Raw genomic sequence first — 57671 nt, 5'->3', positions numbered from 1 at the left:
GGCGGCGCCCGCGGCCGTGCGGGCCACGGTGGCGGCGGCGAGACGGACCGGGGAGGTGCCGTAGGCGTTGGACAGCCGTATCCGCAGGCGGTCGCCGCCCGCGGTGAGCCGGACGACCTGGCGCACGGACTGGCGCCAGAAGCCCTCCCGCGACCAGTTGGGGGTGAAGCCCTCGCTGGGGAGCTGGGGCGGAGCGGTCCAAGCGGTGGTGAACACGGGCGTGTCCTCTCGTCGGCCGGCACAGTGGAACACCTTAATGAAACCACAGTCCCGTTTAGGGAACTTGAGTACGCGTACTCAGGCGTCCGTCACCGCCTCGTCGCAGGCTGGATCGCATGCTGTGGTCCGACCCCGAGAACGAGCCGCCCGAGGAACTGCGCGACATGCAGGAGATGTTGCGGCGGCTTGGGCTCCTCATGGCGCTGGCCATGGTGATCGCGATGATCGTCATCGGCGTGCGGTGACCCGAGGCGGCCAGGGCGCCCCCAGGTGACGCGAAGCGCCCCGAGGCGACATGAGGCGGCCCAGGAGGACCCGGATGAACACGGCGCGGCGCGCCGATACCCTGACCGCATGACCGATCAGCCGCGCCGCCGTCTCGTGCTCGCCTCCCAGTCCCCCGCCCGGCTGGGCCTGCTGCGGCAGGCCGGGCTCGACCCCGAGGTGATCGTCAGCGGGGTCGACGAGGACGCCGTGACCGCCCCCACCCCCGCCGAACTGGCACTCGCCCTCGCCGAGGCCAAGGCCTCCGTCGTGGCCGCGAGGCCCGAGGTCCGGGGCGCCCTGGTGATCGGCTGCGACTCGGTCCTCGACCTGGACGGAGAGGCCCTCGGCAAGCCCGCGGACGCCGAGGAGGCCACCGCCCGCTGGAAGTCCATGCGCGGCCGCGCGGGCACGCTCCAGACCGGGCACTGCGTCTACGACACCACCACCGGCCGCTACACCTCCGCCGTCGCCTCCACGGTGGTCCGCTTCGGCGAGCCCACCGACGACGAGATCGCCACGTACGTCGCCTCCGGCGAACCCCTCCACGTCGCCGGGGCGTTCACCCTGGACGGCCGCTCGGCACCGTTCATCGACGGCATCGACGGCGACCACGGCAACGTGATCGGCATCAGCCTGCCGCTGCTTCGCCGACTGCTGGCGGGACTGGGCGTGGGCATCACGGAGTTGTGGGCGCCGGCGGACCGCTGACCGGAACGGGCCCCTCGCCCTTCGGCCCCGCGTCCCGGGGTTCGGCGGCGGGCCCCACCTGGCGGTCGTAGGTCATCAGCAGCAGCACGATGAGCGCGAGCACGACGACCATGAACAGGAACGCGTGCCAGCCCACCAGCCCCCACGCGACGGCGCCCAGCAGGCCGTGCACCACCGCGGCGCTGATCAGCAGGATGCGGCCGAAGCCGGCCGGCGGCCGGTCGCGGACCGCCACCAGCAGGGCGACCAGCCCGCAGAAGGCGAAGTAGAGGCCGAAGACGATCCCGCCGATCTTCGACGAGGTCGACATCATGTCCGGGTCCAGGCCCGCGAGGGACATGTCCTGACGGTCGACGACGATGCCGAGGAACCAGTTCAGCGCCGCGACGCCGAGCGCCTCGACGACGAGCACGGCCGCCACGACCACTGCCACCGGTCTGCGCACCACCGGCCCCACCCACTTTCGACCCGGCCCCCACAGGACCGCCGTTAGCCCGAGTACGCCCGCCCGTCACCCGACCACCACCCCTCGAGGTGGTCCTTCGGGCCGCTGAGCCTTCTTCAGCGACACGCACGCTACTAACGGGTAAACCCGGGGACAAGGGTTCTGCCGACGGCAAAGAATCATTGGGCCATTCGTAGGGACTCCACAAAGAAACGGAGTGGGGCGCAGCACGTGCTCACAGAGACCTTGGCCACACTGGAGGGCTAGGGTTTCGAGGAGGAGTGCTGCGTACGGCGGTACTACAAGGGATTTCACGGTCGAGTGAGCCTGGCATCACGCTCCGTGTGGGCAAGGTCACCTTTGGGGACGGGTCGATGAGACGTGTCGGCAGTCCCTAAACTCGGCTTGTTTCAAGGAGGGAGCCTCAATCGTGCGCAAGGTGCTCATCGCCAACCGTGGCGAAATCGCAGTCCGCGTGGCCCGGGCCTGCCGGGATGCCGGTATCGCAAGTGTCGCCGTGTATGCCGAACCGGACCGGGACGCTTTGCATGTCCGGGCGGCGGACGAGGCGTTCGCCCTGGGCGGTGACACTCCGGGCACCAGCTACCTCGACATCGGCAAGGTGCTGAACGCCGCCCGCGAATCGGGGGCGGACGCGATCCATCCCGGATACGGCTTCCTCTCGGAGAACGCCGAGTTCGCCCAGGCCGTGCTGGACGCGGGTCTCATCTGGATCGGCCCGCCCCCGCAGGCCATCCGTGACCTCGGCGACAAGGTCGCCGCCCGCCACATCGCCCAGCGCGCCGGCGCCCCCCTGGTCGCCGGCACCCCCGACCCCGTCTCCGGCGCCGACGAGGTCGTCGCCTTCGCCAGGGAACACGGCCTGCCCATCGCCATCAAGGCCGCCTTCGGCGGCGGCGGCCGCGGCCTCAAGGTCGCCCGCACCCTCGAAGAAGTCCCCGAACTGTACGACTCCGCCGTCCGCGAGGCCGTCGCCGCCTTCGGCCGCGGCGAATGCTTCGTCGAGCGCTACCTCGACAAGCCCCGCCACGTGGAGACCCAGTGCCTGGCCGACACCCACGGCAACGTGGTCGTCGTCTCCACCCGCGACTGCTCCCTGCAGCGCCGCCACCAAAAACTCGTCGAGGAAGCCCCCGCCCCCTTCCTCTCCCAGGCCCAGGTCACCGAGCTGTACGCGTCCTCCAAAGCCATCCTCAAGGAAGCCGGCTACGTCGGCGCCGGCACCGTCGAGTTCCTCGTCGGCATGGACGGCACCATCTCCTTCCTCGAGGTCAACACCCGCCTCCAGGTCGAACACCCCGTCACCGAAGAAGTCGCCGGCATCGACCTGGTCCGCGAGATGTTCCGCATCGCCGACGGCGAGGAACTCGGCTACGACGACCCGCCCCTGCGCGGCCACTCCATCGAGTTCCGCATCAACGGCGAGGACCCCGGCCGCGGCTTCCTCCCCGCCCCCGGCACCGTCACCACCTTCGACGCCCCCACCGGACCCGGCGTCCGCCTCGACGCCGGCGTCGAAAACGGCAGCGTCATCGGCCCCGCCTGGGACTCCCTCCTCGCCAAACTCATCATCACCGGCCGCACCCGCAAGGAAGCCCTCCAGCGCGCCGCCCGCGCCCTGGCCGAGTTCCACGTCGAAGGCATGGCCACCGCCATCCCCTTCCACCGCGCGGTCGTCACCGACCCCGCCTTCGCCCCCGAACTCACCGGCTCCACCGACCCCTTCACGGTCCACACCCGCTGGATCGAAACCGAGTTCGTCAACGACATCAAGCCCTTCGCCGCCCCCGCCGACACCGACACCGACGAAGAAGCCGGCCGCGAGACCGTCGTCGTCGAAGTCGGCGGCAAGCGCCTGGAAGTCTCCCTCCCCGTCTCCCTCGGCATGTCCCTGGCCCGCACCGGCCTCGCCGCCGGCGCCAAACCCAAACGCCGCGCGGCCAAGAAGTCCGGCCCCGCCGCCTCCGGCGACACCCTCACCTCACCCATGCAGGGCACCATCGTCAAGATCGCCGTCGAAGAGGGCCAGGAAGTCAAGGAAGGCGACCTCATCGTCGTCCTCGAAGCGATGAAGATGGAACAACCCCTCAACGCCCACCGCTCCGGCACCATCAAGGGCCTCGCCGCCGAGATCGGCGCCTCCCTCACCTCCGGCGCCCCCATCTGCGAGATCAAGGACTGATCCGAACAGCTCGACTCCGGTTCCCCGCGCCCAGGTACAGGGCGCGGGGTTCCGTCGTCATGGGGGCAGACCTGATCGTCATGGGGGCGGGTCCGATGGAGGGACGGCTCCGTGGAAACCTCGGCGCCCGGACGCCCGCCAAGGGGCGGCGCTCTGTCGAAACGCGGGACACGGTGGCTCACCCCACGGGACGCGAGGCTCCTCGCCATGCGGCGCACCCCTGACCACCAGGAGCGCCGGGTTCCTCGCCATACGGCGCACGGTGGCTCACCCCACGGGACGCGAGGCTCCTCGCCATGCGGGGCCTCCTCCCAGCAGGGAGCGCGGGGCTGCATCATTCTGTGGCTCCGCCGCGTGGGCGCGACCAGCCACGGACCAGGCGGGCATCCGCGAACGTACCCCCACCGCCCATGGCGGCAAGGCGCCCTGCCCGCGGGCCGACCAACGGCTAGCGGCTAGCGGCGCCTCATGTCCGCGACCCGCGCCCGCTCCGTCCCCGGCGCCTGCTCCCCCAGCACCGCGGCTGCCCGCAGGCCCGCCGCGGCCCCCGGCCCGGGAAGCTGTCCCCGCCGAGGCGCCGGCAGGGGAACGTCCCGGCGCTGCTGCCGCCGCGCCGGGACCGCCTCACCCCCCGGGTTCCCCGACGCCCCCGCCACGGCGATCTGCACCCCCTGGTCGGCGAGAGCCTGCAGCTCGGTGCCGGCGCGGTCGTCGTGCGCCGGCGGCTCGTCGGTGATCAGGCGGGTGATGACGTCCGTCGGCACGGTCTGGAACATGGTGTCGGTGCCGAGCTTGGTGTGGTCGGCGAGGACGACGACCTCGGCCGCGGCCTGGACGAGGGCCCGGTCGACCGACGCCGACAGCATGTTGGACGTGGACAGACCGCGCTCTGCGGTCAGCCCGCTCCCGGACAGGAAGGCCCGGGAGACGCGCAGCCCCTGGAGGGACTGTTCGGCCCCGCTGCCCACGAGGGCGTAGTTGGAGCCGCGCAGGGTGCCGCCGGTCATGACGACCTCCACGCGGTTGGCGTGTGCCAACGCCTGGGCCACCAGAAGGGAGTTGGTGACGACGGTGAGCCCGGGGATCCGGGCGAGCCGACGGGCCAGCTCCTGGGTGGTGGTGCCGGCTCCGACGACGATGGCCTCGCCCTCTTCGACGAAGTTGGCGGCGAGATCGGCGATGGCGGTCTTCTCGGCGGTCGCGAGATGGGATTTCTGCGGAAAGCCGGATTCGCGGGTGAAACCGCCCGGTAGTACCGCACCGCCGTGCCGGCGGTCGAGGAGTCCTTCTGCCTCCAGTGCGCGCACGTCCCGCCGTACGGTCACTTCGGAGGTCTGGACGACGCGGGCGAGTTCACGGAGCGACACGGCTCCGTTGGCTCGCACCATTTCGAGGATCAATTGGCGACGTTCTGCAGCGAACACGAAACTGACAGTAACGCGGACGACCGTCTGCTTTCAGCTCTTTGCGCCGAATAGCAGAAGTTGTTCGCACAGCACCACATGAAGTGGTATAGGACCCTAGTCACCCCGCCTATGCCACCCGCACGGGCCACAACTCCCCGTGACCAGCGGGGAGTCCGTCTCGGCCGCCCGATCGGGCCTAGGCGTCGCCGCCCGTCTTGCGCGTGTGCAACTGCCGTGCGACTTCCGCGATCGACCCCGAAAGGGACGGGTACACCGTGAAGGCGTTCGCGATCTGTTCGACCGTCAGATTGTTGTCGACGGCGATCGAGATGGGGTGGATGAGTTCCGAGGCACGTGGCGCCACGACGACACCGCCGACGACGATCTCCGTACCCGGCCGGCAGAAGATCTTGACGAAGCCGTCGCGGATGCCCTGCATCTTGGCGCGCGGGTTGCGCAGCAGCGGCAGCTTCACCACACGGGCGTCGATCTTGCCGCCGTCGACGTCGGCCTGGGAGTAGCCGACGGTGGCGATCTCGGGGTCGGTGAAGACGTTGGAGGAGACGGTCTTCAGGTTGAGCGGGGCCACCGTGTCGCCGAGGAAGTGGTACATGGCGATGCGGCCCTGCATGGCGGCGACGGAGGCGAGCGCGAAGACGCCGGTCACGTCACCGGCGGCGTACACGCCGGGGGCGGAGGTGCGGGAGACCCGGTCGGTCCAGATGTGACCGGACTCGCGGACCCTGACGCCCGCCTCCTCCAGGCCGAGGCCCGCGCTGTTGGGGATGGCGCCGACGGCCATCAGGCAGTGCGAGCCGGTGATGACCCGGCCGTCGGCGAGGGTGACCTCGACGCGGTCGCCGACGCGCTTGGCGGACTGGGCGCGGGAGCGGGCCATCACGTTCATGCCGCGGCGGCGGAAGACGTCCTCGAGGACGGCGGCGGCGTCCGGGTCCTCGCCGGGCAGCACGCGGTCGCGGGAGGAGACGAGGGTGACCTTGGATCCGAGGGCCTGGTAGGCGCCGGCGAACTCGGCGCCGGTGACACCGGAGCCGACCACGATGAGTTCCTCGGGCAGCTCGCGCAGGTCGTAGACCTGGGTCCAGTTGAGGATGCGCTCGCCGTCGGGCTGGGCGTCGGGCAGTTCGCGGGGGTGACCGCCGGTGGCGAGGAGGACGGCGTCGGCGGTGAGGGTCTCCTCGGTGCCGTCGGCGGCGGTGACGACGACCTGGCGGGAGCCGTCGAGGGCCTGCATGCCGTTGAGCCGGCCGCGGCCGCGCAGGACGCGGGCGCCGGCCCGGGTGACGGAGGCGGTGATGTCGTGGGACTGGGCCAGGGCGAGCCGCTTGACCCGCCGGTTGACCTTGCCGAGGTCCACGCCGACCACCTTGGCCGCCTGCTCCAGCGGTGGGGTGTCGTCGGCGACGATGATGCCCAGTTCCTCGTAGGACGAGTCGAAGGTGGTCATCACCTCCGCCGTGGCGATCAGGGTCTTCGACGGCACGCAGTCGGTCAGCACCGACGCCCCGCCCAGACCGTCGCAGTCGACGACGGTCACCTCCGCGCCGAGCTGGGCGGCCACCAGGGCCGCCTCGTATCCGCCGGGTCCGCCACCGATGATCACGATCCGAGTCACGTACTCCATTGTCCCGCACGAACGAAGGTGCTACTTCCCCGGGGTGCCGAGCGGCGGTACGCCGGTACCCGGGGGACGCCGGAGGACGACGGTGACGTGCGCACCGGCTGCCGTAGTCTCATCGCATGTCGCTCTACGCCGCGTACGCCGGCAACCTCGACGCGCGGCTGATGTCCCGCCGCGCTCCGCACTCGCCGTTGCGCGCCACCGGCTGGCTGAACGGGTGGCGGCTGACGTTCGGGGGCGAGCAGCTGGGCTGGGAGGGCGCGCTCGCGACGATCGTGGAGGACCCCCTCTCCCAGGTCTTCGTCGCGCTGTACGACCTGGCGCCGCCGGACGAGGAGTCGCTGGACCGGTGGGAGGGCGTGGGCCTCGGCATCTACCGCCGGATGCGAGTGCGGGTGCACACCCTGGACGGCGAGGAACAGGGCTGGGTGTACGTCCTCAACGGCTACGAGGGCGGGCTGCCCTCCGCCCGCTACCTGGGCGAGGTCGCCGACGCGGCGGAGTCGGCGGGAGCGCCGCACGACTACGTGATGGAGCTGCGCAAACGCCCGTGCTGATCGCCCGGCCCCGTTCCGCCTCTCCTCCCCCACCACTCTGACGACCACCCGGACACTCTCCCGTCGGCCCCTGTCGGAAACGACAAGACAACGATCGCCATCCGGTGGGCTCTGTCATCTACGCGCGTAGGCCGGGACCGGCTACCCTCATCGCGTGAACGCATCTCTTCTCCCGGACGACATCCAGGGCGACCCCCACGCCGCCGCCGACGCCGCAGCCGCGCGCCTGCGCGAACTGACGGGCGCCGAGACCCACGACGTCGCCCTCGTGATGGGCTCCGGCTGGGCACCGGCCGTGGACGCCCTGGGCACCCCCGACGCCGAGTTCCCGGTCACCGAGCTGCCCGGCTTCCCGCCGCCGGCGGTCGAGGGCCACGGCGGCACGATCCGCTCGTACCGGATCGGCGAGAAGCGCGCCCTGGTGTTCCTGGGCCGCACGCACTACTACGAGGGCCGCGGGGTGGCCGCGGTCGCCCACGGCGTCCGTACGGCGGTGGCGGCCGGCAGCAAGACGATCGTGCTGACCAACGGCTGCGGGGGACTGCGCGAGGGCATGCGGCCCGGTCAGCCGGTGCTGATCAGCGACCACATCAACCTCACGGCGACCTCTCCGATCGTCGGCGCGAACTTCGTCGACCTGACGGACCTGTACTCGCCGCGGCTGCGGGCGCTGTGCAAGGAGGTCGACCCCACGCTGGAGGAGGGCGTCTACGCCCAGTTCCCCGGCCCGCACTACGAGACGCCCGCGGAGATCCGCATGGCACGGGTGATCGGCGCGGACCTGGTGGGCATGTCGACGGTGCTGGAGGCCATCGCGGCGCGGGAGGCCGGCGCCGAGGTGCTCGGCATCTCCCTCGTGACCAACCTCGCGGCGGGGATGACCGGCGAGCCGTTGAACCACGAGGAGGTCCTCCAGGCGGGCCGCGACTCCGCGACCCGCATGGGCGCCCTGCTCACCCAGGTCCTGGCCCGCCTGTAAGGGGCGCTGCCCCCAGCCTGTACCCACCCCACCCACCACCCCCGGTCCGGCCGCCGTGTCCTGCCCGTCCGGCGTCCGAGGACGACGCGGGAAGCGCCGCCGGCGGGGGTCCCGGGGCGCGGCCCCCGGGGACGGGAAGGGCAGGGCCGGCGGGGGCGAGACAGACTCACGTACGACTCGAGAGGTTGACCACCCGTGCACGACGACCTGATCGCTCGCGCCCGCACCTGGCTCGCCGAGGACCCCGACCCCGAGACCCGCGACGAACTCGCGGCCCTCCTCGACGCCGGGGACGTCACCGAACTCACCGCCCGCTTCACCGGCACCCTCCAGTTCGGCACCGCCGGCCTGCGAGGCGAACTCGGCGCGGGGCCCATGCGCATGAACCGCGCCGTCGTCATCCGCGCCGCCGCCGGCCTCGCCGCGTACCTCCGCGAGCGGGCAGCCGCGACGGCCTGGTCGTCATCGGCTACGACGCCCGGCACAAGTCGGAGGCGTTCGCCCGCGACACGGCCGCCGTGATGACGGGCGCGGGCCTGCGCGCGGCCCTCCTTCCCCGCCCGCTGCCGACGCCCGTCCTGGCGTACGCCATAAGGCATCTGGGCGCGGTCGCCGGCGTCGAGGTCACGGCCAGCCACAACCCGCCCCGCGACAACGGCTACAAGGTCTATCTGGGCGACGGCTCGCAGATCGTGCCGCCCGCCGACGCGGAGATCGCCGCCGAGATCGCCGCGATCCGTTCCCTGGACGACGTACCCCGCCCGGACAACGGCTGGGAGGTCCTGGACGACTCGGTCCTCGACGCCTACCTGGCCCGTACGGACGCGGTCCTCTCGGCCGGCTCCCCGCGCACCGCCCGCACCGTCTACACGGCGATGCACGGCGTCGGCAAGGACGTCCTGCTGGCCGCCTTCGCCCGCGCGGGGTTCCCCGAGCCGGTGCTGGTCGCCGAGCAGGCCGAGCCCGACCCGGAGTTCCCGACCGTCGCGTTCCCCAACCCGGAGGAGCCCGGCGCGATGGACCTCGCGTTCGCGAAGGCCCGTGAGACGGACCCCGACCTGGTCATCGCCAACGACCCGGACGCCGACCGGTGCGCCGTGGCCGTCCGGGACGGCGAGCGGTGGCGGATGCTGCGCGGCGACGAGGTGGGCGCCCTGCTCGCCGCGCATCTGGTGAGCCGTGGAGCGCGCGGGACCTTCGCCGAGTCGATCGTCTCGTCCTCCCTCCTCGGCCGGATCGCCGAGAAGGCCGGGCTGCCGTACGAGGAGACCCTGACCGGCTTCAAGTGGATCGCCCGCGTCGACGGCCTGCGCTACGGCTACGAGGAGGCCCTCGGCTACTGCGTCGACCCCGAGGGCGTGCGCGACAAGGACGGCATCACCGCCGCCCTCCTCGTCACCGAGCTGGCGTCCGAACTGAAGGAGCGGGGCCGCACGCTGCTCGATCTGCTCGACGACCTCGCCGTCGAGCACGGGCTGCACGCCACCGACCAGCTGTCGGTGCGGGTGGAGGACCTGACGGTCATCGCCCGTGCGATGGAGCGGCTGCGCGAGCGGCCCCCGACCGAGCTGGCCGGGCTGGCGATCACCCGCGCCGAGGACCTGTCCAAGGGCACCGACAGGCTGCCGCCCACCGACGGGCTGCGCTACACGCTCGACGGCGCCCGTGTGGTCGTACGACCCAGCGGTACCGAGCCGAAGCTGAAGTGCTACCTGGAGGTCGTGGTGCCGGTCGGCTCGGCCGACGGTCTCCCGGCGGCCCACGCCCGCGCGGCCGAGCTGCTCGCGGCCGTGAAGCGGGATCTGTCGGCGGCGGCCGGCATCTGAGCGGCGGGGGGGGCGCCGACCGGCGGGGCGGCGCCCCGGTTCACCCGCGCCGGCACCTGACGGGCATCGTCCGGCGCCGGGCCCCCTTCGGGGCGTCCCGGCGCGGACGAAGTCACCCCACGGCCACCAGGATCACCAGCAGGAGCGCGCCCACGGCGGCCGGCGCCATGATCTCCCAGGCCCACCGCACGGTCACCTCGCCCTGTGCGGACGCCTCCTTCTGCCGCGCCTCCCACAGGCTCCGCAGTTCGTCCATGGCCCTGTCGGACTCGGCGCGCGCGGGCCCCTCGGGAACGTCCGGGCCCACATGCGAGGACAGCCCGCCCCCGAAACCGCCCGGCCCCCCGAAGCCACCACGCCTGCGCCGCGGGCGCCCCTCACGCTCGGCGGCCTGATCCGCGGCGACCCGGTCCTGCCGCCGCGCGGCCTTCTTGCGCGCCCGCAGCGAGACCGGGATCGACCAGAGCTGGAACTTCTGGCCGGACTCGGCGACGACCTCGTTGGAGTACGCCGACCGCAGCGAGGCGACCTGTCCCCAGGGCAGCACGATCACCCGGAACGGGTTGCGCACCCGCATCCGGTCGTCACCGGCGAACACGGCCGGCCGCAGCGTGAAGGCGAGGACCAACGGCACCAGCAGGATCAGCGCGGCGAGCGCCAGCCACGGCGTCCGCCCGTCCCCGACGACGATCGCGTCGCCCCCGAGCCAGCCGATCAGGCCGAGCAGCAGCACCCCACCGGCCATCCCCGCGGGCGACCGGTACACCCGGTCCTTGACCCCGGCCCCCGGCACCGACCCCTGCTCATCCGAACTCGTCATACCCCCGATTCTGCCCGACCCCCCGAACGACCTCCTCCAACACCGTGGCCGGCGGCGGCGCGCCGGCAGGCCGCGCGCTCGCGCCAGGTGGCGAAGCGCGGGTGATGTGGCCGTCGGCGACCGCTCCGGTCGCGGTTCCACTGCCACCAGCCGTAGAGGGCGCGAGTCCTCGATCTGACCGAGGTACTGGTGCGTCCAGTCGCACAGCCCGTCGATCGTCACCCGCAGCGCGTGACCCGGCTCGGTCAGGGTGTACTCGACCCGCGGCGGCACCGTGGCGTAGACGGTCCGCTCGACCAGGCCGTTGCGCTCCAGCAGGCGCAGGTTCTGGGTGAGCATCTTGTGGCTGATGCCCTCGATCTCGTTCCGCAACTCGCTGAAACGCAGCGTCCGGTCACCGAGCGCCTCGGTGATCAGGAGTGCCCATTTGTTGGCGATGTCCGAGAAGATCTCCCGCGCCAGGGAGTCGGCGCGGCTCAGGTCCGCGTCTTCGGACGAGCCCTTGAACTGCTTGGTCACCATCTGGTTCCCCAGTCACCGAAAAGTGCGTTCTTCCATGTCGGCGAACACTCTCCTACGGTTCCTGAGTAACCACAAGTGACCGAGTAGCGGTGCCTGGCGGGCGAGCGAATCACCTGTGCGCCCAGACACCTGTGCGCCCGCTCGCGGGCCCGCTCACCCACCGGTTGCGGGCGCGCCTCCCGGCGGCTGCTCGCAACCGCTCACGAAAGAGACGGACAGCATGGCCATCACTCTTCTGAACCCCAGCGGTCTCCCGGAGATCGACGTCTACCGGCAGGTGTCGATCGCCACCGGCTCGAAACTCGTCTTCGTCGCCGGGCAGGTCGCCTGGGACACCGACGGGATCACTGTCGGCGAAGGAGACCTCGCCGCCCAGGTCGAACGGTGCTACCTCAACGTCGCCACCGCCCTCGCCGGTGCAGGCGCCTCCTTCGACGACGTCGCGAAACTGACCGTCTACGTCGTCGACTGGACCCCCGACAAGATGCCCCTGTTCCTCGAGGGCGCCGCACGGGCGTCCTCGAAGCTGGGCGTCACTCCGGTGCCGCCGGGCACACTGCTGGGTGTCGCGGCACTGGACGTGCCCGAGCACCTGGTCGAGATCGAGGCCGTGGCGGTCATCGACTGAGCCGTTCGCACCAGGCGGCCGGTGCCGTCGGTCGCGGGGAGACGGCTGCTCGGGAGCGCGCAGCGTCACGCCGGTCCGCCAGTGGCGGCGCACCGCCACCAGCGTGATCCACATCGGAGCGATGGACAGCGGGGCGCCGGTCAGGACGAGGCCCGGCAGGTCGACGCCGGCCGCCGGCCGCCTGCCTCCTGCCGCTCCAGTTGTGAAGGCCGATGTCGAGCGTTCGGTTCTTCTCGCCACGCGGCACGGTCGACGGTGGCGCCACGCAGGACGGTCGACGGCAGGGGCTCGCGGCGTGGTCGACGGCACCGCCGCGCGGCACGGGCAACGGCTTGCGCGCGGCGGCGAGCGCCAGGTCAGCGGTGCCCCTGGCTGGTCCGTCGGGCCGGGTCAGGCCACTCGCGCCAGGTCCGCGTGACGTACCTCGTGGGCCAGGGGCAGTCCGTCGGCCAGCCGTTCCAGCTCTCCCACGACGATGCGGCCGAGCCGCTCCAGTTCGTTGCCGAGGGAACCCGCGATGTGCGGGGTGAGGAACACGTTCGGGAGCCGGTAGAGCGGGGAGTCGGCGGGCAGCGGCTCGGGCTCGGTGACGTCGAGGATCGCGTGCAGCCGGCCGGAGACCAGTTCGTCGGTGAGGGCGGCGTGGTCGATCAGCGCGCCGCGGGAGGTGTTGATCAGTACGCCGCCGTCGCGGACGAGCGCGAGCCGGTCGCGGTCGAGCATGTGACGGGTTTCGGGGATGTCGGGCGCGTGCAGGCTGACGATGTCGCTGCACCTCAACAGTTCCTCCAACGGCAGTGCCAGAGCGCCCAGTTCGGCCGCCTCGGAGGGGTCGACGTACGGGTCGTGCAGGAGGACCTCGAACTCGTAGGGGCGCATGAGTTCCAACAGCCGACGGCCCACGCGTGAGGCCCCGATGACGCCCACCCGGCGGCCGACGTTCCCGATGTGCGCGGTCTCGCCGGCGGAGGGGGGAACGTGGGTGCGGCGGAAGCGCTCCCGGTGGGTGAAAGCGTCCTTCCCGGCGAGCAGGACCATGGCAAGGGTGTACTCGGCGACCGGGAGGGCGTTGCCGACAACCGCGCTCGAAACGGTGATCCCGTGTTTCCACAAGGGCTCTCCGACCAGGGAGCGGACGGTGCCGGCGGCGTGCAGCACCGAGCGCAGCCGGGGAGCCGCCGCCAGCGTGTCCGCACCGAGGCGGGGGCAGCCCCAGCCGGTGATCAGGACCTCGGCTCCCGCCAGGGCGGTCGCGGCGGCCGGATCGGCGAAGTCCCGCACGACGAGCGCGGGGTCGATGTCGGCCGCCCGCCGCAGCCTGGCCAGGAGTGGCGCCGGGAACAGCAGAGGGAGGTGCACCGGATCCATGGCGAACACAGCCCTGGGCAGCTGGGCGCTGGGCATGACCCTCCTGAGCTGCGTGGGAAACGTTTCTGAAAGCGCCTTCTACGGTAGGCGCCCCTACGGTAGGTGGGGCCGTGAGACAGGGTCAATCGGTCGGACACGTCGTCGCGGACGTGACGCTCGCGTACTCAGGATCGACAGATGCCCGCGCGTAAGCGAGATTTGCGGACGCGGGCGCGCTTGGCGAGGCCCGTCGGTGATGTGGGTGAAGACGTGTTTCCCCTGGACGGGGATGGCGGCGGAGAATCGGCTCCAGCAGCGGTGGATACGGCCGGCTGGGTTTCGACGCCCTCGCGTACGCCGAATAGCCCAGCGTGAGACTCGTGCACGGGAACACCGGAATACCGTGCACCGCTGTGGTGCTCTGGTGTCACCGGTGTCCGAGCGCGGCGAAGGGCTGGTGGGCAGATGACGGCAGGCCGGACGCACCCCGGGGCCAGAGCGTGGCGGGATCCTGTGGCCACGACTCCGTACGGGGCTGTGCGCGGCCGGTACGAGAACGGTGTCGCGGTTTTCCGGGGCATCCCGTACGCGGCACCGCCGTTCGGCCCGCGCCGTTTCAGGCCCCCTCAGCCGCCCGAGCCCTGGGACGGTGTGCGTGACGCGGGCGCCTTCGGGCCCACGGCGCCGAAGCCGCCGTACTCCGACGCCTTCGCCCGGTACCTGTCCGATCCGGTCGTCAAGGGAGACGACTGCCTCAACCTGAACGTGTGGACGCCCGAGCCCGGACAGGGCGCCCGGCTGCCGGTCTTGGTGTGGTTCCACGGGGGCGCGCTGACGAGGGGTTCCTCGGCGGTGCCCGTGTACGACGGGCGGCACTTCGCACGGGACGGCGTCGTGTTCGTCTCGGTCAACTACCGTCTCGGCGTGGAGGGTTACGGGCTGTTTCCGGGTGTTCCCGCCAACCCGGGCCTGCGCGACCAACTCGCGGCCCTGCGCTGGGTGCACGACTCGATCGACGTCTTCGGCGGGGACCCCTCGCAGGTCACCCTGGCCGGACAGTCGGCCGGTGCCATCAGCGTCGGCGCCCTGATCGCCGCCCCGCAGGCCCAGGGCCTGTTCCGGCGGGCGGTGCTCCAGAGCGGGCCGCCGGAGGCCTTCGAGCGGGACAAGGTGCGGCGCATGGTCCGACGGATGGCGAACCGGCTGAGGATCCCGGCGACCGCCGAGGCCTTCGCGGCTGTCGACCGTCAGCTGCTGCTGCGTACGCAGGCCGAGATCGGCAGGCTCGGCAGTCCGGTGCTGGGCGGGCCCGCCTTCGGGATCGTCATCGACGGCGACCTCGTTCCGCGCCACCCGCTCGAGGCCCTCGTCGACGGGGACGCGGCCCGCGACGCCGACCTGCTGCTCGGCTGGACCCGCGACGAGTACCGGCTGTGGCTCGTCCCGGGCGGTCTGGTGGAGCGGCTGGACCGTCTCGGCGCCGTCGCCCTGGCCGGCGCCATGGCCCGCTGCCGCTGCGGCCCCGAGGTGCCGCGCGGCTACCGGGCTCTGCGTCCCGAGGCGGGCACCGCCGAGACGGTCGGCCAGATGGTCACCGACCATCTGCTGCGGCTGCCGCTCCAGCGGCTGGCCGAGGCCCGGCCCGGCTCCTCGTACGTGTACGAGTTCGCCTGGCCGTCGCTTCGGCCGGGCCTCGGCGCCTGCCACGCCCTCGAGCTGGGCTTCGTCTTCGACAACGGGAACCTGCCCGACTCCGCGAAGCTCGCCGGGGACGGCGCCCCGCAGGGCCTGGCCGACGCGATGCACGGCGCGTGGGTGCGGTTCGCCACGACCGGCGATCCGGGCTGGGAGCCGTGGGGCGCGACGCGTCCCGTGCGGGTCTTCGGTGAGGTCGACAGGATTTCGTACACAGCATCTGGTCTGCGGGATCGTGAACTCGCCCTCTGGTCTGCCGACGCCCGCCGCTCAGCGGAAGGGAGCGAGGACGCCGGGGAGTCCGAACCGCTCTCGCCGTCCGTGGCGCCGGGCGCCCTGACAGGCCGGTCCGCGCGCGCCACCGAACTGCGCGCGGTGGTCCGCCGCCTGCGCCGCGCCGGGGGAGTGGGCCGGGACTGACCGTCGACCCGCCGACCGCATACCACCAACCCCATACCACCGACCCCATACCACCGACCCCATACCGCCGACCGCATACGCATACCGCCGACGGGCGACCTCTCACGGCCCGGCGGTCACCAGCCGGCAGCCCCGGCCGGTCACGCGGTCACGCCGCCGTCAGTGTCCGCGCGATCGACGCGACCGCGCCCGGCCCCACCCGGCAGCAGCCGCCGATCAACCGGGCGCCCGACTCCCGCCAGGCCAGTACCTGTTCGGGCGCGAACGTGGAGCGGCCGTTCCAGGCGCGGGCCTCGGCGTCCCAGGCCTCACCACTGTTGGGGTAGACGACGACCGGCTTCCCGGTCACCCGCGCCGCGGTCGCCACGGCGCCCTCGACGTCCTCGGGGGCGCAGCAGTTCACGCCGACCGCGATCACCTCGTCGGCCCCGGCGGCCAACTCGAACGCCTCTTCCAGAGGCTGCCCCGCACGGGTGTGCTCACCGGCGACGCTGTACGACAGCCAGGCCGGTACGCCCAGTCCACGCACCGCCCGCAGCAGTGCCTCGGCCTCTTCGGTGTCGGGCACGGTCTCCAGCGCCAGTACGTCCGGCCCGGCGGCCGCCAGCACCTCCAGGCGAGGCCGGTGAAAGCGCTCCAGCTCGTTCACCGTCAGCCCGTAACGGCCGCGGTACTCGGAGCCGTCCGCGAGCATCGCCCCGTACGGCCCCACCGAGGCCGCCACCCACAACGGTTGCCGTGCGCCCTCGTCCGCGGCCTGGCGGGCGGCCTCCTGGGCCAGTTCGATGCTCAGGGTGAGCAGCCGGGCCGCTTCCTCGCGGTCGATCCCGCGCTTGGCGAAGCCCTCGAAGGTGGCCTGGTAGCTGGAGGTGATCGCCACGTTCGCGCCCGCCTCGAAGTAGGCGAGGTGCGCCTCGGTGACCGCCTCGGGCTGCTCGGCGAGGAGCCGCGCCGACCACAGCGCGTCACTCAGATCGTGTCCGGCGGACTCCAGCTGGTTGGACATGCCGCCGTCGAGGACCACGGCCCCGGTGGTGAGCGCCTCGGCGAGGGCGGGACGGTGCGCGGTGGAACCTTGCGCGGCGGAACCGTGCGTCGAGGAACCGTGCGCCGAGGTGCTCCGCGGGTGGGTGCCGTGCGGGGAGGAGGTGTCGCTGCTCATGCACCGACGCTAGTCGAAGCCGTCGAGGACGAGCCGACTCTGTCCGCTTGGTGAACGGGGTGACCACCATGTGGGATACAGGGCTACGATCACGGGCTTCCCGCCCCCACCGCACCGTACGGATCAGCCATGACTGTCCCCAGCACCACCGAGGCCACCGACGCCGGCCCCGCGCCCGCCCCCACTCCCCGCCGCCGCGGATTCGGCCTCACCGCCGCCACCGCCCTCGTCATGGGCAACATCATCGGCGGCGGCATCTTCGCGCTGCCCGCGGCGGTCGCCCCGTACGGCACGGTCAGCCTGCTCGCGTTCGTCGTCCTCTCCGTGGCCGCGCTGCTCCTCGCCCTCCTCTTCGGCGGGCTCGCCCGCCGCAGCCCGGTCACCGGCGGCCTGTACGTCTACCCGCGCGACGCGTTCGGCCCCTTCGCCGGCTTCCTGTCCGCATGGTCGTACTGGACGATGTGCTGGGTCAGCATCGCCGCGCTGGCCGTCGCCGTCGTCGGCTACGTCGACGTGCTGATACCCCTGCACGGCGATCACGCCCTCGAAGCGGTCGTCGCCCTGGCCGCGCTGTGGCTGCCGACCGCCGCCAACTTCGCCGGCACCCGCTGGGTGGGCGGGGTCCAGATCGTCTCCACCGTGCTGAAGTTCGTTCCGCTGCTGGTGGTCGCCACCGTCGGTCTGTTCTTCGTCGACGCCGACAACTTCGGGCCGTTCAACGCCTCCGGAAACAGTGTTCCCGGCGCGCTCGCCGCCTCCGCCGCGCTGCTGCTCTACAGCTTCCTCGGCGTGGAGTCGGCCGCCGTCAGCGCGGGCGAGGTCGACGACCCCGAGCGCACGGTGGGCCGGGCGAGCGTCCTCGGCACACTGGGAGCCGCGTTGGTCTACCTGTTGGGCACGGTCGCCGTCTTCGGTCTGGTCCCGCACGACCGGCTCGTCGACTCCGGGGCGCCCTTCGCCGACGCCGTGAACGCGATCGCCGGCGGCACCTGGGGCGGCACCGCCATCTCCCTCGTCGCCGTCGCCTCCATCCTCGGCTGCCTCAACGGCTGGATCCTGCTGGCCGCGCAGATGCCGTACGCCGCTGCCCGCGACGGGCTGTTCCCGCGACCGTTCGCCCGTGTCGGCAAGGGTGGTGTGCCCGGCTTCGGCGTATGGGCCGTGGCCGTCCTCGGTACGGTGCTCATCGGCCTCAACTTCACGGCGGGCCCCGACACCACGTTCCGCGTGCTGGTCCTGATCACCACGTTCACCGGCTGCGTCCCGTACCTGCTGTCCGCCGCCGCGCAGCTGTACTGGCTGGCCCGCGGCACGCGCGCACGGGTCCGTCCCGCGGGCCTGGTCCGCGACCTCGTCGTGGCCGCCCTCTCCTTCGGGTTCTCCTTCTGGCTGATCGCGGGAGCCGGTTACGCGGCCGTCTACCAGGGAGTGCTGTTCCTCTTCGCGGGCATCCCGGTGTACGTCTGGCTGCGCGGCCGCCGGGAGACTTCGGAGCCGACCGGCCCGGCCGGAAGTGACGGTGTGTCAGTACGCGGTCGCCCCTGACGCGGTGGGTCCCGCCGGCCGAACGGTGGACCGGCGGGCCCGGGACGACGTGCGCATCCCTGGTCCCACGCCGTCCCTAGGCCGCGTGCCGCCCACCTCCACCACCTCCGCGCCGTCCGCCGCGTCGGCTGCGCAGGGTCACCGGCAGCACCAGCCCGCCCAACGTCCCCGCGGCGAGCACGTACGGCCACCATGCCGATCCGTCGGAGGCCGCGGCGCCGCGGGCCTCGGTCGTCACCGCGTCGGACGAGGCCCGGTCGGCCGCCTTGGCGGCGGGGCTCGCGGTGGCGGCCGTCAGGACGACGTCGTTGCCGTCACCACCCCGGTAGCTGATCCGGTAGACGGTGTCGGCGAGTTTCACTTCGCCGCCCTCCTTCAGTCCCGCGAAAGCCCCCGTGACCGGCGTGGTTCCGGCGTGCTCCAGGACGGTGACCCTCGGCCCCGGGGGCGCTGCCGGCCGCCGCCGGGTCGAGCGCCCCCGCCAGCCGGACCTCCCCCAAGACGCGCAAGGGCCTGTCCCGCAGCACGAGTCCGCCCTCGGGCGCCTGCGCGTAGTCGCCGCTCACCGTCAGGCCGCCCGCGACCACGCCCTCGTTCCTCACGCTCCCGCGCACCGTGCCCCGACCGCCGAGGGAACCGGTCACCCGCAGGGCCGCACCTCCCGTGTCGAGCAGCGAGCCGGCCGAGGTGAGCCGTACCGAGCGGCTGTTGACGAGTGTGGCCCCGTCCCTCAGCGCGAGTGTCCCCTTCCGGACGGTCGTCGCCCCGGTGTAGGTGACCGCCGATCCGGTGAGCGTCGTCGTCGCGGTGCCGGCCTGCACGAGCGATCCGCTCCCGCCGAGCCGGGACAGGGAGACGGCGGTCTTCGTGTTGCGCACGACGAGGGTGCCGTCGTTCACGATCCGCCGCCGGTCCGTCCCGGTGAGCAGCGAACCGTCGCCCCCGGTCGCGCCCGACCCCAGCCGCAGCACAGCACCCTTCTGCACGGTCGTCGAGCCGTCGTAGTACTGCGCGGCCGCGAAGGTGACGTCGTTTCCCCTGGTGCCGGCGATGACGATGTCTCCGGCACCGGGCGCGGCCAGCGTGTCGTGGAAGCGGCCGCCACCGATGGGCGCCCCGAGCGTCACCGGACCGTTGTAGTCGAAGGTCAGCTTCGAACGGGATCGGGCCGCCAGCAGGTTGATGTACACGGTTTCCGCGGTGCCCGGCATGAAGATCTCACTCGTGGTGCCGTCACCCCACCGCACGTCCGCCCCCTTGATGTTGGTGCCGCGCTTGTTGACGTTCCCGCGCGCCGGGGTCCGGTTCAGGGCGGGATCGCTGAGCGAGGGGTTGGTGTCGCCACCCCGGTCCGACCAGCTGTACTGGCCGCTGAGCACGACCTGACCGCCGGGCCGGGACTGGACGTTGATGTCGCTGCCGTACTCACGCTGGTAGAAGTCCATCCCCATGGTGACCGTCCGGCCCAGCGGGGTGTCGACGGTGAAGGTGCCCTGGTTGAGCACCTTGCGCACGCGGGGGAGGGAGGTCGCGTACTCCGGGCGGCCGGCGTTCACCTGGGTACCGTTGTCGATCACCCCGGAGAAGGCGTGCGTGCCCGACAGGTCCCAGGTGCCCCAGAGGAACCGCGGCTGGGTGATCAGTCCCGATCCGCTGATGGTGCCCAGGTTGTAGGCGCTCCTCAGGGAGAGCCGCAGGGTTCCGTCGACGTGGATGTTGTCCTGGTTGAGCCGGAACACCGGGGTGTCGTACGGGAAGCTGCCGATCAGCCCGGTCGTCCCGCCGTCGCCGTACTGGAGCGTCGCGCCGCGCTCGACGGTGACCGCGGGCGGATCGGGGCGGGTCACGGTCACGTACGGGTGGTTGCCGCCGAGCGTCCGCACGGTCTGTCGCTGCCGTGGGGCAGGCAGGGTGAAGTCGCTGTCCCTGGTCAGGACGAGGGTCCCGCGGCCGCGCACGGTGAGCGTTCCCCGCCCGCGGAAGACGCCGTCGTAGGTCGTGGTTCCCCGGTGGCACGGTGACGGCCGTGTCGCCGGTGAGGGTCACGTCGCGGCCTCCGAGGACGTCGGCGGTGACGTCCCGGAGGCGGCGGCCGCGGCCGGGGGAGCGGTGGCCAGGAGGGCGGCGACCGCCGCGAGTGCGCCGGCGGCCGCTGCTGTGGTGTGGAGAGGGCTTCGCACGCTTTCGGAGACGATCCGGGGCGGGCGCGATAACAGAAACCTGCCGCGGCCGGAAATGGCGGTGAAAGGCCTTTCCCTTCGTCTCGCCAGACCCGTTGACCTCCTCGTAACACGCCCTTACCTTTTCGGCGTTCGCGATTCCACATGCCGTTCGCAGTGTCGAACATCTGCAGATTGTTCGTGGCTGGAACGACCCCCAGGCGAGAGGCAGCCGAGTGCAGCCCCACCCCTCGTCCTCGACCGAGCCGACCCTCCAGGCCCAGGCCCGGTCGCAGGTACACCGCCGCACCCCTGCCCAGGCCTGTGCCTGGACACCGGACGGCACCCCCGACATCGGCGTCCCCTTCGCCGACACCGTGAAGGAGAGTGCGTGACATGCGACGTGCGTACGCGATCCTGCTCACCCTCTGTCTGGCGCTGACCGGCGCCCTCGCCACCGCGGGACCGGCCCGGGCCGCGCCCCAGACCATCGCCAACGGCACGCAGTTCACCGACACTTCGGGCAACCCCGTGCACGCCCACGGCGGCGGGGTGCTCAAGGTCGGGAACTACTACTACTGGTTCGGCGAGAACCGCAACGCCGACAACACGTTCCGGTACGTGGACGCCTACCGTTCCACCGACCTGAGGAACTGGGAGTTCCGCAACCACGTCCTGACGGAGGCGAGCGACCCCGAGCTGGCCACCGCCAACATCGAGCGGCCGAAGGTCATGTACAACGCCTCCACAGGCAAGTTCGTCATGTGGATGCACAAGGAGAACGGCACCGACTACAGCGAGGCCCGTGCCGCCGTCGCGGTGTCCGACACCGTGGACGGAAACTACGCGTGGCAGGGCAGCTTCCGGCCGCTCGGCCAGCACATGTCCCGCGACATCACCGTGTTCGTCGACACCGACGGAACCGGTTACATGGTGTCCGCCGCCCGCGAGAACTACGACCTCCAGATCTACCGGCTCACCGCCGACCACACCGGTATCGCGAGTCTGGTCGCCGATCCCTGGCACGGCGGACACCGCGAGGCACCCGCTCTGTTCAAGCGCGGCAACGTCTACTTCATGCTGACCTCGGGCGCGACCGGCTGGAACCCCAACCAGCAGCAGTACGCCACCGCCACGTCCCTGACCGGCCCCTGGTCGGCGATGACGAATGTCGGCGACTCGACGACGTACAACTCCCAGACGGCGTACGTCCTGCCGGTGCAGGGCACTTCGGGCACCTCCTATCTCTACCTGGGCGACCGGTGGGGGAACTCCTTCGGCGGGACCGTCAACGACAGCCGTTACGTATGGCTGCCGCTGACCTTCCCGACCTCGACCTCGATGTCCATGGCCTGGTCCCCGGAGGTCACGATCGACACGGCGGCGGGCACGGTCTCCGGCACGAGCGCCACCTACAACACATTGATCGCCCGGCACTCCGCCAAGTGCGCCGACGTCACCAGCCAGTCCCTCTGGCAGGGCGCGCAGATCAAGCAGTACGACTGCAACGGCGGCGGCAACCAGAAGTACTGGTTCAAGTCCGTCGCGGGCGGCTACCACCAGTTGGTCGTCCGGAGCAGCTCCCTCTGCGTGCAGGAGAACGCGAACTCCGTGAGCCAGGAGAACTGCAACGCCTCCGCCACCGCTCAGCAGTGGTCGCTCACCACGACCGGCAGCTACGTCACCGTCAGGTCCCGCGCGAGCGGCGAGTGCCTGGACGTGAACGGCGCGTCCACCGCGAACTCCGCCGCCGTCATCACGTACACGTGCAACGGGGGGACGAACCAGCAGTGGACGCGCGGCACATGACCGCGGCCCGGCCACTCAGGCAAGCAGGTCGACGGCGTCGAAAGCGGTTCCCGCACTGAGGAACCCGGTCGTCCCCGAACCGCTCACCACGTTGATCTTCAGCACGTTGTACCGGCTGGTGTCCGTCTGCCAGGCGCTCGCCGGGATGCTGTAGGTGAAGGTGTGGTTGTTGCCCCGGTAGGACCCGTTGGTCAGTGACCGCGTGTTCGGCTGGGTGGGCGGGGAGGGGACGGCCGAGGTCCAGGTGTCGTTGACGACGACCTGCGGGCGGCCGTTGGCGTAGGCCGTCGTCACGCCGATGCGCAGGGTGTGCGCGGCGGCGGCCTGGGCCGCGGTGAGCCTGAAGTGGACCAGCAGACCGCTGTTGACGTCCTTCCAGATGTAGCAGGGGAAGGCGGAGGTCTCGCTGCCGCTGCCGATGACCACGTTGCCGGTCCAGGCTGCGGCCCGGACGTCGGAGGGGTGCGCGTACGTCATCAGGTCGGCGTTCTTGAAGCCGGCGGGTGAGCCGGTCCACTCGTTGATCCGCCAGATGGCGCTCGCGTTGCCCGGGTCGTTCGTGGACGGGATCGCGATGGAGTTGAGGCTGGTCGTCGACCCGGCGGACACGGTCACCTGTGTGCTGTATACAGCCAGCTCGCTCTTGTGGACGGTGAGTGTGTACGTCCCCGGCAGCACCCCGCCGATCGAGTAGTGACCGTCCGACGCCCGCGCCGAACCCCAGTACTGGGCATCCGGGTTGGCGAGCCCCACCGTGTACGGGTACGCCGTGTTCCGCCCCGTGATGCCGACGCCCGCCACCCGGCCCCGGCCGCCGGCGCCGACGTATCCGGCGATTCCCAGCGAGTCCGCCCACGACGTGGTCAGAGTGCCCGGGAAGAGGGACGAGGAGGGGGCGCCGCCGTCCGTGAAGGCGATGACGTACGGCCCCTGGAGGCCGAAGCGCTGGTCCTCGGTCTGGTTCTGGCCGTAATGGAGGATCTCGTACAGGCCGCCGCCGTCCGCGCTCTGGTGGCGCAGGAGGGAGCGGTAGAAGGGGCCGCCGGAAGCCTTCTCGTGGTTGCTGCGAACGATCCACAGGCCGACGCCGCCGGCGCTCCAGCCGATGTGGTCGTAGTCCATGACCCGCAGCTTCGAGTAGTGCTTGGAGCGGGTCTGGCCGTCGGACTTCGCGAACACGTCCGATGCCTCGATGGTGCTGGTGGTGTACGTGTAGGAGTCGGGCTGGTCGTTGAGGAACAGGCCCTTCCGCACGCGCAGGATGTAACGGGTCGCCGAGACGGACGTGTCGGCCTTGTGGGTCCACAGGTAGATGTTGTTCTCGCCGCTGCGGGCGGCGTAGTAGTGCTTCAGCGTGCCGTACGCGACGGAGACCAGGATCGTCGGGCCGGACTGCTTGACGGAGACCGTGGAGGTGCCGAGGCCGGACTCGATGTGCGAGTTCATGCCGCCGTAGCCCTGGTACTCCACGCCGCGGTGGACGAGCGAGGTGAGGTCGCCGTTGGTCTTGCTGACCTTGAAGACGAGGTCGGCTCCGGTGTCGACGACGTAGTTCGAGCCGTCATCGGTGTAGCCGAAGGCCGCGGCGGACGCGGGGGCGGCGAGGGGACCGGCGAGCGCGGCGGTGCCGGCGGCGGCCGTGGCGCCGAGGACGAAGGTGCGGCGTCGGACCGGGCGCTGGCTCTCGGATCCGGACATGGGGGTGCCTCCTTCGGGAGGTGTGGGGGTGCGGGTGATTCGCCAGGGTGGCAGTTGAATCGATTTCGCGAAAGGGCTTTCACCCGCTGGAGGTCGGTAACCGTGCCAAGTGCGTCCGAGGTCTAGAAAGCGCTTGCCGGAGGCGGTACGGTCCTCCGCCAGGTCCTGTTGCCGTGACCGAGGAGCCGCAAGTGAGACGTTTCACCCCCGCCGTGCTGGCGGCGCTGACCCTGACCACCGCCCTGACCGCCGTACCCGCAGCCCAGGCCCATGACGGCGGCAGCCCGGCGCTCGGCATCGCCGCCTGCACCGCCACCGGCTGCCACTTCGATGTCCCGCCCGGCACCTACGACGTGAAGGTCCTCCTCGGCGGAGAGGCCGCGTCGAGCACCGCGATCGGCGGCGAGACCCGGCGCTCCCTGCTGCCCGAGACCCCCGTCCCGGCCGGCGAGCACCTCGCACGCAGTTTCACCGTGAACGTCCGCACCCCCGAGGGCGAGCCGACCGGCGTCGACGGAACCCCCGGCCTGGACCTCGTCCTCGGCGGCTCGGCGCCTGCCCTCGCCGACATCCGCGTCACCCCGGCCCGGCACGCCCGCCAGGTCTTCCTCGTCGCGACTCCACCGTCTGCGACCAGCCCGGCGACCCCTACTCCGGCTGGGGTCAGCAACTCCCGCAATACCTGCGGAAGGGCGTTTCCGTCGCCAACCACGCGGACTCCGGGGAGAGTACGGTCACCTATCTGGGGAACCCGCGGTTGTGGGCGACCGTCCAGCCACGGATCCACCGCGGCGACCTGGTACTGATCCAACTGGCCCACAACGACAAGACGACCGACGAGGCGACCTACCGCGCGAACCTCGAGGCGCTGGTCGCGGGCGCCCGGGAGAAGGGCGGCGAGCCGGTCCTCGTCACCCCGATCGTGCGCCGCTGGTTCAACGCCGACGGCACGCTGAACAACGGAACGGCCCTGCTGGTCAACGGCCTCGGCGTCGACCACCCCGCCGTCGTCCGCTCGGTCGCACAGGCGCGGGACGTCCCGCTGATCGACCTCACGGCGAAGACCAGGACCCTGGTGGAGTCCCTGGGCGTGGAGGGCTCCAAGGCCCTGTACCTCTACACCGAGAAACGGGACAACACGCACACCTCCGTACACGGCGCCACCGTCTACGCCGGCCTGGTCCGTGACGAACTCGTCGCCCGACACCTGGTGCCGGAGGGCCTCGTGCGGGTGGGATAGACCCCTGGGGGCGCCCCGACCGGAACCGGGACGCCCCCAGGCCTCGCCCCAGGGCGGGCGAGCGGACCGCCGCCGCCCACGGGCCTCGGCCCGCCGCCCGCACGGACGGACGGCTGCGCAGGCCACGGCCCGTCCGCGCCCCGGTTCGGAAGGAAAGCAGCCCGCGATGCGTCTCCCCCCACCCGACCGCACCCTCAGCCCCCGCACCGGCTACACCCGCGCCCACTGGGAGGCGGCCGCCGACGCCCTGCTGGCCGCCGTCGAGCCGTACGCCACCGAAGATCGCGCCTTGTACCACCTTCCCGGCGACCGCGAGAGCTGGTCGGGCCGCCTCTCCGACGGCCTGGAGGGCTACGCCCGCACCCTGCTCCTCGCGGCCTTCCGGCGTGACGAGACGGCCCTGGAGCGCTACGCCGACGGCCTGGCGGCGGGCGTTCTCGGAGCCTGGCCCCGCATCGAGGACCGCGGTCAGCCCCTGGTCGAAGCGGCGTCGATCGCCCTCGCGCTCCGGCTGACCCGCCCACTGCTCTGGGACCGGTTGGACGACGCCGTCCGGCAGCGGGCGGCGGACTGGCTGGCCGATGCCCTGACGGCCGAACCGTGGCCGTGCAACTGGGAGTTGTTCCCGGTGACCGTCGGCGGCTTTCTGCATGCGGTCGACCATGAATCGGACACCGCACGCAAAGCGGTGGACCGCGGCCTGGAGCGCATCGAGCAGTGGTACGTGGGGGACGGCTGGTACACCGACGGCGCCGGCCGCGCCTTCGACTACTACAACGGCTGGGCCATGCACCTCTATCCGGTCCTGCACGCCTGGCTCGACGACGACCCCCGGCTGCTGGAGCTGTACGGCGGCCGGCTCTCGCGGCATCTCACCGACTACGCCCGCCTGTTCGGTGCCGACGGTGCCCCGATGCGCCAGGGCCGCTCCCTCACCTACCGTTTCGCCACCACGGTCCCGCTGTGGCTGGGAGCCCTGACCGGCCACACCCCGCTGCCGCCCGGCGAGACCCGGCGTCTGGCCTCGGGCGCGCTGCGGTACTTCCTCCGGCGGGGCGCCGTCGACGAGCGGGGACTGCTGAGCCTCGGCTGGCACGGCCCCGACCCGGACGTGCTGCAGGGATACTCCGGCCCTGCCTCGCCCTACTGGGCCGCCAAGGCCTTCCTGGGTCTGCTTCTTCCGCCGGAGCACGAGGTGTGGACGGCGGTGGAGGAGCCCGCACCGGTGGAACGGACGGATGCGGTGACACCGCTCTCCGCCCCCAACTGGCTGCTCCAGGCCACCCGCTCGGACGGACTGGTCCGCCTCCACAACCACGGCAGCGAGGACGTGCGGTACGACCCGCACTACACGCGGCTGGCGTACTCGACGGCGACGGCGCCCTCGCCGTCGTACGACAACAGCGTGGTCGTCGGGGACGATCCCGGCCGCACCGGGATCGAACCGCTGGGGGTGGGGGACGGCTGGGCGGCGTCGCGGCACACCTCGGGCGGGGGAACCCGGGTGACCAGTGTGGTGCTCGCACGCGGGGCCGCGGAGGTGCGGGTGCACGGGGTGGCCGGCGCGGAGCCCGGAACGCCGGTACGGGTGACCGGGTGGGCGGCGCGGGAGGACGGTGTCCGTGCCGAACTCCTGCCGGTCGCCGGGCTGGACGGCTCGCTCGCCGGAGTCACGGGGGACGGCGACTCGCTGTTCGTCGCCCTCGCCCGCCTCACCGGTGAGACGGACCCGGTTCCACTGGAGGAACTGGTGTCCGTGCGGACGGTGGACGGGATCGTCCAGGTCCGCTGGAGCGGAGGGCCCGAGGTCCGGGTGCACCTCTCCTCGGACGGCGTACGGGTCACCGGTGCGGCGGGGACGGACGGGTGACCGCGCCCGACGCCGCCGCCGGTCCGCAGGACTGAGCCGGCCGGAGGAGCGGAGTCCCTCCGGTCCCGCCGAGGGGCCCGTCCCGCTCCCGGGCTGCCGAGCCTCAGGGCGGTCGTCGCCGCCGCGCCGGTGGCACACCACGCGCCGACGGCCACGCCGACGGTCACTCCGGCGGCCGCGGGGGCGCCGATCGCGGCCTTGCGGGCCGGGTGACCGATGCGGTGGCGCGAGGGACGTCGTGTCGTGCGGTTGCCCTGGTGCGTCGTCGCCGGTGCCGAAGACGGTGCCCGGCAGGGGAGTTGTCATGGGCGGCGACTTCCCGGGCGGGCCGGGCCGTCGGCCCGCGGGGTGCGGTGCCGTCCGCCTGCCGGATGCCGTATCTACGTTGCCGCGCGGAGACGGGTGGACAAGAATCCCCCGCATGACTTCCAAGATCCGTCACATGACGATCGACAGCGCGGACGCCTACGCTCTGGCCAGCTTCTGGTCCGCCGCCCTGGGCGAGCCCCTCCAGGAGGACGACCATCCGGGCGACGAGGAGGCGCTGATCGAGGGCGCCGGCCTGCTCTTCGTGACGGTCCCCGAGCGCAAGACCGTGAAGAACCGCGTCCATCTCGACCTCCAGCCGCAGGACCGCACCCGCGAGGAGGAGGTCGACCGCCTGCTCGCGCTCGGAGCCACCCTGGTGGCCGACCACCGCAGAGCGGACGGCACGGGGTGGGCGGTCCTCGCGGACCCCGAGGGCAACGAGTTCTGCGTGGAGCGCAGTGCGGCGGAGCGGGCGGGCTGAAGGGCTCCGTCGCGGACGTGCCACGGCGACGGTTGCCGTGCTCGCAGCTGCTTTCCTCCGTTCCCCGATCTCGACGTGCCCTTCCCGAAGCGACGCGCGAGGAGGTCGGTCACCTGCCGCCGGGCCAGTGCGTCAGGGCCGTGTGCAGGGCGTCGATCGTCCTGTCCCACGAGCGCTGGACGTCGCGGGGTGCGCCGAAGGCGCCGACGGCCTCCAGGGCGCAGTAGCCGTGGAAGGTGCTCCGCAACAGGCGTACGGCGTCGGTGAGGTCGGGTTCCTCCAGGCCGTAGGCCCGGAGCATGCCGTAGGTGATGTCGGCGGTGCGGCGGAAGGCCGGGGCCTCGGCGACCAGGGCCTGGTCCATGGGAACCTGCGTGGCGGCGTACCGTCCCGGATGCTGTAGCGCGTACTCGCGGTAGGCGCCCGCGAAGGCCGCGAGGGCCTCTTTGCCGGCGCGGCCCGCGACGGCCAGGGCGATCCGGTCGATCAGCTCCGCGCCCGCGTACAGCGCGAGGCGGGTCCGCAGGTCCTGGAGGTTCCTGACGTGCGAGTACAGGCTCGCGTCCTTGACGCCGAAGCGGCGGGCGAGCGCGGAGAGGGTGACGTTGTCGAACCCGGCCTCGTCCGCGAGGTCTGCGGCGGCCGCGACCAGAAGGTCCGGGGTGAGGCCGGCTCGGGGCATGGGAGGCGCCTTGTTCGTAGGGGGGCCTTGGCGGGTCAGGGAGGATCCTAAGGGGTGTCTCGGTGAGGTGGCTTCGCGGCGAATGCGGCGTGATCACGGTCACTGCCCCCGGCCGAAGCGTAGGAGCAACTTGTGGAAGTGCTGACAGATCGTTTACATCGTCCCCACTCGTGAACATGGGAAGGCGCTTACTGGTGGTCGGTGGATCCTCCGAAGATTCCGGAAACGACGGCTCGTCCATATCCGACGAGGAACTTCGCGCCTTCCTCGAGGGCAGCGAACGCGGCGCGGCCGATGCCGCACCGAAGGAGCCCTCCGCCCGTGCCCGGATGGTCACCGAGCGGCTCCGGCAGCAGGACGCTCGCGGTGAGGCACCCAGCCGTGGCGCGCCGGCCCGGACCCGGCCGCCGGCCGCCGGCGGAGGGTGTGGCCGTTCCTGGGTGTTGCCCTGGCACTCTGTGCACTCGCGGTGTCGCTGAAACCGTCCTTGCTGCCCGGCGACCCCCTCGGATCGGGGCAGCCGAAGGACGTGAGGGTGTCTCCGCTGCCGGCGGAGACGGCCGCTCCCACGGCCGCCCCCGGTCGTGCGCCGGAGGAAGTCCCCACCCTCGACCGGCCGTTCGCCGGCTCGCCCGCGCTCGGCTGGGGCGACGGGGAGGCCGGGATCGTCGTGCCGGCCGCGAAGGCCGTCGGTTCCGTCTCGAGGGAACGCGTCGGGCAGGCGCTGCGGCTGACCAAGAAGCTCCTGGTCGGCGCCAATCTCGATCCCGCGACCCTGCGCGGTGAGCGTCCCGAGGCGGCGCTGGCGGTCCTCGACCCGGGGCAACCGCACCTGCTCGACGATCTGAACGGTTCGCTGCGTTCACCGGACGAGGACCACGATCCCCTCTCACTGTTCAGCCGCTTCGATCCCGACGAGGTGCGGCTCGTCGGTGACGTGGTCAAGACGCGCGGGCACATGACGTTCACAAGGGGCGAGTACGCCGGTGTCGCCGTGCATGCCGACTACACCTTCGTGTATCCGGTCTCCCGGGCCGACGGCAGCACCGAGGTGACGCGGACGATCGTGCGCCGCGTCCTCCACGTCGAACTCCCCGACCCGGCCAAGTACGACGTCGCCCCCGGCAGACTCACCCTCGTCGAGTACAACGGCGACATCGGCAACGACGCCTGCGACGTCCACGACGGTTTTCTGCATCCCGTGTTTCCTTCCACGCAATCCACGGGGCCGTCGCCGACGGGCCCGACCGAGGACCCCTACGACCGCAGCAGGAGTTTCGAGGAGAGCCTCTCCGACTGCGGCACGGTGTCCCGCATCTGACGTCGACCAGCCTCCGCGGACGTGTGGAAGGAAACGAGGCAGACCAGCCCGGCGATCCGGTCGCGACGAGGATCTGGGGCTCGGTGACCCAGCGGGGCTGAGGTGCCGCCTGCCTCACGGTGCAGGCGGCACCTGGACCACGGCCCTAGCCGATCGGTGCGTACACCACGCCCAGCTTGTCCACTTCGGTGCCCGCGCGGCCCGTGAAGCCGACGATCTGCCAGCCGGACGGGGCGGCGAAGGTCCTCGTGGCGGCGCCTGCCGTTCCGGTCGACAGGGTGCGGCCCTTGTCGGTCGTGAAGGACGCCGAGAAGATGCGGGTACGGCCGTCCTTCTGGCCCTGTGTCAGCCGGACCGAGGTGAGGTGCTCTCCCGCCGCCAGGGTCAGTGAGGTGGCCGTGCCGCCGGTGCCGCCGTGAGTGAGGGTCGTACCGCCGTCGTGGGTCAGGGAGACGGCGTCCACACGGGAGCCGCCGCGCAGGGTGAGGGTGCGGGGAGCGGGGGTGGCCGGCAGGTCGTCCGCGTCGGTGAACGCCGTACCGTGGGGGCCGCCGAAGAAGTCGCTGGCCCGCAGTGTGGGGTTGAGGGTGTAGGAGAAGTCCACCGTGTGGGGGAAGTGGTCGGAGAGGTTGCCGCCCGCGGAGTCCAGGAAGGACGCCCACTCGTTCTGGTAGCGGGTGGCGTCGAGGGACAGGAGCCTGCTGCCTCGGTAGAGGACCTTGTCCACCACCTCGCAGGCGTTCGTCGGGGCGGTCGTGGGACAGAGCAGGGCGTCCGCTCCCTGAGCCGGCGGCGTACCGCCCTTGACCAGCTTCACCCAGGGGTCGGTGAGCCCGTTCTCGGTGACGAGCGTGCGGATGTTGTCGCCGGCGCGGGTGTAGCGCGTGTTGGTGTCACCCATCACGATCACCGCGTTGCCGGAGGAGTTCGCCCGGATGAAGTCCGACAGCTGCTGGATGTTGGCACGACGGGCGGCCAACGCGTCGTCCGTCGAGTCGGCGTTGGTGTGCACGTTGTACAGGTCCAGGAAAACGCCTTCGGCAAGTCGCACCCGGGCCAGTGAGAACCCCTTCGGGGTCAGGCAGTTGGTGCCCGTGCAGGCGTTCCACCGCACCCGCTCGAAGTCCTCGAAGGCGTAGTCGGAGAGGGTGTTCATGCCGTCGCCGAAGGGCACGCCACCGCTTGTCGCGGTCCGGTGGGGGTGGTCGTCGCCCGCGTAGAGCGCCGCGTGGTAGTTGAAGTCCTCCTGGACGTTGACGATGTCGTACGCCGCCAATCTCGGTGAGATCAGAGGGGTGTTGGTCGCCGGGCTCCCCGAACTCAGGCCCTCGGGCAGGCCCGCGACGTTGTAGGTGAGCACGTTGAAGGAACCGCTGGTGGCTGCCGCGGCGGAGGGGGCGGCCCCGGCGGGCGTCGCGCCCGTGGCCGCGAGGCCGGTGAGGGTCAGGGCGGCGGCCGCGAGGGTACCGAGGAGTCGTCGTCTCATGTGGGGGTGTCTCCCGGTCGGAAGGACTGCTACGAAAGGTGAACGCTGCTCAGATTCGATGGCGATCAGTGTGACGGGGAAGGTCGGTTGAGGGAACAGTGAGGGACGGGGCGAGCTGCCGTGTCCGGGCCGGGCGCCGCTCACTCCACGGTCGTTCAACGTTCATGTTTCGCCTTGATCCTCCTCACGCGGCGCGCACGCGCCGCGGAAGGCAGCCGCGTAAGGCAGCGGCAACCGGGAGGGCACCATGGGACACGGGCACGGACACGCGCACGGCCACCACCATCACGGCCACGAGCACCACCACGACCACGAGGCGGCCCCCGCGCTGCCCGCCGCCTTCGACTCCTCCGTGCCCGACGAGGCCCTCAGCCCCGAGCAACGGTCCCGCCGGTCGCTGCTGCGCCGCGCCGGCCTGCTCGGCGCCGGCCTGGCCGCGGGAAGCGTCCTCGGCCAGACGACCGCCGCGACTCCGGCCGCCGCGGCCCCGGCAGCCGCGCCCACCGGTGGCCGCCGCTCCACGGGATTCCTCTGGCTGGCGGGCGACCACCACATCCACACCCAGTACAGCAGCGACGGCAAGTACCGCGTCGTCGACCAGGTCAGGCAGGGCGCCAGGCACGGCATGGACTGGCTGGTCATCACCGACCACGGCAGCACCACGCACGCCAGGATCGGCGTGGAGAAGGTCAACCCGGACATCAAGGAGGCCCGGACGGCGCACGAGGACACCCTCGTCTTCCAGGGGCTGGAGTGGAACATCCCGGGCGCCGAGCACGGCACCGTCTTCGTCCACCCGGGGCGGAACGAGGTCTCCGTCCTGAAGCAGTTCGAAACCGACTACGACGGAAGCGTCAAGGGCGCCTCCGACTCGACGCCCGCCAACGAGGCCCTCGCCGTCGCGGGTCTGGCCTTCCTCGGCGACCAGGTCCGCCGTCGCAAGGTCAAGGACGCGCTGATGCTCGCCAACCACCCGGCGCGGCGCGGTGTCGACTCCCCGCACGAGATCCGCGCCTGGCGCGACGCGACGCCCGCGAGCCATCAGATCGCCGTCGGTTTCGAGGGCGCCCCCGGCCACCAGGCCGCCGGTCTGCCCGCCCCGCTCGGCCCGGCCCGCGCCCGCGGCATCTACGACAACAACCCCAGCGCCAACTCCTTCGCCGGCTATCCCCTGGAGAGCTACCGCACCTGGGGCGGCTTCGACTGGATGACGGCCACCGTCGGCGGCCTGTGGGACAGCCTCATCGCCGAGGGCAAGCCCTGGTGGATCACCGCCAACTCCGACTCCCACCAGGTCTACGCCGACACCGCCGTGCGCGGCCCCGGCGGCGACTTCGCCACCGACGGCCGCTACCAGGACCCGGTCCACGGCGGCGAGATCGACATCACCCAGGGCGACTACTGGCCCGGCCAGTACAGCCGTACCCACGTCGGCTCCGACGGCTTCTCGTACGCCGCCGTCATGGACGGCATCCGGGCCGGCCGCATCTGGGTCGACCACGGTCAGCTCCTCAGCGGGCTCGACGTGCGGGTCTCCGGCGGCAGCCGCTGGGCCACCCTCGGCGGCGCCCTGCACGTGAAGAAAGGCACGACCGTGACGCTGACGGTCGACGTGGCACTCGCGGGGGCCGCCAACTGGGCCGGTTTCGTGCCGAAGTTGGCGCGAGTGGACGTCATCCAGGGCGACGTCACGGGACCGGTTTCCGACAAGGACACCTTCACGGCGCCGACCGCGAAGGTCGTCCGCACCTACGAGGTGAACAAGTCGAGCGGGACGGTACGGCTCACCTACGACCTCGGACGGGTGGACCGGCCCGTGTACGTCCGGCTGCGCGGCTCGGACGGCAACCGCAGCGCCGTCGGCGCCAGGGGCGCCGCCGTCGATCCGGCCGGCCCGGCGATCGACGTCGTCGGTGACGCGGACCCCTGGGCCGACCTGTGGTTCTACACCAACCCGGTGTGGGTCCTGCCGTCGTGACACCGCCCGTCCGCATGCCGTACGCCGTCACCGTGGACGCCGGTCTGCGCGATCTGCGCACCGCCGATCACCTGCTCCGCGCGCTCACTGCCGAACTCGCCCTGCCAGAGGGCGGGTTCGGCTGCACCCACCTCGTGCGGGGCGAGCGTCCGCGCGTGGTCGTCTCTCTCGCGTCGGAGTCGGAGGCGGACCTGGACGACGTGCGCGCGTGGTCGGTGAGCCAGGGGTACGAGGTGACCGAGGGCGCCCCGGACGCCGTGGGCCGAGCGGTGCTGTACCGCGGGGCGGACCTCCTGCGCGGCACGACGACCGTCGAGGAGGTGCTGGCCGTCTCCGCGATCGACCGCGTCACGGTGCTGGGCGCGGCCGACGGACCCGGCCCGGCCACCGTCCTGGTGACGCACGACCATGTCCGCCCGCAGTGGCGGAGCGGCGAGCTGGTCCTCACCGCCATGCCCGCCGCGGGCGGCACCCTGGTGCCGTTCGAGGTGCCCGAACCGACGCCCTGCTGCGCGGACCACTGAGGTCAGCGCCGTCCACGGCGTCCCCGGCGCGGTCGGTGCGGCGCGTCCAGCTCACCGACCGCCGCCCGTACGTGCGCCGGGTCCCGAGGGTCGCGGCCGCCCGCACACCACCACACCGGGCGGCCGTCCTCCCGGCGCGCGTGCATCCCGATGCGGTGCTCGGCGCAGACCGGCCAGACCTGCCAGAGGCACTCCATGACGGTGTCCTGCGCCGCCTCGGCGACCGCCGCGAGCGCGGCGGCGGGGTCGGACGCGGACCCGTGCCAGAGGTCGTTGCCGTGCCAGCGGCCGTCGGGCAGCGCGACGTAGACGTGTTCACGATCGGAGTCGTCCTCGTCCCAGGGCGGCAGCGCCAGCAGGACCAGGGGTCCCCGGTCCGGGAGCAGCGCGTCCAGGTCACGGTCGACGAGCGCCAGCGCCTCCTCCCACAGCGGGAACTCGCCGGGCAGGACGGGGCGGGGCCGGGGGATGCCGTAAGGGTCGTTCATGCAGGTCATCGTGGATCACGACCGTCCGCCGCGGTAGCCGTTTTCTGAGCGTTGCCTCCCCATGCGGGCCACCGTGGGCCACCGTGGGCCCTCACTCCCCTGACTCCTCGGTGCCGGCGGATCGACCGAACCCGGGTCCCGGCGTACGGCAGGGAACACGCCGTGGGAACGGGCACGGCCGAGGCCGGCCGGGTCGTGACCCGGCGGCCGGTGGAACAGTTGGGGCCGCCGTCAGCCGGTCAGCCGGTCGGCCGGTCAGCCGTCCCCGCGAACACGAAGGAGAACTCGGCGGGGCCGGCGTGCAGGAAGTACCGGGGCAGCGGGCCCGGGCCGCAGGACTGCGAGCCGATGCCGTGCTGGCCGTGGTCGAGGTTGACCCACACGGTCGGCCGGGCACCAGGTCGGTCCGGTGCCGGGCCGCGTCGAGCTGTTCGTTCGTCCAGCGCCGGGCGCTGAACCAGAACTCGGGGTCGCCCTCGATGCGCAGTCCACCGAGTTCCGCCCAGCGGACGTCGGCACGAGCGCCGTTCTCCTGTGGACGGACGTACGGCGTCTGTAGATCGTCCACAGTCGACTGCCATCGGCCGACCGTCGACGCCGCCCTGCTGTCCGGATACGCCTCGCCGGGCCCGCCGCCGAACCAGGTCACGCGGTCTGCTCCGGCGAGTCCGAAGCGGATGCCCAGCCGGGGCAGCGGCAGTGTCCAGTTCCCCTCGGGCGCCACGGACACCGTCAGCCTCAGCCGGCTGCCGTCGGAGGTCCAGCGGTACACCGTGGCGAGTCCGACCTCGCGGGCGGGGGGCGCCACCCTGGTCCGGACCGTCAACGAGTCGTCGCCCAACTCGATCGCGTCCAGGCGGTGTCGCATGCGGTGCAGGCCCAGGTCGCGCCACAGCACGCCGTAGCGGGTGTCAGCCTGCCACTCGGCGCCGTCGTCGTTGTCGGTGGGTGCCCGCCACACATCGAGGCGCAACCCTTCGACGGCCACCCCGCCGATCGAGGTCGGCGTGCCGGTGCGGGCGTCGAAGGAGGCCGGGCCGAGGGTGATCAGCCGTTCGCCGGCGACCGGTGCGGAGGTGGGAACGACGACCGGCCGCGGCCGGGCGGCCGCCGCGAACTGTCCCCACGCCACCGGGTGGCCCCGCGCCGCCCACGCGGTGTCGGCCGCCAGCAGCGCCCGCACGGTCCACGACGTCTCGGCGCCCCGCCCGTCCACCGGCGGTCGGGGCAGCTTGACCTCGGCCGACTCGCCGGGTGCCAACGGTGGCACGCCCAGCGGGCCGGTCTCGACGGTCTCGCCGTCCACCTGGTACGACCAAGTGAAGGCGAGCGCCGAAAGGTCGGCGAAGTCATGGGCGTTGGTCACCCGCACCGTGCCGTCGGTGCCGTCGCCCTCGATACGGACCGGCTCGATCACCTTCTTGAACTCGACGAGCCCGGGGGAGGGGGTCCGGTCAGGGAAGAGGAGGCCGTCGCAGACGAAGTTCCCGTCGTGCAGTTCCTCGCCGAAATCGCCTCCGTAAGCGTACGCGTAACGGCCGTCCTCGATGCCGTGGTCGATCCACTCCCATACGAAGCCGCCCTGGAGTCGCTCGTGCGACTCGAACAGCCGCTGGTAGTCGGCGAGTCCGCCGGGGCCGTTGCCCATGGCGTGGCCGTACTCGCAGAGGATGAAGGGCAGCCGGCGCCGCTTCGCGGTCCCGCCGTCCAGGCCCCGGCCTATGCGCTCGACCTCGTCGTGGAAGGCGTACATCCGCGAGTACACGTCGGTGTCACGGCAGTCGAGGTCGCCCTCGTAGTGGACGAGGCGTGAGGTGTCCCGGCCGCGGATCCACTCGGCCATGGCGGTCAGCCCGCGGCCCGTGCCGGCCTCGTTGCCCAGCGACCAGATCACCACCGACGGATGGTTCTTGTCCCGTTCGACCATGCGGGAGGCCCGGTCGAGGAGGGCCGGGGTCCAGCGGTCGTCGTCGACGGGGTTGTCGCGCCAGTCCTGCTCGACGAAGCCGTGGGTCTCCAGGTCGCACTCGTCGATCACCCACAGGCCGTACTCGTCGCACAGCCCGAGGAAGGCGGGGTGCGGCGGGTAGTGGGAGGTGCGGACGGCGTTGATGTTGTGCCGCTTCATGAGCAGCACGTCCTCGCGCATCGTCTCGAGGTCGAGCGCGCGGCCCCGCACGGGATGCCATTCGTGCCGGTTGACGCCCTTGAACAGCACCGCCGTGCCGTTCACCTTGATCAGTCCGTCCTCCAGGGAAACGGTGCGGAAACCGATGCGCAGCGGGATCCGCTCGCCCTCCGTCACCAGTTCGCCGTCGTACAGCCGGGGCGTCTCCGCGCTCCACGGCTCGACGGGGACGGTCACCGCCTCGCCCGTCGCGACATCGATGTCGAGGGCGGGCACGGTCACCCGCCCGTCGACGTCGGAGTCCACGCACAGGGTGCCCTCGCCCGTCACATGGTCGTAGGAGGCGCGCACGAAGAAGTCGAGGGCGCTGCCCGCCGGGCGGTGCAGCAGCGTCACGTCACGGAAGATGCCCGGCAGCCACCACTGGTCCTGGTCCTCCAGGTAGGAGCCCGCCGACCACTGGTGGACGCGCACCGCCAGTACGTTGCCCACGGTCTTCAGCAGATGGCCGACCGCGAACTCGTGCGGCAGGCGGGAGCCCTTGAACTCACCGATGTCCGTGCCGTTCAGCCAGACGCGGGCACAGGACTCCACGCCGTCGAAGCGCAGGACCGCGCCGCCCTCCGTCAGGGCCGGCCAGTCCTCGGGCAGGTCGAAGACCCGCAGGTGGTCGCCCGTCGGGTTCTCGGTCGGCACCCGCGGCGGTCGACCGGGAAGGGGTAGAGGTGGTTGGTGTAGATGGGGGAGCCATGCCCCTGGAGAACCCAGTGACCGGGGACGGCGACCTCGGCCCAGTCCCCGGCGTCGTGGCCCGCCGCGGCGAACGACTCGTCCTCCGCGTCGGCCGTCGCCGACAGTCGGAAGCGCCAACTGCCGTTGAGCGAAAGCGCCTTGGCGTCCGAAGCCGCATACCAGGCGCGGGGCGGGAGGGCCCCGGAGCCCGGCGACACGTCCTCGACGTAGGACATGGACGACGGGGAACCCCCCGCCCGGGCGAGGCCGGGAGCGGGGGAGGTGCGCAAAGACATCGGTCTCCTTGCTCAGCCCTTGATGCCGGTCTGGGCGATCCCCTGCACCAGCAGCGCTGGAGGAAGAGGAAGACCAACAACAGGGGCAGGATGGAAATGGCCGTGGCCATGAAGATCAGGTGGTAGTTGACGGTCTGGTTGGTCATGTACGACGACAGCGCCACCTGCACCGTCCAGGCGCTGGGGTCCTGTCCGATGACCAGCGGCCACAGGAAGGAGTTCCAGCCGTTGATGAAGGTGATGGTCGCGATCGCGGCGAAGAAGTTCAGGGAGTTGGGGACGACGACCCGCCAGTACGCGCCCCAGTAGCCGAGCCCGTCCACCCGCGCCGCCTCCTCCAGTTCCTTGGGGAACCCCAGGAAGTACTGCCGGAACAGGAAGCAGGTGAAACCACTGAAGAGGCCCGGAATGATCAGACCGCGGTAGGAGTCGATCCAGCCGAGGGACGACACCAGGACGAATCCGGGCACGAACGTGACGGCCGTGGGGACCATCAGCGTGAACAGGACGCCGTGGAACACCTTGTCGGCGTGCCGGTACGGGATCCGGGCGAGGCCGTAGCCGGCCAGGGAGCACACCAGCAGCGTGCCGACGGTGTGCAGTACACCGACGACCAGCGAGTTCCACAGGGCCCGGCCGAAGTCCACCGTCGTGTCGTCGAACGGCTCGGAGATGTTGCCCCACTGGATGTCGGTGGGGAAGAACTTCCACTCCTCACCGGTGATCTCAGGGTCGGTGGAGAGGGCGTTGCGGACGAGGACGTAGAAGGGGATCAGGAAGAGGACGGCGGCGAGGCCGACGGCGACGTACAGTCCGGCGGAACCCATCACCCCGCGGGCGCGCCGGGCGGGGCGTCGTGGCGCGGCGGCCGGCTCGGTCCTGGTCACCTCGGATGCGGTCGTGGTCACTTGGAACCCTCACCCCTTCCGAAACCCATGATCCTGCCCTGGAAGAGGGTGACGAGAACGATCAGCAGGGTGAGGATCACCGCGCCGGCGCTGCCCGCCCCGTAGTCCTGGCTGTCGCCCAGGGCGGTGTAGTACAGCTCGACCAGCGGCGGCCGTCCCCAGGTGGTCTTGGACAACAGGTTGAAGAACTCGTCGAAGGCCTGGTAGGCGGCGATCAGCAGCAGCAGGATCACGGCCGTCGAGGTCGCCCGCAGCTGCGGCAGCGTGATGTGCCGGAAGGTCTGCCATCCCGGCTTGGCACCGTCGAGGGCGGCCGCCTCGTACAGCTCGCCGGGGATGTTCTGCAACGCGGCCAGAAAGAGGATCATGTAGAAACCGGATTGCAGCCACAGCCGCGCGGTGACGATGACCAGCCAGTACCAGGGCGGGTCGGGGTTGGCGAGCCAGGCGACGTTCTCGGCGCCGAACCAGCCGATCACCGTGTTCGCCAGGCCGAACCGGACGCCGTTGAAGAGGGACATCTTCCAGATCAGCGAGGCGGCGACATAACTGCACGCCGTCGGCAGGAAGAAGACCGACCGGAAGAACGCCCGCATGAACCGCAACCGGTTCACCAGCAGGGCGAGCCCCAGTGACAGCGCCCAGGTGGTCGGCACGATGATGGCGGCGAAGACGGTGAAGGTGAGGAGGGCGCCGGTGAAGTTCTCGTTCTCCAGCATGTACCGGTAGTTGTCGAACCCGACGAACGTGCTGGGCGTGACGGTGAAGCGGGCCTCGAAGAAGCTGAGCCAGACGCTCCAGCCGATCGGGACGTAGACGAAGATCAGCAGGCCGATCAGGAACGGCCCGGTGAACACCCAGAAGTTGAAGGTGGCGTTGCCCCGCGGCCCGCGCCGCGGACGCGCCTTCACCGGCTCGGTGTTGGCGGGCTCCGCGAGGTCGCGCGAGGTGGTCGTCGACATGGCGTGGTCCGTCCGCCCGCCTATCCGAACAGCTTCTTGAGTTCCGTACCGACGACCTTGTCGCACTTGTCGAGCGAGGCCTCCGGGTCACCGTCCTTGCGCACGGAGTCGGCGAACACGTCCTCGGTCGCCTTGATCATGGCCTGGGTCCAGCCGATGTTGTCGAAGTGGCCGTACTCGCTGAACAGCTTGACGCCCTCGGCCGGCAGACCGGTCTTCAGCTTGGCGGCGGACTGGGCGATCGAGGTGCGCGGCGGGATGTGGAAACCGTAGGAGAGGGACCAGTCCTCCTGGTACTCCTTCTGGTCGATCCACAGCCACTTCACGTACTCCTTGGCCTCCTCGACCCGGTCGCCCTTGGCGTTGACGAACATCGACCAACCGCCGTTGTACACCGACGGTTTGCCGGCGTCGCCGACCTTCGGGAAGGGGAAGATGCCGAGGTCGTCACCGAGGGCCTGCTGCATCACCGGCATGGCCCACATCCCGCAGAACTGGATCGCGGTCAGGCCCTGGGTGAGGGCGGAGGGGTCCCAGTAGTCGGCCGGCGCGTCCAGCAGCAGATCGCCGCTGGTGAACAGCTTGCGCATCTTGCTCAGGCCCTCGACCACACCGTCCGTGTGGTAGGCGGGCTGGTTCCTGGCGTCCAGGGTGTCGGCACCGGCCGCCCAGATCATCGGGCGGATGACCGCTTGCAGCGTGTTTCCGAGGTAGACGCCCTTGACCTTGTCCGTGGTGAGCTTGGCGGCGGCCTCGATCAGCTCGTCGAGGGTCTGCGGCACGCCCACGCCGGCCTTCTCCAGCAATGACTTGCGGTAGAAGAAGAACTGCGGGTCGTCGATCATCCGGACGCCGTATATCTTCCCGTCGACCGTGTGCGACTGGATGTCGGCCTGGTTGAAGTCGTCCTTGACCGGCGCGACGATGTCGGTCAGATCCGCCACCTGACCGCTCTTGACGAGCTGGATCTGCGGGTGGAACTCGAACAGGTCGGGCGCGCTGTCGGTGAGCAGGCTCGCGAACAGCTTGCTCTCGAAGTTCGACCCGGTGATCCACTGCGTGGACACCTTCGCCTTGTCGTACGCGGCCGCGTACTTCTTGATGGCCTGCTCGGTCCCCGCCTCGCCGTAGGCGTGGAAGTACTGCACCAGGCCGGCGCCCGAACTCCCGCCGCTGCGGCCGTTGTTGCCCCCACAGGCGGCCAGGGTGCCGGCGGCCGTCATGCCGGCCGCGGCCCGGAGGAGGGATCGGCGGGACCAGTTGCTGTTGCTCATTGCCGACATGGTGACGTCCTTGTCTCGAGTACGGCTGCGGCTCGCACGGCATCAGCGCCAGAGGGCTCGAAAGGCGTTGCGGTGCGGGACGTTAACCTTCGGCTAAGGCTTCGGCAAGGGGTTGGTCGAAGCCTGTTCGAAGCGTTGCGTAGCGTTCGGAATACCGGACGTGACGGAAGCGGGCGGCGGCGATCTGCCCACGCATCACCCGGTTACGGCCGCGCGGATCGCTCCGGGGATGCCACGGGCGTGCCTCGGGGGTGCCTCGGAAACGCCTCGGGCCCGGCCCCGCGGAACGCCCGGGATGGCCGCGCGGTGCTTTCGCGCATGGTCGCGAGGTGGTTTCGGGAACGCGCGCGGCGCTCTCGGAAACGGTCGATCATGGGGTGCGCGAGGCCGGTCCGGCCCCCGGCCGGGCCGGACCGGCCCGGAAACCGGCCTCCCGGCTGCTCCCCTGCCCTGTCCCTCGCTCAGGCTGTCGGCGCCGTGCGCCCCTTGCCGGACACGACGCGTTGGGCGGTCCGTTGCCCCACCGATTGCAGCGCCCCTTCGAGCGCGAACGTCGCCGCACCCAGGCAGACCGGGTCGGTGGGAATCGGGGAGAGGACGATCTCCGTGGCGGCCAGCGGGCGCCGCAGCGCATGCCGGGCGACAGCCTCGCGGACCTCGTCGAGGAGGGGCCCGCCGAGCCGGGCGGCGACCCAGCTGCTCAGGACGACGACCTCCGGGTTGAGGAGGTTGACCAGGTCGGCGATGCCGGCGGCCAGATAACGGGCGGTGTCTTGGACCACCTTGACGGCCACCGGGTCGCCCTCGGCGACCCCGCGGGCCAGGGCGTCGACGGTGGCGGTCTGGTCCTCCGGGTGCAACAGCGGGCTGCGCGGGTCGAGTTCGCGCAGATTCCGCATGATGCCCGGTGCGCCGACGTACGTCTCCACGCAGCCGTGGTTGCCGCAGTGGCACAGCCGCCCGTCGAGCACGAGCGTGGTGTGCCCCCACTCGCCGGCGCTGTTGCTGACTCCCCGGTGCAGCCCGCCGCCCAGCACCAGCCCCGCGCCGACCCCCGTGCCGAGATTGACGACGACGGCGTCCTCGTGCCCGCGCGCGGCGCCGAACCACAGCTCGGCCACCGCGCAGGCACGGAGCGGATTGTCCAAGTGCAGGGGGTACGCGATGTGTTCGGAGAGCAGGTCGAGCAACGGCACGTCGTGCCAGTTCCAGTTGGGCGCGTACTCCGCGATCCCGGTGGCCCGGTCCACCTGCCCCGGCACGCTCACGCCGACGCCGAGCACCCGGGCCGCCTCGACGCCCGCCTGGGCGACGACCGAGCCCACGGCCGTGGCGACATGGCCGATGACCTGCTCGGGGCGGCTCTCGCCGGGCCGGATGTCCTCCTCGGCGCGGGCCAGCACGTTCAGCGCGAGGTCGAACAGCTCGACATGGACGTACGTCTCCGCGATGTCCACGCCGATCAGCGCGCCCCCGGCGGCGTTGACGGCGACCAGGCCGCGGGGCCGGCCGCCGGCCGAGTCCTCGAAGCCGACCTCCGTGATCATGCGCAGGTCGAGCAGTTCGCCGACCAGGGTGGCGACGGTGGCGAGGCTGAGGCCGGTGGCCGAGGCCAGCTCCTGCCGGGAGGTGGGGGAGCGGGCGATGATCTGCCGCAGCACCTCGTAGCGGTTCGCGGTGCGGATGTCCCGTGAGGTGCGCTTCACCGGAGAGCCCCCTCTCTTCCGTGCCGACAGCCGACAGCCGACAGCCGACAGCCGACAGTCACCGTATCGACGTATTGGCATATCGCATACTGAATACCGGCATACGACATGCTGACATGCCGATCTGCCGGAACCGGGACGGCACCGGCGCCGCGTCAGGCTATGGCGTGGGCCGGGGTTCGACAAGGGGTTAGGAAAGGGGGTTTACAAAGTCTGTCCCGGCCGGCTGTTCACGTGCCGAGGGCGTCCCGCACGAAGGCGTTGGTGAACGTCCCCGCCGGATCCAGTTCGTCGACCAGTGCCCGGAAGTCGTCGATCCGCGGATACCGTCCACGCACCACGGAAGCGGGCAGCTCGTACACCTTTCCCCAGTGCGGTCGCGGCTCGAACGGTTCCAGCGCCGCCTCCAGTTCCCGCACGACCGGCAGTACGGCCGCCGTGTCGTCGATCCAGGTGAAGTGCACGGCGACGGAGTCCCGGCCATGGGCCGGGCTCAGCCACTGCTCGTCGGCGGCGATGGTCCGCACCTCGCAGATCTGCAGTACGCGGGCGACCGTCTGCCGGATACCGTCGATCGCATCCAGGATGCCGATGGCGTGCTCGCGCGGCAGCAGATACTCGCTCTGCAACTCGTTCCCGCTGCTCGGCGTGAACTCCGCCCGGAAGTGCGGCAGCCGCTCGTGCCAGGGCCCCGGCACCCCGAACTGCTCCGTGCAGTTGACCGCGGGCATCCCCGGCACCGGGTGCAGCGCCTCGGTGGCCGGCGCCGCCCACGGGAAGCCGGCCAGGGGCTGGTCGGTGCGCCGCTTGACCCACACCTGTCGGAACCCGGGTGCCCGCCAGTCGGTGAAGAGGCTCACGCTGTACGCGGCCGCCGCGACCGCCTCGAAGTCCAGCCCGTCCAGCGGCAGTTCGGTGAACAGGTACTGCTCGACGTCGAAGGCCGGCTCCAGGTCCAGCGTCAGCGCGGTGACGACACCGAGGGCGCCCAGCGAGGTGACGGCGCCGCCGAACCGTTCGTCGCCCCGCCCGATCACGACGGTCGACCCGTCCGCCGTGACGATCTCCACCTCGCGCACCGGTGCCGCGAGGGGACCGTTGCCCACCCCGGAACCATGCGTGCCGGTCGCCACCGAGCCGGCCACCGAGATGTGCGGCAACGAAGCCATGTTCGGCAGCGCCAGCCCGTGCGCGTGCACCCGTCGGGCCAGCTCCGCGTACCGCACCCCGCCGCCGACCCGCACGGTCCGTGCCGCCGAGTCCACCTCGACCTCGGCCGGCAGCGCGCCGAGCGACAGCAGCACCCCGTCCGCGCCCGGCTCGGCGATCGCGTTGAAGGAGTGCCCGCTGCCCAGTACCCGCACCCGTTCGCTCGCCGCCACGAGCGAACGCAGCGCGTCGAGCGAGGCGGGACGGTGCAGCTCCTTGGCGGTGTACGTGATGTTGCCCGCCCAGTTGGTCACGGTCTCGGCCATGCGGTCGCCCTCCCGAGGGGATCGAGAACCAGGAAACTCCCAGGTGGAACCTACCCTGCCCACAACATGAGGCCCCCCGCCCCCGCCCCCGCGCGACCGGGGGCATACCGTGAGGAGTCGTACGCCTGAGCCGGGAGGAGAGACGATGGGCAGCCGTACCGCGCTGGTCGAAGATCTGATGCAGCGGTTTCCGCATGTTCCGCGGGAGGCCGTCTTCAAGGAGGACCTGCTGCGCGGGGGCGTGGCCTTCGACCCCTCCGCGCTCAGCGACAACGAGGGCGGCGAGGTCAAGCCGAAGTCGTACTTCATCTTCTCCTTCGACCACGGCACCCTCCCCGAGCTGGGCGAGGCCGCACTGCGCCGCCCGCCGGAGGAGATCATCCTCACCGGCGGCCCCTACGACCTGCGGCGCACGGTCGTCTCGGTCCGGGTGAACCCCTCCTCGCCGTACCGCGTGGCCGCCGACGAGGACGGGATGCTCGGCCTCTACCTCGACGGGAAGCGCATCTCGGACGTCGGTGTGCCGCCCATGCCCGAGTACTACCGGCACAAGCTCTCCAACGGGAAGTCCGTCATGGAGGTCGCGCCCACCATCCAGTGGGGCTACCTGATCTACCTGACGGTCTTCCGGGTCTGCCAGTACTTCGGCGCCAAGGAGGAGTGCCAGTACTGCGACATCAACCACAACTGGCGACAGCACAAGGCCGCCGGTCGACCGTATACGGGAGTCAAGGACGTCGAGGAGGTCCTCGAAGCCCTGGAGATCATCGACCGTTACGACACCGCGAAGGCCTCCACCGCCTACACGCTCACCGGCGGCGCGATCACCAGGACGGTCGCCGGGCGCGACGAGGCCGACTTCTACGGTCACTACGCCAAGGCCATCGAGGAGCGCTTCCCGGGCCGCTGGATCGGCAAGGTCGTCGCCCAGGCCCTCCCGCGCGACGACGTGCAGCGCTTCAAGGACTACGGCGTGCAGATCTACCACCCCAACTACGAGGTGTGGGACCGCCGCCTGTTCGAGCTGTACTGCCCGGGCAAGGAGCGCTACGTCGGCCGCGACGAGTGGCACAAGCGCATCCTCGACTCGGCGGAGATCTTCGGGGCGCGCAACGTCATCCCCAACTTCGTGGCGGGGGTGGAGATGGCCGAGCCGTTCGGGTTCACCACGGTGGACGAGGCGATCGCCTCCACCACCGAGGGCCTGCGTTTCTTCATGTCGCAGGGCATCACGCCGCGGTTCACCACCTGGTGCCCGGAGCCGACCACGCCGCTCGGCAAGGCCAACCCGCAGGGCGCGCCGCTGGAGTACCACATCCGCCTGCTGGAGGCCTACCGGGCCACGATGGACGAGTTCGGCCTGTCCTCGCCCCCCGGCTACGGCCCGCCCGGCCCCGGCAACGCCGTCTTCTCCGTCAGCTCCTTCATGGACAGCCTGCCGGCGGACGAGCCCTCGGCGGTATGAGAACGCCCCGGCTCAGGGCCTCGATGGCGTGAGAACGTTCCGCCTCAGGGCCTCGGCGGCATGAGGGCGCCACCGCGCGGGGCCGAGGCGTTATGAGGACGTGAGGACGCCCCGCGCGGGGCTCGGCGGATGCGTGTCGGCAGCGGTGGCGGTGGCGGTTACGGTACGGACAGCGGTTGAGGAATGTTCCACCGGGTTGAGTCGCAGGGCGCTCCGCGTCCGTAGAGAAGGTGCGAGGGGGCGCCTCGTGGGGCGCGTCCGCCCGGTCCGGGCCTCCGTCGTGGCGTCTGTCCGGACATCTGAACAGGGCGCTTGTCAGTTGTGCGGAAGTCGTGAAAAGCTCTGGCTCTGCCGCGAGGTTCCCCCCAACTCCATTGCCGACATGTCGAGTTGACCTCGCTTGTGATGCAGGAGACTCATGCCCGACCTGCCGACCCCCAAGGACGCCGCCGAGGCCGCGCTCTTCTCGGAGTGCTGGGACGCCGTCCTGTCGTACGCCGACCTGTGCACCTCCGGGTCGACCGCGGCCAACCAACTGGCCCGTGAGGCGTTCGCACTCGGCATCCGCGAGGCCCGCGCGGCCGAGACGGCACCCGGCACGGAGCCGGCCGGCGCGCGTCCCGGCTGCCCCGGATCCCCCTGCTGCTGACCGCCGTGCGGACCACGGCGGCCGCCTGGGAGGCCCAGGGGCAGGGCCACAAACTCGATCCCGACCTGCGCCTGTGGCTGAACTCCGGCAAGGCGGCCCGGTACACGGGACCTCCCCTGCGCCGGCCCATCGCCCTGCGCGGGCTGCGGGACATGCAGGAGCCGGACGCCGCACTGCTGTGGCTGGCGGAGGTGGAAGCGCTGCCCCCGCGCGCCGTGGCCCGCCGCCAGGGGCTGGACCCGGCCGCCGCGATGGAGGAACTGAACCAGGTCCGTGGCCTGTTCCGGGACCGCTGCCACCGCAACCATCTCGACACGCCGATGGACGCCGAGTGCCGCAGCTACGTCCGGCTCCTCGACGCCGTCACCCGCTCGCCCGTCGCCGAGACGCCCGAGGACCTCTCCCGCCACCTCGCCACCTGTGTGGAGTGCGCGGAGGCCGCGGCCTGTCTGCGCCTGCACGGCGGCGGGCTGCCCGCGGCGCTGGCCCAGGGCGTGATCGGCTGGGGCGGACTGGCCTACCTGGAGCGCCGCCGGCGTGCCGCCGAGGTGCGGATGGGCGCCGGCCGCCCGGCGCGACCCGGACGGCGAGTGGGGCGACCCCACCGCCACCAAGGCGCGCACCCTGCGCAACGGCCTGCTCGTCGCCGCAGTCCTCGTCTCCGCCCTGGCCCTCGCCGTGTCACTGATGCCGTTCGGCGAGAGCGACGACTCCGCGCAGGGCGGCACTCCCACCGACAGCACGCCGGTGGCCGGCCCCGGCAGCCCGGCCGGGCCGTCCGCCGGGCCGGCCACCTCGCCGTCGTCGACCGACACGGGCACCGGCACCGGCACCCCCTCCGGCTCGCCGAAGCCGTCCGGCGGCGGTACGCCGTCGGCGACGACCCGGACCGACCCGGAACCCCAGGGCACCTCGTCGTCCACCGCGCGCACGGCGGCCTGCGAGGTGGCGTACGACCTCGTCAACCAGTGGCCCGACGGCTTCCAGGCCACGGTCACCGTCACCACCGCCGAGGCGCTCGACTCCTGGCGGGTCGGCTGGTCCTTCCGGGACGGCCAGCGGGTCGAGCAGATGTGGGACGCGGCCGTGGCGCAGGACGGCTCGCGGGTCACCGCATCCGCCGCCGACTACAACAAGGACGTCCCGGCGGACGGCTCCCTCTCCTTCGGCTTCCTCGCCTCCTGGCAGAACAAGAACACGGCACCGTACGCCTTCAGCCTCAACGGCGAGGCCTGCACCCTCTCCTGACCCGGCGCCGAAACCGCCGAAACCGCGGAGTGAGACCGCCGAGCGGCACCCCTTCGTCGCGTCGCACGGCACCGCGTCGCACGGCACCGCGTCGCACGGCACCGCGGCGCACCGCATCACACCGCCGCGTCACACCGGCACCAGCCCCGGATTGCCCGCCTCCGTCACGAAGGACGCCGCCGTGGAGATGGGGGAGCCCGGGGTCGTCACCGCCGCCAGTGTCCTGAAGTCGGCGCGGGCCGTCTCCGGCGTCAGCTCCACCCGGACATAGCCGCGCCGCCCGTCGTAGAAACGCAGGTGCGGGTTGGCCGTGAGGTAGGTCTGCCAGTTGGCCGGGCGCTCGGTGCCGTCCTTGCCGCTGGCGATGGACGTGGCGACGATCTCGGTGCCGAGGGTTCGCGAGGCCGGGTCGTCGAAGTCCGCCTTGATGTCGAAGGCGTAGCCCACATGGACGTCGCCGGTCAGCACGACCAGGTTGCGTACCCCGGCGGCCTGCGCCCCGGCCAGGATGCGGCCGCGGGAGGCGCGGTAGCCGTCCCAGGCGTCCATCGACATCTTGGCCTGCGCGTCGGTGGACAGTCTGCGCTGGGAGAAGCAGACCTGTTGCGGCATCACGTTCCACACGGCGTCGGAGGCCTGCCAGCCGTCCAGCAGCCACCGTTCCTGGGCGGCGCCGGTCATGGTGCGCGCCGGATCGTCCGACTCGGGGCCGGGGGCGTGCGGGACGTCGCCGTAGGCCTGGTCGGAGCGGTACTGGCGGGTGTCGAGGACATCGAACTGCGCGAGCGAACCCCAGTGCAGACGCCGGTACAGCGGCATGTCGGGCCCGATCGGCGCCCGGCCGGCGCGCAGCGGCTGGTGCTCCCAGTACGCCCGGTAGGCGGCGGCCCGCCGCAGCAGGAACTCGGCCGGCGGGCTGCCGTGCTCGTCGACGGCGCCGGCGTAGTTGTTCTCCGTCTCGTGGTCGTCCCAGGCGACGACGAAGGGATGGGCGGCGTGGGCGGCGCGCAGGTCGGGATCGCTCTTGTAGAGGGCGTACCGGAGCCGGTAGTCCTCCAGGGTGACGGTCTCCCGGTCGAACACCGCGGGCAGCACCCGGTCCGCGTATCCGCGCGCGCCGCCGGCGGAGTTCACCGCGTACTCGTACAGGTAGTCCCCGAGGTGGAACACCACGTCGACGTCCTCCTGCGCGAGATGCCGGTGCGCCGTGAAGTACCCGTCGTGGTACGCCTGGCAGGACACGGCCGCGAAGGAGAGCGCGCCGGGGGCGGCACCCAGGGCGGGCGCGGTGCGGGTGCGGCCGGTCTCGCTGATCCAGGCGCCCGTCCTGAACCGGTAGTGGTACGGCCGTCCCGCGTCGAGGCCGGTGACGTCGACGTGCACGGTGTGGTGGTACTCGGGCTGTGCGAGGGCGGTCCCGCTGCGCACCACCGTGCCGAAGCGCTCGTCCTGCGCGACCTCCCACTCGACGGCGACGCTCTGTCCGGCCAGCCCGCCGCCCGGTTCGTACGGTGCCGGGGCGATCCGCGTCCACAGGACCACGGAGTCGGGCAGCGGGTCGCCGGAGGCCACGCCCAGGGTGAAGGGGTCCTCGGAGATCCTCGCCGGGTCGAGCCGGCGGGCGGCGGCCGCGCCCCTCGCGGGGACCTGGGTGGCGAAGGCGAGGGCCGCCGCGGCGGCAGTCAGGGTCAGGAACCGGCGGCGGCCGAAGTGCCCGGCCGCGGCGTGTAATTGCGGGCCGTGCAGGGTGGCGGGGCCGGAGAGCGGGGTGCGGTGACGGCCGATCGGGCGCATGGGGCTCGGCTCCCGTGAGGATCAGGGGGCGTCTGCGGCCTCGGCGGCCGGAGCCCGCGGCGCGGGCCCTCTAGATGCTAAGCGGACGATCCTCGTAATTCCGGCAGATGTGACGCTTCTTCGGTACGGCGGTCGCCGGACGGAGTGGCATCCGGGGCGCCTTGACGGGGCGTCAACGCTGGGGAGGCGCGGTGAGGGCGTCAGCGCGGGGGAGGCGTGGCGAGGGTGCCTGTGTGTGGTGGGGGGCAAGGGGCGCGGGGAGGGCGGCCGTGGCAGGTGCGCGCGTGGGGCCGGGGTGCCTACAGGCCGAGGTACATGCGCACGGTCGTGCCGTCCGGTGCCGTGTGCAGGCGCACCAGGTCGGCCACGTAGTGCACCAGCATCAGGCCCCGGCCGCCGATCTGGCCGCGCGCCGGCGGCCTGCGGCCGGCCAGCGGGTCGATGAGCCGGCCCCGGTCGCGAACCTCGCACACGACCTGCCCGGCCTCGGTCCAGATCCAGAGCGTGCCCTGTCCACCGCCGTGCACCACGCTGTTGGTCGTCAGCTCCGCGACGGCCAGTTCCAGGTCCTGGAGGCGCTGCCCGCCGAGGCCCAGCCGCGCGGCCCGGTCGACGGCGAAGTGGCGGACGTCGGGAAGTTCGGCGGAGCCGAAGGTGAAGACGGTGGCGTCCGGGGCGGGCACGAGCACCTCGTTGTACCGGTCCACCACGGCCTGCCAGTCGTAGGCGTCGCTTGCCCGTTCGCGGCCCCCGGCGATAACGGTGGGGTGGGTGAGCCGCGCGTCCGCGAGTACGTCCGCGTCCAGCCGGGTCTCGTCGTACGGGCACAGGATCGTCGCCGCCCGGCCCGCGAAGGCCGCGTTGATCAGCGCCTCGTGCTGCGCGCACGCCGGGTACTCCACGGAGCTGCGGCCGGCCCAGACCGGCTCCCCGACGATCCGCACGCGCGCGTGCGGATGGGCGTCGGAGAACGCGCGCAGTACGCGGGGGATGATCCGCCCGGGGTTGCGGCCGGCGTCGGTCATGTCCAGGAGGAGGACGTCCTCGGCGTCCGGCCCGAGGCCGGACCTGATGAGGTCCAGGTTGGGGCCGGGTACGGCCACCGCGACGGGCTCGCCGAGGGCCAGACCCTCCCGGACGAAGGGCACCATGTGGTCGGTGTACTCCTGTCCGTCGCGGTAGAACAGCGCCGGGTGTTCGAACGTTTCGTCCTTCCCGGCCTTCTCGTCCTTCCTGTCGGCTGCGGTCGTCATCGCGGCGCCACCTCGATCCCGGACAGCGCGGGCCAGAACAGGGCCAGTACGCGCGACAGTTGCGGGGGCGGACACTCCACGACGACCCGTCCGCCCGGCAGGTTCATCGCGGTGACGGCGAGCGCCGACACCCCGGCCACGTCGACGAAGCCCACGCGGGAGAGTTCGACGTAGGACACGTCCGCGTGCCGTCGGGCCAGTTCGGCGAGGGCGTCCTCCCAGGACGGGCGGGTGGTGACGCCGATCTCGCCGCTGACGCGGATTCCGGCACGGTCGGACAACGGGCTCACCTCCAGCACGGCACCGTCGTGCGCGGGAGCGGGTTTCCTCACGTCACGTGCGCCTTCCACACTCGGTCCCCTCCGAGGCCGCAGGCCGAAGCTCGGTCCCGGCGCGGCGGGAAGGGAGGACAGCGCCCTTTTCCGGCCACCCTTTCCGGCCGCCCTTTTCCGGCCGTACGGCCCAGCGCCGCCAGGCGGGTCGCGGGCGCCCCGCCCGCTCGTTGCGGCTTCCCCGGCACGGCGCGGACATGCCTCTGTGTTCCCGTCCCGCACAGGTGTCCCACAGGGGTCCCACAGGGCGGTGCGGCCGGCTCAACTGTCCTTCTTCTCCGCGAGGTTGTGCGCCACGAGGGCGTTGGCGTGGCCGTGCCCGAGGCCGTGCTCGGACTTGAGCCAGGCGACCAGCTCCATGTGCCGGGTCAGCGGCGAGCTGCGGATCAGCTCCTGCCACTCGGCGATCGGACGGCCGTACTTCTTCTCGATCGAGGGGAAATAGCTGGCGGGGCCCTTCACGGGAGCGTTCATCGCGGTGGTGTCCTTTCCTGCGGTCCCCACGGTGGGACAGTCACTCTTCATGACCCCGGAAGGGCGGAGAAACGATCGCCCTGAGGGGTGTGATGTGCGTCACGGGTCCATCCTGGCGGGTCTCCGGCGCGGGTCGGGGAAACCAGTTGGCGTCCTTCCCCAGCACGGCCCTATCCTGACGGGGCTTCATCCGACGGCCACCGGCCGCGACCCGGATGACGCGAGAACACGGATCAGGAGGTGTGACCGATGACTGTCGCCGACACGGGTGCTGTTCGCAGCCACCAGACGTTCGTCCACCCCACCTCCGCGGTCCCCGGCTGACCACACGAGCCACACGAGCTTCCGCGCGCCTTCGAGCGTGCCGCCGGGACCGCCCCTGTGAAGGGTCTGTCTTGAATCTCTCCACCTCCCCGGCTCCGTCCCACCCGCTGGCCTCCTACGGCTGGGACGAGGGATGGGCGGCCGAGTTCGCCGTACACGCCGAACGCGGTCTGCTGCCGGGCCGGGTCGTCCGTGTCGACCGTGGCCAGTGCGACGTCGTCACCGGCGACGGCGTCATCCGCGCGGACACCGCCTTCGTCACCCCGCACGACCCGCTGCGCGTCGTGTGCACCGGGGACTGGGTCGCCGTCGACCCCGACGGCAGCCCGCGCTACGTACGGACGTACCTGCCGCGCCGTACCGCCTTCGTGCGCTCCACCTCCTCCAAGCGGTCCGAGGGGCAGATCCTCGCGGCCAACGTCGACCACGCGATCGTCGCCCTGTCGCTCGCCGTCGAACTCGACCTCGGGCGGGTCGAGCGGTTCCTGGCACTGGCCTGGGAGTCCGGCGCCCAGCCCGTCGTCGTACTCACCAAGGCCGACCTCGTCACCGACCCGGCCACGCTGGCGTACTTCGTCGAGGACGTCGAGAACAGCGCGCCCGGCGTGCCCGTGCTCACCGCCAGCGCCATGGCCGGGCACGGCGTCGGGGAACTGGCCGCTCTCCTCGGCCGGGACACCTCCGTGCTGCTCGGGGCGTCCGGCGCGGGCAAGTCGACCCTCGCCAACGCGCTCGTCGGCGAGGACGTCATGGACGTGCGGGCCACCCGTGACATGGACGGCAAGGGGCGGCACACCACGACCACCCGCAACCTGCTGCCACTGCCCGGCGGCGGCGTCCTCATCGACACGCCGGGACTGCGCGGCGTCGGGCTGTGGGACGCCGGACACGGCGTCGGTCAGGTGTTCGCCGAGATCGAGGAGCTGGCCCGGCGCTGTCGCTTCCAGGACTGCGCCCACGAGCGCGAGCCGGGCTGCGCGGTGCTCGAAGCCGTGGAGGAGGGCGAACTGCCGGTCCGGCGGCTGGACAGCTACCGCAAGCTCGTCCGGGAGAACCAGTGGATCGTCGCCAAGTCCGACGCCCGTCTCCGCGGGGACGTCCGGGACGACTGGCGGCGCAAGCAGGCCGCCGGCCGGGCCGCCGGGCGGGCCAAGCGCGCGGGGTGGTGAAGGGCCGGGACGACCGGTGGCCCGAGCACGCCCGGCAGCCGTGACGAAGCACCGACGGGCCGCCGCCCGGGCGCGGCGCGGCGGTCCGGACCGGTGAGGACGGGGGAGGGCCGGGCCGGTCACCGGTGAGGCCGGGGGCCGGGTCGGTCACGGTCCGACGGGGGACCGGACCGGTCACCGGTCAGGGCGGACGACCGGGGTCCGGCCGTCACCGCCATGTCCGATTTCCGCTAGCGACATCCTGAGCGCGGGCGAAGACTGGGACCCGTGATGGACGAGGAGAGCAGGTACGAGGCGGTCCGCAGCCGGGACGCCCGGTTCGACGGCGCGTTCTACTTCGCCGTCGAGACGACCGGCATCTACTGCCGGCCCAGCTGCCCCGCCGTGACGCCCAAACGCCGCAACGTGCGGTTCTTCACCACGGCCGCCGCCGCGCAGGGCTCGGGCTTCCGGGCCTGCCGGCGGTGCCGGCCGGACGCCAGCCCGGGGTCCGCCGAGTGGAACGTGCGCGCCGACGTCGTGGGCCGCGCCATGCGGCTGATCGGCGACGGCGTCGTCGACAGGGAGGGCGTCGCCGGGCTCGCCGCACGCCTCGGCTACAGCGCCCGCCAGGTGCAGCGCCAGCTCACCGCCGAACTCGGCGCGGGCCCCGTCGCCCTCGCCCGCGCGCAGCGTGCGCACACCGCGCGGGTCCTGCTCCGGACGACCGGACTGCCGGTCACCGAGATCGCCTTCGCGTCCGGCTTCGCCAGCGTGCGCCAGTTCAACGACACGATCCGGGCCGTGTACGCCGCCACGCCGACCCAGTTGCGGGCGGCGGCCCCGCGCCAGGACCGTACGGCCGTGTCCGGAGCCGGAATCCCGCTGCGGCTCGCCCACCGGGGCCCCTATCGCGCCGGCCCGGTGTTCGACCTGCTGGAACGGGAGGCAGTGCCCGGTGTCGAGGAGGTGAGCGGCCCGCCGGGCGGCCGGACCTACCGCCGGACGCTCCGCCTCCCCTACGGCACCGGCGTCGTCGCCGTCGAGGAAAGGCCGGGCCTCACACCCGGCGGCGCCGTCCACCCCGGCGGCTGGCTCGACGCGCGCCTGCACCTCACCGACCCGCGCGACCTCACCACCGCCGTCCAGCGGCTGCGCCGGCTCCTCGACCTCGACGCCGACCCGTACGCCGTCGACGAGCGGCTCGGCGCCCACCCGAGGCTCGCCCCGCTCGTCGCCGCACGGCCCGGCCTGCGCGCGCCGGGCACCGCCGACCCGGAGGAGTACGCGGTGCGCGCGCTGGTGGGTCGTGCAGAGGCCGCACACCTGGTCCGCGCCCACGGCAAGACCCTGGACGCGCCGCACGGCGGCCTCACTCACCTCTTCCCCGAACCGGCCGCCCTCGCCGACTCCGGCGGCACCCTGGGCAGGCTCGCCGCCGCCCTCGCCGACGGCACCGTACGGCTCGACCCGGGCGTCGACCGGGACGACGCCCAGCAGGCGCTGCTCGCCCTGCCCGGCCTGGACGGCCGTACCGTGGCGGCGATCCGGGCCCGCGCCCTCGGCGACCCCGACGTCGCGCCGCCCGGCGCCGGCGTCCCCGACAGCTGGCGTCCCTGGCGGACGTACGCCCTTCACCACCTGCGTGCAGCGGAGGAACCTCATGTACTTCACTAGCGTCGACAGCCCGCTCGGCCCCCTGCTCCTCACCGCGGGCCAGGACGGCGCGCTCACCTCGCTGTCCGTCCCCGGGCAGAAGGGCGGCAGGACCGTCCAGGAGGACTGGCGGCGCGACCCCGGCCCCTTCCGCGCCGCCCGGGAGCAGCTCGCCGCCTACTTCGCCGGCGACCTGGAGGAGTTCCGGCTGGAACTGCGCGCCGAGGGCACGCCGTTCCGCAGGCGCGTATGGGCCGCCCTGGACGCCGTGCCCTACGGCGCCACCACGACGTACGGCGAGATCGCGGCCCGCGTCGGAGCCTCACGGGCCGCCGTACGGGCCGTCGGCGGGGCCATCGGCGCCAACCCGCTGCTGATCGTCCGGCCCTGCCACCGCGTCATCGGCGCCGACGGCTCGCTGACCGGCTACGCGGGCGGCCTGGAGCGCAAGGTGCGGCTGCTGACGCTGGAGGGGGCCATGGCGGACGCCGTGGAAGCGGCCGTGGAAGAGGCTGTGGAGCGGGTTGTGGAAGGGGGCGTGGGAGGAAGCCCGGTGGGGGCGCTCTAGGAGCCGGGGAGCCGGGGAACCGTCCTCCTCCAGGCCCCAGCCGTGCATCGGAGGGGACGGACGCGGATGACCTCCTCGCTGAAGTGGGGCCCGAGACCGTGCGGGCCGGTCAGCAGCGCCGCCTCACCCCCGGCCCGGCACACAGGCTCCTGGGCCCAGGACCCGGGACCACTGGGGGCCACGAGGGCTACCGCGGCCTACCGCAGGGGCTGCCCGGGGCCACCGGCGCCTACCACCACAGCACCGCCAGCAGCCACGCGCCGGTGATCAGCAGACAGGTGAAGAGTTCCGCCAGGATGCTGGAGCCGCCCGCCCGCATCACCGTGCGCAGGGAGGCGCGGGCCGCATCGGGGCGGCCCAGGCGGAGCCGCTCGGAGAGATAGACACCGCCCAGGAAACCCGGGATCGCGCCGAGCACCGGCACCAGGAAGAAGCCGAGGAAGGCGCCTGCTCCGGCGTATCCGGCCATCCGGCGGGTGGCACCGCTCGTCTTCAGACGGCGCGGCGGCAGCGCCCAGCGCACCACCTGGCACAGGAACAGGGCGCCCGTCGCGCCCACCAGCACCAGCCAGGCGACCGGCTCGGGATCCTTGAGCGCCCACCACAGGACCGCGGCCCACACCAGCCACGATCCCGGCAGGCCGGGCACCAGCACTCCGCACAGACCGAGCAGCATGACCAGCCCGACCAGCAGGAGTTCCCACGCTCCCATCTGCCCAGCCTGCCGGAAGCGGACAGCGTGGGCAGGTCGAGCGGGTGGGGTCCCGCGGCGCCGGTCAGCGCTCCCGGGTCACCCAGCCGCGCTCGTGCGCGTGCCAGCCCAGTTGGAGCCGGGTCGCCGCACCGGTCAGCTCCATCAGGCGTCTCACCCGGCGCTGTACGGTCCGCAGCCCCACGTCGAGCTGTTTGGCGACGCTCGCGTCGGTCAGACCCGCCAGCAGCAGCGACAGGATCTCCAGATCGGCGGCGTCGGGACCGGCCGGCGCCTCCTCCGTGACACCCCGCTCACCGAGCCGTAGGGGCAGGGCCTGCCGCCACACCGACTCGAACAGGCCCGACAGCAGTTCCAGCAGCCCGCTGGCGTGCACCACCAGCGCCGCGGGCTCCGCCGAGCGCACGGTCAGCGGCACCAGCGCCAGCGAGCCGTCCGCGACGACCAGCTTCGTCGGCACCTCGTCCACGACCCGCACCTGTTCGTCGCGGGCCAGCGCGGCCGTCAGCTCCGTGACGCCGTCCGGCTGGTCGAGGACCGCGCGCTCCAGCACCACGCGGTACCGCACCCCGCGGGCCGCCGCCTGCTCCTCCGCCTCGTTCTCCACGCCGGTCACCGCCACCGGCGTACCCGTGACCAGCGCGCACACCTCCTCGGTGGCGCCCAGCTGGATCTGGAGGAAGCGCTGGGAAACCGCTGCCGCGCCGGTCACCACCTCGACCAGGTCGTGCACGGACGGTTCGGCCGCCGCGGCCCGGTACTCCTCGGCGAGCAGCGCCGCCGCCAGCTCCGCCTGCTCCAGTTCGTGGCGCTGCCGGGTGAGCAGCGCGCCCAGCGCCACACCCGGAGGCGCCGCCACCCAGCGGCCCGGCCGGCCCGAGGACTGCGCCGCCAGCCCGTGCCGCTCCAGCCTGCGCAGCGTCCGCTCCGTGTCCTGCTCACCGAGCGTCAGCCGGCGCGCCAGGTCCGGCACGTCGGCGGCGCCCACGGACACCAGCGCGCGGTACGCCGACTCGTGCCGTTCGTCGAGCCCGATCGCTCCCAGCACCGCTGCCGCCCCTCCGCCTCTCCCGGACATGCCTGACCTGACTGGCGGGAACCCGCCACGGCGTGATCCCGCCGCGGTACATCATCGCCCCGGCCCCGGTCACTCTGCCAAGGTGTGGCCACGGCGGTAACCGGTGATCATCCGCGGACGTCCCGATCGTCCGCCACAGCGGATCACCAGGAAGACCGTGCACACCCGGGCCTGTCGGCCGTGCCGGCCCGGCGCCGGGGTGCACCCGGGGACGTGGTCCGGGCTCATGACGCGCAGGGGCGCATAGGGGATATGGGCCCGGACCACCCCCGAGTCGCCGGGCGGTTCTCCCGTGGGGGGTGGAACCGCCCGGCGGCCCTCACCACGCGCCGCTCGCACGGCTGTTCCCGCACGGGCTGCGACGCATTTTCCCGATGCCCCGTTTCCCCGCGGCCCTCGCGGTGGACAATCAGGGACATGAGCCAGCAGGGGGCAAGGCCCACCGGTCACGAGGACGACTGGTGGGGCCAGTTGTACGACGACACCACCGAGGACACCGGCCCCACGGCCGCCGTGGACTCGCTGGACGACAGATTCGCGTCGGCGGCGGGGACGGTCAGATCGGGCGGCCCGGGCGACGTGGTTCCGGCCGAGCGGTCCGCTCCGGCTGAAGCACCGCAGGACGCGGAGCCGAGGGCGGCGGAGTCGGCCGTCGGTTCGGGACCCGGTCCGGTACCTCCTTCGGCGCCGGCTTCGGTGCCGGGGCCGCGCCGGGAGGCGCCCGGGCGGGCCGACTGGTGGGCGGGGGAGCCGACGGGGAAGCAACCGTCGTCGGCCGGGGCGGCTGACGGCGATCCGTCCGACCCGCGGCCCGACGATCCGCCCGACCGGCACCCCGCAGGGCACCGCGCCGCCTGGGAGCCGCCGTCGGACCGTCCCTCGGGACCGACGGCCTTCCTGCCCGGCCCCCTGCCACCGGGCTTCCACGAACAGGAACGTCAGGGCTTCGCCCCGGTCGGCGGTACGACCCCGGAAGCGGCCCCCACCACCCCGGCCCCGGAGTCGGAGCCGCCCGCGGGGACGGCGCCCACCGACCCCCGCCAG

At 72.1% G+C, this 57671-nt stretch carries 40 protein-coding genes and 9 pseudogenes (1 of these 49 only partly in view); 23 read left to right on the top strand and 26 right to left on the bottom strand.

Annotated elements, in window-relative coordinates:
- Positions 1-216, bottom strand: the beginning of a protein-coding gene (locus tag BM536_RS26175) for an SGNH/GDSL hydrolase family protein (protein WP_094103590.1). The gene continues 915 nt to the left of window position 1, outside the view; 216 of the gene's 1131 nt are visible here — the first part of the coding sequence; it begins with the start codon at positions 214-216; its stop codon lies beyond the left edge, outside the window.
- A 119-nt stretch (positions 217-335) separates the two neighbouring features.
- On the opposite strand from BM536_RS26175, the gene mmpB reads away from it, so the two are divergent.
- Together mmpB and BM536_RS26165 are read left to right on the top strand one after the other, a co-directional pair.
- Positions 336-464, top strand: coding sequence for a morphogenic membrane protein MmpB (gene mmpB, locus BM536_RS44050; RefSeq protein ID WP_094103589.1), 129 nt, complete (start codon positions 336-338; stop codon positions 462-464).
- Between the two features lie 109 nt (positions 465-573).
- On the top strand, positions 574-1194 hold the full coding sequence (locus BM536_RS26165) for a nucleoside triphosphate pyrophosphatase (RefSeq protein WP_073499411.1): 621 nt from the start codon (positions 574-576) through the stop codon (positions 1192-1194).
- Here BM536_RS26165 and BM536_RS26160 read toward each other — a convergent pair.
- Positions 1163-1642 (bottom strand): hypothetical protein, encoded by a 480-nt coding sequence (locus BM536_RS26160; RefSeq protein WP_073499409.1) that lies wholly within the window; start codon positions 1640-1642, stop codon positions 1163-1165. The genes BM536_RS26165 and BM536_RS26160 overlap by 32 nt on opposite strands.
- A gap of 427 nt (positions 1643-2069) precedes the next feature.
- Between BM536_RS26160 and BM536_RS26155 the strand changes: the two genes are divergently transcribed.
- Positions 2070-3842 (top strand): acetyl/propionyl/methylcrotonyl-CoA carboxylase subunit alpha, encoded by a 1773-nt coding sequence (locus BM536_RS26155; protein ID WP_094103588.1) that lies wholly within the window; start codon positions 2070-2072, stop codon positions 3840-3842.
- 455 nt (positions 3843-4297) lie between these two features.
- Here BM536_RS26155 and BM536_RS26150 read toward each other — a convergent pair whose 3' ends face one another.
- Complete coding sequence (locus tag BM536_RS26150; RefSeq protein ID WP_094103587.1) at positions 4298-5266, bottom strand: DeoR/GlpR family DNA-binding transcription regulator; 969 nt, start codon at positions 5264-5266, stop codon at positions 4298-4300.
- 178 nt (positions 5267-5444) lie between these two features.
- Complete coding sequence (locus BM536_RS26145) at positions 5445-6893, bottom strand: NAD(P)H-quinone dehydrogenase (RefSeq protein WP_073496225.1); 1449 nt, start codon at positions 6891-6893, stop codon at positions 5445-5447.
- Between the two features lie 116 nt (positions 6894-7009).
- Here BM536_RS26145 and BM536_RS26140 point away from each other — a divergent pair, with 116 nt between their 5' ends.
- From BM536_RS26140 to BM536_RS26130, 3 genes and pseudogenes are all read left to right on the top strand, one after another.
- Positions 7010-7447 carry a gamma-glutamylcyclotransferase family protein gene (locus BM536_RS26140; RefSeq protein ID WP_073496227.1) on the top strand — a complete coding sequence of 146 codons (438 nt, stop codon included), beginning with the start codon at positions 7010-7012 and terminating at the stop codon, positions 7445-7447.
- 154 nt (positions 7448-7601) lie between these two features.
- A complete protein-coding gene (locus tag BM536_RS26135; protein WP_094103586.1) occupies positions 7602-8426 on the top strand; it encodes a purine-nucleoside phosphorylase in 825 nt (274 codons plus the stop codon).
- Positions 8427-8621: 195 nt separating this feature from the next.
- Positions 8622-10252 (top strand): annotated as a pseudogene (locus tag BM536_RS26130) (phospho-sugar mutase).
- A gap of 112 nt (positions 10253-10364) precedes the next feature.
- Here BM536_RS26130 and BM536_RS26125 read toward each other — a convergent pair.
- Together BM536_RS26125 and BM536_RS26120 are read right to left on the bottom strand one after the other, a co-directional pair.
- Positions 10365-11072, bottom strand: a complete 708-nt coding sequence (locus tag BM536_RS26125; RefSeq protein ID WP_094103644.1) for a PH domain-containing protein — start codon at positions 11070-11072, stop codon at positions 10365-10367.
- A 234-nt stretch (positions 11073-11306) separates the two neighbouring features.
- Positions 11307-11594: pseudogene (locus BM536_RS26120) on the bottom strand (winged helix-turn-helix transcriptional regulator); the annotation flags it as partial.
- Between the two features lie 220 nt (positions 11595-11814).
- Between BM536_RS26120 and BM536_RS26115 the strand changes: the two are divergent.
- On the top strand, positions 11815-12222 hold the full coding sequence (locus BM536_RS26115) for a RidA family protein (protein WP_073499931.1): 408 nt from the start codon (positions 11815-11817) through the stop codon (positions 12220-12222).
- 390 nt (positions 12223-12612) lie between these two features.
- On the opposite strand, the gene BM536_RS26110 is transcribed toward BM536_RS26115, so the two are convergent.
- Positions 12613-13626: a hydroxyacid dehydrogenase gene (locus BM536_RS26110; RefSeq protein WP_073499932.1), complete on the bottom strand. Its 1014-nt coding sequence runs from the start codon at positions 13624-13626 to the stop codon at positions 12613-12615.
- Positions 13627-14034: 408 nt separating this feature from the next.
- Between BM536_RS26110 and BM536_RS26105 the strand changes: the two genes are divergently transcribed.
- Positions 14035-15684, top strand: a complete 1650-nt coding sequence (locus BM536_RS26105) for a carboxylesterase/lipase family protein (protein ID WP_073499933.1) — start codon at positions 14035-14037, stop codon at positions 15682-15684.
- 148 nt (positions 15685-15832) lie between these two features.
- On the opposite strand, the gene mmuM is transcribed toward BM536_RS26105, so the two are convergent.
- On the bottom strand, positions 15833-16846 hold the full coding sequence (gene mmuM, locus BM536_RS26100; RefSeq protein ID WP_094103584.1) for a homocysteine S-methyltransferase: 1014 nt from the start codon (positions 16844-16846) through the stop codon (positions 15833-15835).
- A gap of 129 nt (positions 16847-16975) precedes the next feature.
- Between mmuM and BM536_RS26095 the strand changes: the two genes are divergently transcribed.
- A complete protein-coding gene (locus tag BM536_RS26095) occupies positions 16976-18391 on the top strand; it encodes an amino acid permease (protein WP_094103583.1) in 1416 nt (471 codons plus the stop codon).
- Positions 18392-18467: 76 nt separating this feature from the next.
- Here BM536_RS26095 and BM536_RS26090 read toward each other — a convergent pair.
- Positions 18468-20571: pseudogene (locus BM536_RS26090) on the bottom strand (autotransporter-associated beta strand repeat-containing protein).
- Between the two features lie 215 nt (positions 20572-20786).
- Here BM536_RS26090 and BM536_RS40850 point away from each other — a divergent pair.
- Both BM536_RS40850 and BM536_RS26085 read left to right on the top strand, forming a co-directional pair.
- A complete protein-coding gene (locus tag BM536_RS40850) occupies positions 20787-20945 on the top strand; it encodes a hypothetical protein (RefSeq protein ID WP_158086542.1) in 159 nt (52 codons plus the stop codon).
- A 1-nt stretch (position 20946) separates the two neighbouring features.
- Positions 20947-22359, top strand: a complete 1413-nt coding sequence (locus tag BM536_RS26085) for a family 43 glycosylhydrolase (RefSeq protein WP_073494273.1) — start codon at positions 20947-20949, stop codon at positions 22357-22359.
- Between the two features lie 15 nt (positions 22360-22374).
- Here BM536_RS26085 and BM536_RS26080 read toward each other — a convergent pair whose 3' ends face one another.
- Positions 22375-24057 (bottom strand): rhamnogalacturonan lyase B N-terminal domain-containing protein, encoded by a 1683-nt coding sequence (locus tag BM536_RS26080; RefSeq protein WP_073494271.1) that lies wholly within the window; start codon positions 24055-24057, stop codon positions 22375-22377.
- A 191-nt stretch (positions 24058-24248) separates the two neighbouring features.
- Between BM536_RS26080 and BM536_RS26075 the strand changes: the two are divergent.
- The 3 genes and pseudogenes from BM536_RS26075 to BM536_RS26060 all read left to right on the top strand — a co-directional run bounded on the left by BM536_RS26075 (position 24249) and on the right by BM536_RS26060 (position 27957).
- Positions 24249-25297 (top strand): annotated as a pseudogene (locus BM536_RS26075) (rhamnogalacturonan acetylesterase).
- A gap of 166 nt (positions 25298-25463) precedes the next feature.
- Positions 25464-27167 carry a DUF2264 domain-containing protein gene (locus BM536_RS26065; RefSeq protein ID WP_094103581.1) on the top strand — a complete coding sequence of 568 codons (1704 nt, stop codon included), beginning with the start codon at positions 25464-25466 and terminating at the stop codon, positions 27165-27167.
- 421 nt (positions 27168-27588) lie between these two features.
- Entirely contained in the window at positions 27589-27957 is a 369-nt protein-coding gene (locus tag BM536_RS26060) for a VOC family protein (RefSeq protein WP_073494269.1), read from the top strand.
- 109 nt (positions 27958-28066) lie between these two features.
- Here BM536_RS26060 and BM536_RS26055 read toward each other — a convergent pair whose 3' ends face one another.
- Positions 28067-28639, bottom strand: coding sequence for a TetR-like C-terminal domain-containing protein (locus BM536_RS26055; protein ID WP_073494267.1), 573 nt, complete (start codon positions 28637-28639; stop codon positions 28067-28069).
- Positions 28640-29174: 535 nt separating this feature from the next.
- Here BM536_RS26055 and BM536_RS26050 point away from each other — a divergent pair.
- Positions 29175-29960, top strand: a complete 786-nt coding sequence (locus tag BM536_RS26050) for a hypothetical protein (RefSeq protein WP_342748840.1) — start codon at positions 29175-29177, stop codon at positions 29958-29960.
- Between the two features lie 145 nt (positions 29961-30105).
- Here the strand turns inward: BM536_RS26050 and BM536_RS26045 are convergent, their stop codons facing one another.
- Positions 30106-31446 carry a jacalin-like lectin gene (locus tag BM536_RS26045; protein ID WP_073494265.1) on the bottom strand — a complete coding sequence of 447 codons (1341 nt, stop codon included), beginning with the start codon at positions 31444-31446 and terminating at the stop codon, positions 30106-30108.
- A 247-nt stretch (positions 31447-31693) separates the two neighbouring features.
- Here BM536_RS26045 and BM536_RS26040 point away from each other — a divergent pair, with 247 nt between their 5' ends.
- A complete protein-coding gene (locus BM536_RS26040) occupies positions 31694-33424 on the top strand; it encodes a PHP domain-containing protein (protein WP_094103580.1) in 1731 nt (576 codons plus the stop codon).
- Positions 33421-33948: a hypothetical protein gene (locus BM536_RS26035; protein WP_073494277.1), complete on the top strand. Its 528-nt coding sequence runs from the start codon at positions 33421-33423 to the stop codon at positions 33946-33948. The genes BM536_RS26040 and BM536_RS26035 overlap by 4 nt, the downstream gene beginning before the upstream one ends.
- Positions 33949-33950: 2 nt before the next feature.
- Here BM536_RS26035 and BM536_RS26030 read toward each other — a convergent pair whose 3' ends face one another.
- From BM536_RS26030 to BM536_RS26000, 7 genes and pseudogenes are all read right to left on the bottom strand, one after another.
- Positions 33951-34436 carry a hypothetical protein gene (locus tag BM536_RS26030; protein ID WP_211362950.1) on the bottom strand — a complete coding sequence of 162 codons (486 nt, stop codon included), beginning with the start codon at positions 34434-34436 and terminating at the stop codon, positions 33951-33953.
- Positions 34437-34675: 239 nt separating this feature from the next.
- Positions 34676-37592, bottom strand: a pseudogene (locus tag BM536_RS26025) (glycoside hydrolase family 2 TIM barrel-domain containing protein).
- Between the two features lie 12 nt (positions 37593-37604).
- Positions 37605-38419: pseudogene (locus BM536_RS26020) on the bottom strand (carbohydrate ABC transporter permease).
- A gap of 77 nt (positions 38420-38496) precedes the next feature.
- On the bottom strand, positions 38497-39462 hold the full coding sequence (locus tag BM536_RS26015) for a carbohydrate ABC transporter permease (RefSeq protein WP_073494260.1): 966 nt from the start codon (positions 39460-39462) through the stop codon (positions 38497-38499).
- A 20-nt stretch (positions 39463-39482) separates the two neighbouring features.
- Positions 39483-40745 carry an ABC transporter substrate-binding protein gene (locus BM536_RS26010; protein WP_073494258.1) on the bottom strand — a complete coding sequence of 421 codons (1263 nt, stop codon included), beginning with the start codon at positions 40743-40745 and terminating at the stop codon, positions 39483-39485.
- Positions 40746-41206: 461 nt separating this feature from the next.
- Positions 41207-42451: an ROK family protein gene (locus BM536_RS26005; protein WP_073494256.1), complete on the bottom strand. Its 1245-nt coding sequence runs from the start codon at positions 42449-42451 to the stop codon at positions 41207-41209.
- Between the two features lie 230 nt (positions 42452-42681).
- A complete protein-coding gene (locus tag BM536_RS26000) occupies positions 42682-43926 on the bottom strand; it encodes an FAD-binding protein (RefSeq protein ID WP_094103578.1) in 1245 nt (414 codons plus the stop codon).
- Positions 43927-44071: 145 nt separating this feature from the next.
- On the opposite strand from BM536_RS26000, the gene BM536_RS25995 reads away from it, so the two are divergent.
- Both BM536_RS25995 and BM536_RS25990 read left to right on the top strand, forming a co-directional pair.
- A complete protein-coding gene (locus BM536_RS25995) occupies positions 44072-45391 on the top strand; it encodes a radical SAM protein (protein WP_073494254.1) in 1320 nt (439 codons plus the stop codon).
- A 418-nt stretch (positions 45392-45809) separates the two neighbouring features.
- A pseudogene (locus BM536_RS25990) lies at positions 45810-47288 on the top strand (cellulose binding domain-containing protein).
- 129 nt (positions 47289-47417) lie between these two features.
- Here BM536_RS25990 and BM536_RS25985 read toward each other — a convergent pair.
- The 4 genes from BM536_RS25985 to BM536_RS25970 all read right to left on the bottom strand — a co-directional run bounded on the left by BM536_RS25985 (position 47418) and on the right by BM536_RS25970 (position 51141).
- On the bottom strand, positions 47418-49082 hold the full coding sequence (locus BM536_RS25985) for an alkaline phosphatase D family protein (protein WP_094103577.1): 1665 nt from the start codon (positions 49080-49082) through the stop codon (positions 47418-47420).
- A gap of 299 nt (positions 49083-49381) precedes the next feature.
- The gene (locus BM536_RS25980) at positions 49382-50335 is read right to left on the bottom strand and encodes an anti-sigma factor RsbA family regulatory protein (protein WP_073499314.1); all 954 of its coding nucleotides are present in this window, start codon (positions 50333-50335) and stop codon (positions 49382-49384) included.
- Positions 50332-50667: an STAS domain-containing protein gene (locus BM536_RS25975; protein WP_245873774.1), complete on the bottom strand. Its 336-nt coding sequence runs from the start codon at positions 50665-50667 to the stop codon at positions 50332-50334. Before BM536_RS25975 ends, BM536_RS25980 begins: the two co-directional genes overlap by 4 nt.
- A gap of 261 nt (positions 50668-50928) precedes the next feature.
- Complete coding sequence (locus BM536_RS25970) at positions 50929-51141, bottom strand: DUF4287 domain-containing protein (RefSeq protein WP_073499318.1); 213 nt, start codon at positions 51139-51141, stop codon at positions 50929-50931.
- Between the two features lie 395 nt (positions 51142-51536).
- Between BM536_RS25970 and rsgA the strand changes: the two genes are divergently transcribed.
- The 3 genes from rsgA (at position 51537) to BM536_RS25955 (ending at position 54837) form a co-directional block, all read left to right on the top strand.
- Complete coding sequence (gene rsgA, locus BM536_RS25965) at positions 51537-52634, top strand: ribosome small subunit-dependent GTPase A (RefSeq protein WP_094103576.1); 1098 nt, start codon at positions 51537-51539, stop codon at positions 52632-52634.
- Between the two features lie 270 nt (positions 52635-52904).
- Positions 52905-54290: a bifunctional transcriptional activator/DNA repair enzyme AdaA gene (locus tag BM536_RS25960; RefSeq protein ID WP_094103575.1), complete on the top strand. Its 1386-nt coding sequence runs from the start codon at positions 52905-52907 to the stop codon at positions 54288-54290.
- Positions 54277-54837, top strand: coding sequence for a methylated-DNA--[protein]-cysteine S-methyltransferase (locus BM536_RS25955; RefSeq protein ID WP_079275260.1), 561 nt, complete (start codon positions 54277-54279; stop codon positions 54835-54837). The genes BM536_RS25960 and BM536_RS25955 overlap by 14 nt, the downstream gene beginning before the upstream one ends.
- Positions 54838-54861: 24 nt before the next feature.
- On the opposite strand, the pseudogene BM536_RS43165 reads toward BM536_RS25955, so the two are convergent.
- From BM536_RS43165 to BM536_RS25940, 3 genes and pseudogenes are all read right to left on the bottom strand, one after another.
- A pseudogene (locus BM536_RS43165) lies at positions 54862-54965 on the bottom strand (PPOX class F420-dependent oxidoreductase); the annotation flags it as partial.
- A 101-nt stretch (positions 54966-55066) separates the two neighbouring features.
- On the bottom strand, positions 55067-55549 hold the full coding sequence (locus BM536_RS25945; RefSeq protein ID WP_073499320.1) for a DUF456 domain-containing protein: 483 nt from the start codon (positions 55547-55549) through the stop codon (positions 55067-55069).
- Positions 55550-55613: 64 nt separating this feature from the next.
- Complete coding sequence (locus BM536_RS25940; protein WP_073499322.1) at positions 55614-56597, bottom strand: helix-turn-helix transcriptional regulator; 984 nt, start codon at positions 56595-56597, stop codon at positions 55614-55616.
- 447 nt (positions 56598-57044) lie between these two features.
- Here BM536_RS25940 and BM536_RS40845 point away from each other — a divergent pair.
- Positions 57045-57671, top strand: a pseudogene (locus BM536_RS40845) (protein phosphatase 2C domain-containing protein); the annotation flags it as partial.

Source organism: Streptomyces phaeoluteigriseus, from assembly GCF_001896135.2.
GTDB classification, from domain to species: domain Bacteria; phylum Actinomycetota; class Actinomycetes; order Streptomycetales; family Streptomycetaceae; genus Streptomyces; species Streptomyces phaeoluteigriseus.
Note: the sequence above shows the minus strand (reverse complement) of the source record. Positions and strands in the feature narration are given on the sequence as shown.

What these genes read in the sequence shown, in the direction of transcription:
- mmpB (WP_094103589.1), top strand. Translation starts at nt 336, where the DNA reads ATGCTGTGGTCCGACCCCGAGAACGAGCCGCCCGAGGAACTGCGCGAC.
- BM536_RS26165 (WP_073499411.1), top strand. Translation starts at nt 574, where the DNA reads ATGACCGATCAGCCGCGCCGCCGTCTCGTGCTCGCCTCCCAGTCCCCC.
- BM536_RS26145 (WP_073496225.1), bottom strand. Translation starts at nt 6,893, where the DNA reads ATGGAGTACGTGACTCGGATCGTGATCATCGGTGGCGGACCCGGCGGA.
- BM536_RS26140 (WP_073496227.1), top strand. Translation starts at nt 7,010, where the DNA reads ATGTCGCTCTACGCCGCGTACGCCGGCAACCTCGACGCGCGGCTGATG.
- BM536_RS26125 (WP_094103644.1), bottom strand. Translation starts at nt 11,072, where the DNA reads ATGACGAGTTCGGATGAGCAGGGGTCGGTGCCGGGGGCCGGGGTCAAG.
- BM536_RS26115 (WP_073499931.1), top strand. Translation starts at nt 11,815, where the DNA reads ATGGCCATCACTCTTCTGAACCCCAGCGGTCTCCCGGAGATCGACGTC.
- BM536_RS26110 (WP_073499932.1), bottom strand. Translation starts at nt 13,626, where the DNA reads ATGCCCAGCGCCCAGCTGCCCAGGGCTGTGTTCGCCATGGATCCGGTG.
- BM536_RS26105 (WP_073499933.1), top strand. Translation starts at nt 14,035, where the DNA reads ATGACGGCAGGCCGGACGCACCCCGGGGCCAGAGCGTGGCGGGATCCT.
- mmuM (WP_094103584.1), bottom strand. Translation starts at nt 16,846, where the DNA reads ATGAGCAGCGACACCTCCTCCCCGCACGGCACCCACCCGCGGAGCACC.
- BM536_RS26095 (WP_094103583.1), top strand. Translation starts at nt 16,976, where the DNA reads ATGACTGTCCCCAGCACCACCGAGGCCACCGACGCCGGCCCCGCGCCC.
- BM536_RS26085 (WP_073494273.1), top strand. Translation starts at nt 20,947, where the DNA reads ATGCGACGTGCGTACGCGATCCTGCTCACCCTCTGTCTGGCGCTGACC.
- BM536_RS26080 (WP_073494271.1), bottom strand. Translation starts at nt 24,057, where the DNA reads ATGTCCGGATCCGAGAGCCAGCGCCCGGTCCGACGCCGCACCTTCGTC.
- BM536_RS26065 (WP_094103581.1), top strand. Translation starts at nt 25,464, where the DNA reads ATGCGTCTCCCCCCACCCGACCGCACCCTCAGCCCCCGCACCGGCTAC.
- BM536_RS26060 (WP_073494269.1), top strand. Translation starts at nt 27,589, where the DNA reads ATGACTTCCAAGATCCGTCACATGACGATCGACAGCGCGGACGCCTAC.
- BM536_RS26055 (WP_073494267.1), bottom strand. Translation starts at nt 28,639, where the DNA reads ATGCCCCGAGCCGGCCTCACCCCGGACCTTCTGGTCGCGGCCGCCGCA.
- BM536_RS26045 (WP_073494265.1), bottom strand. Translation starts at nt 31,446, where the DNA reads ATGAGACGACGACTCCTCGGTACCCTCGCGGCCGCCGCCCTGACCCTC.
- BM536_RS26040 (WP_094103580.1), top strand. Translation starts at nt 31,694, where the DNA reads ATGGGACACGGGCACGGACACGCGCACGGCCACCACCATCACGGCCAC.
- BM536_RS26030 (WP_211362950.1), bottom strand. Translation starts at nt 34,436, where the DNA reads ATGAACGACCCTTACGGCATCCCCCGGCCCCGCCCCGTCCTGCCCGGC.
- BM536_RS26015 (WP_073494260.1), bottom strand. Translation starts at nt 39,462, where the DNA reads ATGTCGACGACCACCTCGCGCGACCTCGCGGAGCCCGCCAACACCGAG.
- BM536_RS26010 (WP_073494258.1), bottom strand. Translation starts at nt 40,745, where the DNA reads ATGTCGGCAATGAGCAACAGCAACTGGTCCCGCCGATCCCTCCTCCGG.
- BM536_RS26000 (WP_094103578.1), bottom strand. Translation starts at nt 43,926, where the DNA reads ATGGCCGAGACCGTGACCAACTGGGCGGGCAACATCACGTACACCGCC.
- BM536_RS25995 (WP_073494254.1), top strand. Translation starts at nt 44,072, where the DNA reads ATGGGCAGCCGTACCGCGCTGGTCGAAGATCTGATGCAGCGGTTTCCG.
- BM536_RS25985 (WP_094103577.1), bottom strand. Translation starts at nt 49,082, where the DNA reads ATGCGCCCGATCGGCCGTCACCGCACCCCGCTCTCCGGCCCCGCCACC.
- BM536_RS25980 (WP_073499314.1), bottom strand. Translation starts at nt 50,335, where the DNA reads ATGACGACCGCAGCCGACAGGAAGGACGAGAAGGCCGGGAAGGACGAA.
- BM536_RS25970 (WP_073499318.1), bottom strand. Translation starts at nt 51,141, where the DNA reads ATGAACGCTCCCGTGAAGGGCCCCGCCAGCTATTTCCCCTCGATCGAG.
- BM536_RS25960 (WP_094103575.1), top strand. Translation starts at nt 52,905, where the DNA reads ATGGACGAGGAGAGCAGGTACGAGGCGGTCCGCAGCCGGGACGCCCGG.
- BM536_RS25955 (WP_079275260.1), top strand. Translation starts at nt 54,277, where the DNA reads ATGTACTTCACTAGCGTCGACAGCCCGCTCGGCCCCCTGCTCCTCACC.
- BM536_RS25945 (WP_073499320.1), bottom strand. Translation starts at nt 55,549, where the DNA reads ATGGGAGCGTGGGAACTCCTGCTGGTCGGGCTGGTCATGCTGCTCGGT.